Genomic DNA, 57671 nt, shown 5'->3' with positions numbered 1-57671 from the left:
GATCAGCAGGATTTGCGCGTCGGCGTCGCTGCGGATCCCGAGAATTCGCCGGCGCGTGGTCTGCGGACGCGGCGTCACGATGGCGACCTTGTGCCCCACCAGGCGATTCACCAGCGTCGATTTGCCGACGTTAGAGCGCCCCGCGACCGCGACGAAACCCGCGCGATGCTCACCCATCGCGCTCACCCCGCTCTTCTTCTATCCGATCGAGCGCCAGGCGCGCGGCGGCCTGCTCGCTCTGCTTCTTGCTGCCGCCTTCGGCCACGCCGAGTTCGCGCCCCGCGATTCGTATTCGAGTCGTGAAGCGTTTGGCGTGATCGGGTCCTTCCGCAGCGACCAGCTCGTACACCGGCTGCGTGCGAAAATGCCGATACGCGATTTCCTGCAATTCGGTCTTGTAGTCGCGCTCCGCGGACGGCCCGCCGATATCATTTTCAAACAGATGCTCGACCACCTGCTGTGCAGGCGCGAGACCGCCGTCGGTGTAGATCGCGCCGATCACCGCTTCGAACACGGCGGCCAGGATCGAGGTCTTCTCGCGTCCGCCGCTTTTTTCTTCGCCTTTGCCCAGCCGCATCATATCGTTCAGTTCAATCGCTTGTGCTTTCAGAGCCAACGTGCGCGCGTTTACGATCGACGCGCGCTGTTTGGACAGCGGGCCTTCCTTCGCCGTCGGAAACTTGCGCATCAACAGATCCGCGATCGCCAGATCGAGCACCGCGTCGCCAAGAAATTCCAGCCGCTCGTAATGGACGTCACTGCCGACCGCCGCGCTCGGATGCGTCAACGCGGTCTCCAGCAGTTCCTCGCGTTCGAACGTATAACCGAGTATCCGCTCGAGTTTGGTGCCGGAACTTTCAGGAGGTCCTGCCGCAGGCAGTTCCATCTGCCCGCGGCCGAACAATCTCCCCAACCAGTTGGATGCCTTCAACGGTTGACGCCTCCACCTCGACTTCGCGGTTTGTCAGTTCGTCGGGGCCCCGCGCCGATACCCGCACGTAGTTGCGGCTGTACCCACGCAGCTTGCCATCCGGTCCACGCTCTTCAAGTAATACCTTAAGTTTTGTTCCGACAAAGCGGCCGACGAATTCCACGCGCTTGCGATCGCCCAGTTCGCGCATCATCGCCGCGCGTCGCTTTATCTCCGGCGGCTTCACCCGCCCGGAAAACTTGGCCGCCGTGGTTCCCGCCCGCACCGAATATGGAAATACGTGAAAGTATGCAAGTGGCATCGATTCGACGAAGTTAAAGTACGACTCGAAGTGCGCTCCTGTCTCGCCCGGAAACCCAACGATCAGATCGGTGCCGATTGCGGCGTTGGGCCAGGCATGCAGAACACGCTCGACGCGGTCGCGAAAATAACCGCGCTCATAACGCCGTCGCATCCGCGATAAAGTTTCGTCGTCACCGGACTGCAATGGCAGATGCAGATGCGGGCAGAATTTTGCGCTGCCCGATATTATCTCGACGATCCGATCGCTCAACTCTTCGGGATCGAGCGAGCTTATCCGCACGCGCTCGATTGGGCATCGCTCGGCGATCATCTCGAGCAGGTCGGCCAGCTCGACGGGAGGATCGAGGTCCTTGCCGTAACCGCCAAGATGCACTCCGGTAAGGACGACTTCCTTGAAGCCACGTGCGTGAAGATCGTCGAGCGCCGCCATCACGCGACGCGGCTCGACGCTCCGCGAAGTGCCTCGCGAGAAAGGCACAATACAAAAACTGCAGAATTGATCGCAGCCCTCCTGCAACTTCAGGAACGCGCGCGTATGACCGTCGAGCGTGACTGCGGCCAGCTCGATCGGCGCCTTCTCCTTGCGCAGATTCGTTACCATCACACGCTCGCCGGCTCCTGAAGCGGCTGCGCGCTCGAGGTCGTCGAGCCTGCCAAGGCCGATCACGGCGTCGACCTCCGACGCTTTCGCCAGCACGTCGGGACTCGCCTGCGCGAGGCATCCGGTCATCACGATGCGCGCATTCGGATTCAGCCGGCGCGCTCGACGCGCGATCCGCAGGCTTTCGGAGTCGGCGCGATCGGTGATGGTGCAGGTGTTGACTATATAGACGTCGGCCTTTTCGGTGAATTCGGCGCGAACCATGCCTCGACCGCGCAAACGCGACTCGATAATCGCCGAATCGTATTGATTGACCTTGCATCCGAGCGTGGCGATTGCGAAACGAGTTGCCACCGTCAGCTTGCCGCCTTCTCGGTGACTGCCCGATCGATAAAACCGCCGCCGAGCACTTCATCGCCGCGGTAGAAAACGCACGCCTGTCCCGGCGTCACCGCAGGGCCACTTGACGCGAAGCGAATCTCCGCACGGCGGTTGGAATCAACGCGCATGATCGCGGGGATCGCGCGATGCCGATAGCGAATCTTTACCTCGACGCTCACTTCACCGCCGGACGCGATTGATTCGTCGACCAGACTGACTCGATTCGCGATGAGGCCCGACGAATCGAGTTCGTCGCGGCGCCCGGCCACTACCTCGCCCGACTCGGCGCGAATCTCGCGAACGTACAGCCGCTCGCTGCTGGCGATACCCAGACCACGGCGCTGTCCGACGGTGAATCGATGGACTCCGGCGTGATGCGAGAGATGCTTCCCGTCGGTATCAACAATTGAGCCCGGACGAAGTTGCGCGGGGGCGCTCAGGCGCTCGACGAAGCGGGCGTAGTCGCCGTCGGGAACGAAGCAGATTTCCTGGCTCTCGGGCTTGTCCGCGGTCGCGAGTCCCAAAGCGCGTGCGCGTGCGCGAACCTCGGTCTTGGTCATCGCACCGAGCGGGAAAATCGTACGCGACAGTTCGTCTTGCCCCAGCGTGAAAAGAAAGTACGACTGATCCTTGGTATCGTCGACGGCGCGCAGCAGGTGAAACTTGCTGTCCGCGCCTTGCTCGATTCGCGCGTAATGCCCGGTCGCCACATAGTCGGCATTCAGTGCGAGAGCGCGGCTCCACAGGCGATCGAACTTGATCTCGCGATTACACATGACGCACGGATTCGGTGTGCGCCCGCCGAGATATTCAGAGACGAAGTTGTCGACCACGCGTGCGGCAAAGTCGGCGCGCAAATCGATCACGTAGAACGGAAAATCCATCCGCTCTGCAACCCGGCGCGCATCTTCGAAGTCGTCATGCGAGCAGCAGGTGCCGCGCCGCTTCGCGATTGGCGCGGACGACTCCGGCGCAAGACGCATCGCGACGCCGACGACATCGTAATCCTGCTCACGCAGAAGCGCCGCCGCGACGGAGCTGTCCACACCGCCGGACATCGCAACCAGCACTCGCGGCTTCATCGCGCGCTCACCTCCGACAGAGGCTCAGCGGACGCGACGCGCCGCCAGACCGAGGGGATGATCTCCGCGACTGCGGCGATCTCCTCTGCGGTGTTGCTCCAGCCGAGGCTGATTCGGAGCGAGCTGCGCGCGTCTGCCACGCTGCGGCCCATCGCGCGCAGGACATGCGACGGCTCGACGGCGCCGGCCGCGCAGGCCGAGCCCATCGAAAGTTCAACTCCTTCGAGATCGAGCGCGATCAGCATGCTCTCGCCCAGCACGCCTGGAAACGTAAGGTTGATCGTATTTGGCAATCTGCCGACCAGCGGGCCGTTCAAGCGAAGGCCAGGAATCGCATCCCGCAGTCTTGCCAATAGCGACGCAGTGAGCGATGTGATTCGATCGGACTCCGTGCTCATCGCATTCATCGCAACTTCGGCCGCGGCGCCGAAGGCCACTGCGCCGAGCAGATTGGGCGTGCCAGCGCGCATGCCGTTCTCATGCGGCCCGCCAAACACGGTCGGAGCAAACTTCGCGTAGTCGCGAATGTAGAGCGCGCCGATGCCCGCAGGCGCGCCGAGCTTGTGGCCGCTAAGCGTCATCAGATTGCATCCGAGCGCGTTCACGTGGACCGCAATACGGCCAACTGCCTGTGCCGCATCGACATGAAGTAATGCGCCTATGTCTCTGCACGCAGATGCGAGCGACGCGAGATCCTGAATTGTTCCGACCTCGGAGTTCGCAAGTCCAAGCGTGACAAGCGCGGTCTCGGCGTCAAGCGCGGCTAGCACGCGCTCTCGATCGATTCGTCCATCAGAGTCGGAGGCGACTCGCACTACGTCAAAGCCGCGCCGCTCGAGTTCCGCCAGCGGAGCCAGGATCGACGAGTGTTCGATCTCGGAAGAAATAATTTTGCGCCTTCGCGACGCCGCAGCGATTGCACCGAAGACAGCAAGGTTGTTCGATTCGGTACCGCCGCTGGTGAAGACGAGCTGCCGCGGTTCCGCCCCGACTACCGCGGCGACTTGCGCGCGCGCAGCCTCCAGCGACCGGCGCGAGCGTTGCCCAGAACGATGGACCGACGATGGGTTCCCTCGCCCATCGGCCAGCAGGCGCGAAATCGCGGCGGCAGCTTCGGCGCGAAGGGGGGCGCCCGCGTTATGATCGAGATATATCGGCATAGAAGCTTTGTTCGCCAAGAGTGCGGCGAATAGCTTATCGTACACCGATCGACGGCAAAAGACGGGGCTTCGTCGCGTGGCGCAGTCGTCATCGAACGGAAACATAATCATAGTTGGCGCGGGCGTAGTGGGATGCTCGATCGCGTTCCATCTCGCGCGGGCAGGTGCGCGCGTCCGCGTGTTCGACAAGGGCGGGATTTGCGGCGGAATGTCGGCGCGGTCGGGTGCGCTGGTCAGGATGCATTACACGTTCGCGCCCGAAGCCGAGCTGGCGTGGAAGAGTCATCGCTACTTCCAGCACTGGCGCGAGATCGTCGGCGGGCGATGCGGATTCGTCGAGACTGGCTTTGCGGTCGTGGTCGATGAGCGCAACGCGCCGCGACTGCGTGCCAATGCCGCGATGCTCCAGCGCGTCGGCGTCGATACCGAAGTTGTGACCGCGGCTGAGTTAAAGAAACTCGAGCCTCACGCGTTCGTCGACGATGTCGCCCTCGCCGCATTCGAGCCACATAGCGGATACGCGGATCCCGTCGCGACTACAGAGTCGCTGGCTGCCGCGGCGAAGCGTCAGGGCGCGGAATTCTCGACGAACACAGCTATCGCGCGAATCATGCATCGAGGCGGTCGAGCGACGGGAGTCGTAGACGGCGCCGGGCACGTTCACGAGGCGGACGCGGTATGCGTCGTTGCGGGACCCTGGACCGACGCACTGCTCGCGCCGATGGGCGTGAAGATCGGCATCAAGAGCGAGCGCGCGCAGATCGCGTTCTTCAAACGAGCGCCTGAACTCAAGCATTGCATCTATATAGATACCATTGCGGGCAGCTACTTTCGGCCGCATGGCGGCGATCTGACGTTGGCCGGGCTGGGCGGATGGAAGGCCGAGGCGGAGGCGAATCCCGACGATTTTCGCGAGAGCAACGATGACGACTTCGTCGCGGCGGTGCGTGAGCGGCTCGCGAAGAGGATTCCCGCGATGGCCTATGCGCCCTACTCTCGCGGCCACGCCGGAATCTACGATGTCAGCCCGGACGCGCGCGCTGTGATGGGCGCGGTGCCGGGACTCGAGTGCTTGTTCGTCGCGGCCGGCTTCAGCGGAACAGGATTCAAGACCGCGCCGGTGGTGGGAGCGTCGATGGCGGAGCTGATTCTCACCGGCACCAGCGCGACGGTTGATCTGACGCCTTTTAGCTTCGAGCGAATCCTGAGCGGGCGGATGATCGAAAGCCCGAACGAATACGAGATGGGCGCGGGCTTCGGACACAAGCTCTGACGCGCAAAAGTGGCGACATAAAATTGCACCCTTGTTACTATTCTTCCAAACAAATTTCAGCTCTCGACCTGAGAAGGAGAGAAATCATGTCGAACCATTTTACCGGACTTAGTCTCGGCCCGCCGCTCGGAGATCAACGACTCGATTTGTGCGACCTCTATGCGTTTCAGTCGCCAAAGGATTCGTCGCGGACGGTGATCATTCTCAATGCGAATCCGAACGCCGACGCGCTGCATCCGGACGCCATCTACCGCCTCAACATCGACAGCGACGGTGATTTGCTGACGGACATCGCGATCAGCTACGTCTTTTCGAAACCGCAAAACGGCAAGCAGACCTTCAACGTGTTTTTAGCGAAAGGAGCAGATTCCCGCTCTGCCGAAGCTGTCGGCAAGAAGATTGTCAGCGACGCCGAGGTCTCCTTCGGGCCCAACCCCAACATCATCAAAGCGGGCGAGTACACATTCTTCGCTGGCAGCCGCAGCGACGCGTTCTTTTTCGACTTCGACGGAATCAAGGCGCTGTTTGACATCAGGGGCAAACGGAACTTCACCGAACCGCATCTCAGTCAGCTCGGCGGCAAATCGCCCTGGACGGGAGTGGATTCCAATACGCAAGCCAACGTGTTCTCGACGGCGGTCGAAGTCCCGACGAGCGAACTGGGGCCCAAGCCCGTCATACGCATCTGGGGGCGATGCAGCGTGCGGAAGGACGGCAAGCTCGAGCATGTCGATCGCGCGGGCCATCCGAGCGTCAGCAGCTTCTTCAATACCGACGACACGAAGGTCGAGTACAACGCCAGCGAGCCGGTGAACGATCGCAAGCGCTGGATCGATCAATTCGTGCATCTGATGGGCCACACGGGGAATTACACGCGCGAAGAAGCGATTGCGGCGATCGACAAGGAGGGCACACTGCCCGACGTGATGACTCTCGACCCGTCGAAGCCCGCGAAATATCCGAACGGCCGCGTTTTCACTGACGACGTGATCGATTACCGCCTCGCCTTTCTGACCAAGGGCGAATGTCCTCCCAGCGGCCTCAAACCGCATAGCGACACGCTCAAGGAGTTCCCGTATATCGGCACGCCGCATCTGAAGAAGAGCTAGTGGCGTGAAGGTTCTGCGCTGACAAGGGCTGGTCGTATCGCTAGCCCTTGTTGGCAATGCGATCGGGAGTCGGCGGATGATGCTCGCTGACTTTGTCCTCGAGGCAATCCTGGCGCTCCTCGATCTCTTCCATCCGAACGCCCATTCGGTTGAGCTTCTCGATCAGATTTCCCATCGCGCGCGCGACCGGGTCGGGCAGCTTGGCGTGATCGAGTTCCATCACGTCGTGGCGAGCGTTGTCGCCCTCGATCACCTTGCCGGGGATTCCCACGACTGTCGACCACGGCGGACAGGAGGAGACAATCACTGCTCCCGCGCCGATACGGCTGCCTTCGCCGATCCGCACCGGCCCGATCACCGACGCGCCAGCGCTGACCATCACGTGATCCTCGAGAGTCGGATGCCGCTTTTCTTTCTTGAGGCTGGTGCCGCCGAGCGTGACGCCCTGGTAGAGGAGAACGTCGTCGCCGATTTCCGTGGTCTCGCCCATCACGATGCCCATCCCGTGGTCGATGAACAGGCGACGGCCGATTTTAGCGCCGGGATGGATTTCGATTCCGGTAATGAACCGTGCAAACTCACTCACGAGGCGGCCGAGCAGCTTACAGTTGTGCTCCCAGAGCCAATGTGCGACGCGATAGGCCCAGATCGCGTGCAGACCGGGATAGAGGAGCACTACTTCAAGGCTGGTGCGCGCCGCAGGATCGCGGTCGAAGATCGACTGGATGTCTTCCCTCATTCGGCTCAGAACACCCATGGCACGTACCTCTTGTTGATGCGCCGCGCGTCAGGCTTTCGAGTGCGCGGCGTGACTATTCTCGGCAGTTTTGACTGACCGCGGACGCGATCCGTTCTGTTTTCCAGCGGACGCCTTCGCGCGCGGCTTCACATTATCCTTGTGCAGTTTGTATTCGACCGAGTCAACCAGCGCCTGCCAGCTCGCCTCGACGACGTTGCTCGACAGTCCGACGGTGCCCCATCGGCGCTTGCCGTCGGTAGATTCGATCAGGACGCGGACGCGCGCCTCGGTGCCGGCGCCGTTGTCGAGCACGCGAACTTTGTAATCGACCAGCTGCATCGTCTCCAGATTCGGATAGTACGGCACCAGCGCGGAACGCAGCGCTGAATCGAGCGCGTTGACGGGGCCGTTGCCAATCGCGGAGTTGCGGGTGCGCACGCCGTCAGGACCTTCGAGCACGACGACGGCTTCGCTGAACGGCGCGCGATCCTCATGCCACTTGTCGTCGAACACGCGGAAGCTGACGAAGTTGAAATGTTCCTTCGCGAGCCCGAGCGTGCGGAGCATCAGCAGCTCGAAAGAAGCGTCAGCACCGTCGAAGGTGTAACCCGCGCCTTCGAGTCGTTTGAGCTCGTCGAGCAGAACGCCGATCTTGTCGTCGCTGGCAGTACCGATATCGAGGCCGAATTCCTTGGCCTTGTAGACGATGTTTGCGCGGCCGGAGAGCTCTGAGAGCAGCACGCGGCGATCGTTGCCGAGCAGCGCAGGATCGATGTGCTCGTAGGTCGCGGTGTTGCGCTGGATTCCAGAGACGTGCAGGCCGCCCTTGTGCGCGAACGCGCTGCGGCCGACGTACGGCTGGCGCGCGAACGGCGTGATGTTGGCGAGCTCGTACACGAGCGTCGAGACCTCGCGCATGGTCTTGAGCTTCGCCGGCGGCACGCAATGGTATCCGAGCTTGAGCTGCAAATTGGCGACAATCGAAACCAGGTTCGCGTTGCCGCATCGCTCGCCGAAACCGTTGACGGTGCCCTGCACCTGCGTCGCGCCGGCATGCACGCCCGCGAGAGTGTTGGCGACCGCGACTTCAGAGTCGTTGTGGCAATGGATTCCGATTGGGCAATCGACCGCAGCGCGCGCCGCCGTGACGGCGGCTTCGATTTCATGCGGGAGCCGTCCGCCGTTGGTATCGCACAGAGCGATCAGGGTAACGCCCGCATCATCGACCGCCTTGAGGCAAGCGATTGCGTACTCGGGATTGTGAAAATAGCCGTCGAAGAAATGTTCGGCGTCGAAAATCGCCTCGTCGAAGTTCTTTTTCAGAAACGCGATCGTGTCGTTGAGAATTTCGAGATTCTCATTCAGGGGAATTCTGAGGGCCTCGCGCACGTGCATGTCCCAGGTCTTGCCGACAACAGTCGCGACTTGAGTGCCGGTGCGCAGCAGCAGTTGCAGATTGCGATCGGCCGACGCGCGGACACCAGAGCGGCGCGTCGATCCAAAGGCCGCGATCTTGGCGTGCCGAATCTTGATCTTCTTGATCTCTTTGAAGAACGCGGCGTCGCGATCGTTCGAGCCGGGCCATCCACCTTCGATGTAATCGAAACCGAGATCATCGAGCCGTTCGGCAATCGTGACCTTGTCCTCGACTGTCAGCGAAACGTCTTCGGACTGGCACCCGTCGCGCAACGTGGTGTCGTAAACCTGGATATGTTTTGCATCCGCCATCGGACTCAAACTGACTCCCGCGGCGAGCCATTCGGGCCGCTATCGCCGTTGATAAACGCGTCGTGCAGTGCACGCATCGCGAGCTCGCCGTATTTCGAATTGACCACGACCGACACTTTAATTTCCGAGGTCGAGATCATCTCGATATTAATTCGCTCCGCCGCCAGCACTTTGAACATCGTGGACGCGACGCCCGAATGCGTGCGCATGCCGACGCCGACCACCGAGACCTTGGCGACCTGATCGTTGTGCCGCACGCCCGCCGCGCCGATTTCGTTGGCCGTGCGCGTGACGATTTCGAGCGCGCGGTTGAGATCCTCGCGTCCAATCGTGAACGTCATGTCGGTGCGGCCGTCGGCGCTGGCATTCTGGATAATCATATCGACGATGATTCCAGCGTCCGCGATCGGGCTGAAAATCTTCGCCGCGAGGCCGGGGCGATCCTCGACGCCGGCGACTGTTATCTTGCTTTGATTCTGATCGAGCGTTACGCCCGAGACGAGCACGTCCTCCATCAATTGATCCTCTTGTCCGACCCACGTCCCCTCGGCTTCACCGAAGCTGGAGCGGACGACGAGCGGCACGTTGTAACGGCGGGCGAGTTCAACCGAACGGGTCTGCAGGACTTTGGCGCCAAGGCCAGCCATCTCGAGCATCTCGTCGTAGGAGATGCGCCCGAGTTTCCTGGCCTTCGGGCATACGTTGGGATCGGCGGTATAGACGCCGTCCACGTCGGTGTAGATTTCACACGCGTTGGCTTTGAGAGCCGCTGCGAGCGCGACCGCAGTCAGATCCGACGCGCCGCGGCCGAGCGTCGTGATATCGCCGTCGATATTGACGCCCTGGTATCCCGCAACGACGACAATCTTGCCGTCGTCGAGCGAGCGCATCACGCGATCGCATTGCACGGATTTGATTCGCGCGCGGCCGTGATTCGAATCGGTCGTGAGATTCATTTGAAACGCGAGAAAAGAAACCGTCGGATGCCCCATCGCGTGGAGCCGGATCGCGAGCAGCGCAGCCGAGACCTGCTCTCCCGTCGCGACCAGCACGTCAGTCTCGCGAGCGCTTGGCGCTTCGCTCAGTTCGGATGCGAGCTTGAACAGCCGGTTGGTTTCACCAGCCATCGCGGACACCACCACGACGATCCGATCGCCGGCCTCGCGCGCTCTGACCACGCGATCGGCGACGGCCTTGATACGCTCGATCGAACCGACCGACGTTCCACCGTATTTTTGAACGACTAATCCCACCGAAATGACCCTATAAGCTCTGAAAAAAGGGGTAATCGGGTATTATGATTGGAAAATCGACCGCAAACCAGACCCCTATCGCACCGTAACTTCAGCTTCGGCAAGCGGTTAATATGAGTATCGCACGCAACCGGGAGATAAGCAGATGCCATTCATCGACACCAATGAATTGACGACGATCGAACGGCTGCCCGGCTGGAAAGGAAAATATTTCGATTCGGAAAGCATGACGTTCGGGCACTACGTATTCGAGGCGGGGTCATCGATCCTCGAGCACTCGCATGCGAACGAGGAAGTGTGGAACGTGATTGAAGGGCAGCTCGAAGTGAGGATCGATGGCAAGACGCAAGTGGCCGGGCCGGGATGCGTCGCGATCGTGCCACCGGACACGCTCCATTTTGTGAGAGCGGTCACGGATGGGCGCGCGATTGTCGTGGATTATCCACTTCGCGAAATGAGTGGCAGCAAGCCCGTGGGATCAGCTTAGACTTTTGGATTCTCCTTTTCGGGGAAAAGCGATCTAACGATTCGACTCAACGACCAGAGCGCGATGGATCCAAAATAGGCGCCGTAAATCCAATAGAGCGCCCACCGATGCCCAGTTCGAATAGCGAAGTTCGCTGCGATCCACACTATCCATGAGCCAGCGATCAAGATCACCACAACCCACTTTGTAAAGACCAAGCGGTTGCTCAGTTCCATGGTGAATCCCTCCCCTTGAGGACTGCCAATAAATCCGGACGCGCGGCATCACTCAGTACACGCCCTCAGGCGAAGCTGCGTTTTAGCTTTGAGATGATTTGTGCGTGGCGCGAATCCAGCGCGCTGAATTCGATGCGGCGCAGGTTGGCGCCGGCGTAGCTTATCCGGACGGACAGGAATTCCATGTCGGCGCTGCCGCGCAGGCGCTCGAACCATTCGACGGCTGCGACGCCTTCGGAGAACAGATATTCGCGAAGGCCGAGGTCGTCGAGGGTCGCCTCTTCGAGGCGGTAGAGATCGATATGATAAAGCGGGAAGCGGCCGTGATGCTCCTGGATCATCGTGAAGGTCGGGCTCAGGATGTCCTCCTCGCGGAGACTCAGTCCGCTCGCGAGGCCCTTGATAAAGACGGTCTTGCCCGCGCCGAGATCGCCGATGAGGCCCAGCAGTTCACCGCCCTTCAGAAGCGACGCGAGCCGCCGTCCCCACAACTTGGTCTCGTGCGGCGAGCGGGTCTCGATAACCATCGTGACGACAGTCGCATCGGAATCTGCAGCAGCATTAGGCATCGCGATTACTCAGTTACTATAATAGCTCAACTACTTCGATAGTGCTTCCAGAGCGGCGGGCAGCTCGTCGATGAGGTCGCCGGCGATATAGCCGATGCGCCCGATGCGCTGCGCGACTCGATCCGCAGCGTAGCCGTGGAGGAAAACGCCGAGCGCGAGCGCGTCGAGCGGGCGCATGTGCTGTCCGAGCATCGCGCCGACAATTCCCGACAGCGCGTCACCCATCCCCGGCGTAGACATGCCGGGATTGCCGGTCGAGTTCACATAGACATCGCCGTCGGGAGACGCGATTACAGAGCGCGAGCCCTTTATCAGCACAGTCGATCCGGTTCGTTCCGCCAGATTGCGCGCGGCTGAGATGCGATCGTCGTTGATGGCCGTCGTCTTCACACCGAGCAGCCGCGACGCCTCTCCAGGATGAGGGGTTAGCACAACGGGACCGCGCGCACGCTTCAAAGCTTCGCAGCCGATGGCGGCGAGCGCGTTCAGCCCGTCGGCATCGATCAGCATCGCGCGGTCTCGCTCGGACGCGTCCGAAATCAGCCATTCGATGAGGCGCTTGGTATCATCGGTTAGGCCGATTCCCGGTCCCACGATCAACACGTTCTTGCCTTCGAGCAGCATCTTCAGAGCGTCGGGTGCGTGAGCGCCGTCAAAGTGGCCGTCGCGATCCGCGATCGGCTCGGTCATCAGCTCGGCCTGCCCGGCAGCGACGATCGGCTGGACCGATTCCGGCACTGCGGCCGTCACCAGGCCGGCGCCCGCCCTCAGTGCGGCGCGCGACGCGAGCAGCACGGCGCCGGACTTGCCGCGGCTGCCGGCTATAACGAGTGGATGTCCATACATTCCCTTGTGCGAATTCTCCGGCCGTGGATGAAGCAGATGCTGCAAGTCAGCGCGTTCGAGGAACCTTCCGCGCGGCGCTATCTCCTCGATTGCGCGCGGCGCAAATCCGATATCGACGATTCGCAGCTCGCCGGTTTGCCCCGCGCCCGGATAAGAAACGTGGCCGAACTTTGCGAACCCGAACGTCACCGTCAGCGAAGCTCGAATCGCGACGCCCATGATCGCGCCGGTATCGGAATTCACACCTGACGCGATGTCGACGGCGACGGTCGGCACTGCGAATGAATTGACGATCTCGATTGCGCGCCGCGGCCGGTCTTTAACCTCCGCGTTGAGTCCGGTGCCGAAGATCGCATCGATGACTGCGGTGGGACGTTTTACGAGCGCGGCTTCGAGGTTGGATTCTTCGGACGCCTCGATCACGTTGCCGCCGCTTGCGCGGAACTCCGCATGCGCCCGCGCTGCGTCGCCTTTCAGGTCGGTGGCGCGGCCGAGCAGGACAGCTCGCACCGCGAAGCCGTCCTGGATTAGCCGTCGTCCTGCGACGAATCCGTCGCCGCCGTTGTTTCCCTTGCCCACAACGACCAGCACGTCGGGGGTGGCGTCGGAAAATCGCTCGACGAGGGCGTCACCAACCGCCTCTCCCGCACGCGTCATCAGCGAGTACGACGGAATCTGGTACTTCTCCTGGCTGATGCGATCGAGTTCGCGACTTTCGGCGGCGTTGAGAAGAATCATGGTATAGCCCTCAAAAAATATTACCATGCGCAGTACCTGCGAGTGTCCAAGCGTTGCGAGAAGCAAAATCTTGAATCGCGCGCGAACCGATCGCGCGCTTAACAAGGTCCCTCACCTTGAATGCTCTCCCCGTGGGAGACGGGGAAGATGCCGCTGAATGCCAAGTTGCGGTCTGGTAACGTTGGGGCGGAATGGTTCGGCTCAGCGTTAACGTCAATAAAATTGCGACGCTCAGGAATGCGCGCGGGGGGAACATTCCCGACGTGGTCGAAGCGGTGCGCAAATGTATCGCGGCCGGATGTCATGGGATAACGGTGCATCCGCGGCCCGACGCGCGGCATATCACGTTTCAGGACGTGTTCGATCTCGCGGCGATGATTACGGTCGAGTTCAATATCGAAGGTTATCCCGGGGCGGAGTTTATCGATCTCGTCCTGCGCGTGCGGCCAACTCAGGTGACGCTGGTGCCCGATCCGCCGGGAGTGCTGACGTCGAATGCGGGATGGAACCTGACCAGCGGCGATGCCGATTGGCTCGGCGATCTGCTCGCGCGGTTCAAGCGGGGCGGCATCCGCACGAGTCTGTTTCTCAATGCTGATAACGAACAGATCGAGCGAGCGCGAAAACTCGGCGCCGATCGAATCGAGCTATACACCGGGCCGTATGCGCATGCGTTCGGCACTCCTGAGGGCGAGCAGATTCTCGAGGCGCATCGCGAGGCCGCGCGCCTCGCGCGGAAAATCGGGCTCGGCGTGAATGCCGGGCACGATCTCGATCTTAAAAATATTCCCGCATACGTGAAAGCGGTCAAAGGCTTGCAGGAAGTCTCAATCGGCCATGCGCTGATCTCGGACGCGCTCTATATGGGACTGACACGCACGGTGAAGGCATACCTTAAAGCGCTGGGATCGAAACCGCTGAACGTCAAGGGCGCGAAGCGAAAATGACGGTCACAGTGCGCCGGCGTACTTTTGGATAGCGGCGCCGATTTCCTGCGCCAGCGTTTTGATCTGGACGCCGTCCTCGCCTTCGACCATCACACGCGCGAGCATCTCGGTTCCGGAATATCGCACCAGCAGCCGGCCGGTGCCCGCGAGCCGCTTCTCGGCGTCGGCGATGATTCGCTGAACGTCGGGCATCTCGGCGAGCGGCATACGATTTCGCACGCGCACGTTTTCCAGCACCTGCGGCATACGACGCATTGCGCGAAGTTCGCTGAGCGTGCGGCCGCTCTCGGTCAACTGCGCGAGCACGAGCAGCGCGCTAATCAACCCGTCACCAGTGGTCGAATGATCCATGAAGATCACGTGGCCCGATTGCTCACCGCCGAGATTGTACGAGTTGAGGCGCATCTCGCGCGCAACCGCTGGGTCGCCGACCTCGGTGCGAATAAGACGTACGCCGGCGTCGCGCAGCGCCAGCTCGAGGCCTAAATTGCTCATCACGGTTCCCACGACAGCGTTGCCATGGAGCCGGCCCTCGGCAGCGAGCTTGCGGCCGAGCAGCGCCATGACGTCGTCGCCGTCGAACACTTCGCCGCGCTCGTCGATCAGCATCACGCGGTCGCCGTCACCGTCGAGCGCGATACCAACGTTACAGCGCTCGCGCAGAACGGTTTCGCGAATTGCGTCGAGATGCATCGCGCCGCAATCCAAATTGATGTTCTTGCCGTCGGGGTCAGCGCCGATCGCAATAACCTCGGCGCCCAGCTCGACCAGCGCCTCGGGACCGACCTTGTAGGCGGCGCCGTTGGCGCAATCGATAGCGACCTTGAGCCCGTCGAATGCGACCGAGCGCGGCAGGCACGATTTCAGAAATACCAGGTAACGGCCGAGCGCGTCGTCGATTCGCGTCGCCTTGCCGATATCGTCGGGACGCGCGCGATTCTTCCCGATCTCGGCTTCATCGAACACCAGCGCTTCGATTCGCCGTTCGGTTTCGTCGTCGAGCTTGAATCCCTCGCGCGAAAAAAATTTGATCCCGTTGTCCTGGAAGGGATTGTGCGAGGCCGAGATGACCACGCCGGCGTCGGCGCGCATACTACGCGTCAGGAACGCGATCGCCGGAGTCGGCAACGGTCCGACCAGCCACACGTCGACGCCCATCGAGCAGATTCCCGACTCGATCGCGGTCTCGAGCATGTAGCCCGACAGACGAGTGTCCTTGCCGATGAGAATCCTGCGATGACGTCCGGTGGTGTTGCGGAAGACGTGCGCGAGCGCGCGGCCGAGCTTCAGTGCGGTTTCTGACGTAATCGGCTCGACATTGGCGACGCCGCGAACGCCGTCGGTGCCGAACAGTTTACGAGGGGTGCTCATCGTCTGCAGTCGTCAGCCTCTCGTGATACATGCGGATTCTAACCTTGTCGGGTGACTGACGCATCAACTGCATGCCGTCGGGGACCGTCACCTGCAGTGGCACTTCGTGCGAGCCCGGCGCAAGGCCGTTGGCGTCCACGTAGGCGAGGCCCTTGGGCGCGAGGCCAGCCAGCTTTACCGCCGGCCCGCGAATCGTCAGGGTAGCCTGCTTCGGCTCGACGCGGTACTTGAAGTCGCTGTCCTTCACCTCGACATCGGAGCGAAGCTCGCGATCGGTAATCGCCTCCGTGACATTGACCCGCGCGTCGACGTGGCCGGTAGACAATCCAAGCGACGGATCGGGAGGCGTAATTTCTACCGAACGGCTGGTATTCGAGGTAAGTCCTTTCAGGTCGAACGGTTCGGTGTTGACCGACGTAAGCGGCGCCACATAGCGGCTGGGACCGACGACGGTGACATTGGGGGGCGTGATATCGACTGACGAAATCATGTAGCCGGGCGCCACCCGGTCCTCGACCGCCAGATGCACCGGCACGTCGCGGGTAACCAGGCTATCGATATCAAGCGTTAGAGAATCCGGCGAGATGCTGGTGACGGAAGTGTTTCGTCCGACGTTGAACATCGAGGGATATATTTTGAACTCGGATTGTCCGGCCGCAAGGCTGCGCATATCGATCTTGAGCGTGAGGCGTTCGGGATCCAGTAAAGAGAGCAGCGTGCGCGGGCCGGTGACCTCGATCTTCACCTGCGTCGGCGGACTATTCACGATCACCATCCCCTGCGGCAGCGACGCATAGCTGATAGGTACCGTCAGCGACTCGACCGAGCCACGCTCGCCTGCATTGACGAATATCCAGAGTCCGATCGCCAGCACCAAAGCGAGGACGCGCAGGCCGATATTGCTGCCGCGAAGCCTCCGCGAAAGGTTGGCCGCCGACAGATTTTTGAAATCGTTGAGCTTCATCGCGCAGTCCCGCCGCTCTTACTCGCGCAGCTAACCCGGCAGCTTCCTCAAGGTGGACAGAACCTCGGCCGGTTCCAGTCCGCGACTGAGAACCCCGCCGCGCGCAAGCGAGATTGTCCCGCTCTCCTCCGATACCACCAGCACTACAGCGTCGCTGTCCTCGCTGAGCCCGATAGCAGCGCGATGCCGCGTGCCCAGTGACAAACTCACGTTGGGATTTTGGGACAGCGGCAACAGGCACGCCGCCGCAAGTATTGTGTCGCCGTTTATAATTACCGCGCCATCATGCAGTGGCGAGCCGTTCATGAAAATCGTCTCGAGCAGTTCCGGCGAAACCTTGCCGTCAATGATTCTGCCACTCTCGACGAACTCGCCCAGCCCGTCGTCTTGCTCGATCACTATCAGCGCGCCGACTCGACGGGTCGAGCACCACGCCGCGGCAGTCGCGATTTCCTCCGCAGGCGTGGCAGTAGCCGCGTTGCGGCCCAGGAACGATTGCGCACCGACGCGAGTCAGCGCGCGCCGAATATCCGCCTGGAAGATTACCACCAGGATCACGAACAACGATCCAAGAAAATTGTTCAGGAGCCAGTTGAGCGTGAACAGTCCGAGCACCTGTGACGCCACGAACGCGCCACCCACGATCACCAGCCCCAGCACCATCTGCATCGTGCGCGTACCGCGAATCAGAATCGCGATCCGGTAGATCACGTACGCCACGATCAGGATGTCGAGGATGTCCTGCCATCGAGGCTGCGGTATCATGGGTATGTAGTTATGCATTGCGCCTGAACCGATGATCCCGTCCTGACATTGCGGCGGCCATTCGCACCGCGGCGACGGCCGCGCCCACATCATGCACGCGCACAATCGACGCGCCGGCCGCAATCGACAGCGCGTTGGCAGCCGCCGTCCCGAATTCCAGCGCGCGCTCACCCGCGCCGTTGGCGACTGCGCCGGCGATTCGCGCCACGAAGGTCTTGCGCGACGCTCCGACCAATACGGGATAGCCGAGAGCGCAGAGGTCGGGCAAGGCGGCCAGCAACTTCAGATTATGCTGCGCGGTCTTGGCGAAACCTAGCCCCGGATCGACGGTAATTCGCGAGCGCGCGACTCCAGCGTCGACGGCAAATCTCGCGCGCGCGTCGAGGTACTCGACGACCTCGCGCACCACGTCGCGATAGTGTGCGAACTTGATGTGATCGGCGGGACCGCCGCGCATATGCATCAGCACCACGGCGCATTTCGATCGCGCTGCCAGCGGCGCCATCTCGGGGTCGTGCGCGAGGCTCGTGATGTCGTTGATTATCGCCGCGCCCGATTCGAGCGCGACCCGGGCAACCTCGGCGCGCCGGGTATCGATCGAGATTGGCACTCGGAGGAGCTTACCCAACCGCGCGAGCACGGGAGTCACGCGCGCGAGCTCGACTTCGACTGGTATCTCAACTGCGCCGATTGGACGCGTCGACTCTCCGCCGACGTCGATCACGTCAGCGCCGGCCGCTTCCATCGCGAGCGCATGCTCGACGGCGCGGTCCGCGTCGAGATATTTCCCGCCGTCGGAGAAAGAGTCGGGCGTCACGTTGAGCACGCCCATCACCGCTGGAAACTTGATTATGCGGCCGTCGGCCAGCTTGAGATTTGCAAACGACGATCGCGGCGTCTGTTTTGATCCGCCGCGACCATTAGAAGAGGTTTTCGATTGAATCGGCGAACGTCGCATCGCACCGGCCCCCACTTCCCCCTCGCTCCCACCAGCGCGGTAAACGCGGATCGAATCGGCCGCGGCGAAGCGCTTACGCGCGCGAGACGATTAGACGAGAACCGGCTTGGGCGGCAATCCTGGCACCGGGCTTTCGTCTTCGACGCGCTTTTCCTTGCCGGTATCCGGACCGGGACGCGGCGGAAAATCGTTGCGCACTGCGGCCGGCGACGGCGGCAGCGGACGCCCTTCGCGGAACGCCGTCACCATAGCCTCGACTTCGCTGCCGTCGAGCACTTCCTTCTCGAGCAGCCGCGCCGCGATCGCATGGAGCAGCACCAGATGGTCCGACAGAAGCTGGCGCGCCTTCTGATAGGAGTCGTCGATTATCTTGCGCACCTCGCGATCTATCTCGAGGGCAGTCTGCTCCGAGTAATCTTTGTGATGAGCGATGTCGCGGCCCAGGAAGATCTGCTCCTCGCGGCGCCCGAACGTCATCGGGCCGAGCTCCTTGCTCATGCCCCATTCGCAGACCATCTTGCGCGCAAGCTCGGTCGCCTTCTCGATATCGTTGCCCGCGCCGGTCGTCATCTGGCCGAAGACCAGCTCTTCCGCCGTGCGTCCACCAAACATCACAGCGAGTCGCGTCACCAGGTAGTCGCGCGGATAGGTGTAGCGATCGTCGAGCGGCAATTGCTGCGTGACGCCGAGCGCCATGCCGCGCGGAATAATCGTAACTTTGTGGACAGGGTCCGCGCCGGGCTGCAGCATCGCGACCAGCGCATGACCGCCTTCGTGATACGCGATAATTTTGCGCTCCGAGCCCGACATCACCATCGAGCGCCGTTCCGCGCCCATCATGACTTTGTCCTTGGCCAGCTCGAAGTCTGACATCTCGACCTTGTCCTTATTGCGACGCGCCGCGAGCAATGCAGCCTCATTGACAAGGTTCTCGAGGTCGGCGCCCGCAAAACCTGGCGTCGAGCGCGCGAGCTTGCTGCCGTCGACGTCGTCAGACAGCGGCACTTTACGCGTATGAACTTTCAGAATACCCTCGCGGCCCTTCACGTCGGGGAGAGGCACTACTACGCGTCGGTCGAATCGGCCCGGCCGCAACAGCGCGGGATCGAGCACGTCGGGACGGTTCGTGGCGGCGACGAGGATTACCCCCTCGTTAGCTTCGAACCCGTCCATCTCGACCAGCAACTGGTTGAGGGTCTGTTCGCGCTCATCATGACCGCCGCCGAGACCCGCGCCTCGATGGCGTCCGACGGCGTCGATCTCGTCTATAAAGATGATGCAGGGCGCATGCTTCTTGCCCTGCACGAACAAATCGCGCACGCGCGACGCGCCCACGCCAACGAACATCTCGACAAAGTCGGAACCGGAAATCGAAAAGAACGGCACGCCCGCTTCGCCCGCGATCGCGCGCGCGAGGAGAGTCTTGCCGGTTCCCGGCGGCCCGACCAGCAGGACGCCCTTGGGGATTCGTCCGCCGAGGCGCGTGAAGCGTTTCGGGTCGCGCAAAAATTGAATTATTTCTTCGAGCTCGTCCTTGGCCTCGTCGATTCCGGCCACGTCGGCGAAGGTGACTTTGTGCGTGTTCTCCGTCAGCAATTTCGCGCGGCTCTTGCCGAACGACATCGCCTTGCCGCCGCCGATCTGCATCTGGCGCATGAAGAAAATCCACAACGCCGCGAGCACGATCACCGGGAACCACTGGACTAGCGCGACCATCCACCAAGGATCGCCCTCGGCCGGCTTGGCAGCGATTTTGACGCCCTTCTCGCGCAGCGTCTTGACCAGGTCGGGATAGGCGGGCGCGTTGACCTTAAAATGGTCCCCGCTCACCGTTTCGCCCTTGATCACATCGCCCTGGATCGTCGCCTCCTGAACCTGGCCTTTTTCAACCTGGTTGAGGAAATCCGAAAAGATTATTTCTGGTTCTTTGGGCTGCTGCCTGCTGAAGATATTGAACAGCAGCAGGAACATAAGTCCCAGCACTAGCCACAGCGCAATACTGCGTGAAAACTGGTTCATGCTGTTAAAAAAGTATCACGCACGTTGCGGGCCACGCAACGTGGTATCGACTAACCTGCGATTTCAGACGCCTTCACGCGCAGTGCGGTTTCGGTAGCTTTGCTGACCAGCGCGCAGTCGCCGCGCGCGAGCCCTGGGAGCCACGCGATCGCGTCGCCGACCATGATGACCGGGAAGCGGTCGCGCGAGACCTTGGGCAGCTTGCGATCCACGAACACGTCGTGGACCTTGCGCGTCCCCCGCATCCCGATCGGATGAATCCGGTCGCCCCGCATGAAATTGCGCGCGACTAGTCCGGCGTCGGCGATTTTCGCAGCGTCGAACATCGCGACGGACAGACTATCCGGCATCGGCGCATCCGCCGCGGCGATTGTCGAAGCCTCGAACTTGAAACCGGCAGCCTCGACGATTGTGATACCGTCCGCCACAATCGCCACCGAAAACGCGGCGTTCTCGGCCTTGTGCTCACGCACATTCACCATTCGAAGAAAATTGTACTCGCGCTCGGCGCGCCAACTGCCTGGGAGATCGATCGAGTCGCTCGGGCCTCCTTCGAAGATAAGCGCGCGAATCGCCTCGACATGCGCACGCGAAATTCTGCGCAACGACCCGATCTGCTCGGAAAGAAAGAGCCGAATCGCAACCGCCTGGACCGCCCGATTCAGCGCGCCGAAGCCCGACAGGTCGAGCGCGCCGGCGCGGACGCGCATCGCGTCCAGTTCACGCGCGGCAATCGCGGTGACGAGATCGTCGAGCGAGCGCATCTCGTCCGCGACTTCTACCAGCCGACGGCCAAGCCCAGGCGCATAGGCGCGCTCGAGCATCGGGAGCAACTCGGCCCGAATCCGGTTGCGCAAAATGTCGCGCGACGAATTCGACGAATCCTCGACGAACGGAATCGCGCGCGCATCGAGAAATTCACGAATCTCGGCGCGCGATAGCGACAACATCGGACGAATTATTTTAGCGGGCCCGCGCTCGGCCATCGCCGCCATCCCGGCCGCGCCGGCGCCGCGCATCAACCGCATCAGCACGGTCTCAGCCTGGTCATCGCGATGGTGCCCGAGCGCCACAAAATCAGCTTGAACGCGGTCGGCGATCCGCAATAGAAACTCGCGCCGAGCGTCGCGGGCCCGCTCCTCGAGGTTCGCCGCAGAACCAAGCCCGTCGGCGCGCTCGACGATCAACTCGATCGCGAGCCGCGCGCACATCGAGCGCACGAACTCTTCGTCGCGATCGGACTCATCACCGCGAATCCGATGGTTGAGATGCGCTGCGACGACGCGGAAGCTCAGGCGCTCGCGAAGGTCGAGCAGCGCGCAGGTAAGCGCGACGGAATCCGCACCGCCGGAAAGCCCGACGAGAATCGACGAGCCTCGACGCAGCCCCGCTCGCGAGAGCGCCGCCTCGATCGTGCCTACCACTTTCTTTTCAGCGTCGCGAACCATCGATGTGAGATTACTCTTACACCTCTCCCCTCGGGAGAGGTCGCGCTTCAGGCGCGGGTGAGGGCGTTCGTATCCAGCTCGATCCTGCACCCTCACCTGCCCAAGGATCTGAATATCGTCCGGCGACCGGTGAACCTTCGGTCAAATTCACTCGCCCCTCACCTCACCGATGGCCGCCAGTATCTCTGCCACCACAAATTCGGAACCACTCAAGACCTGCTCATTCCAGAACCGCAAAACCCGAAACCCCTTCTGGCTCAGGAACCGGCTCCTCGACGCATCCGCAGCTTCTTGCTCAGCATGCTGTCCGCCGTCCAACTCAACAATCAGCCGACGATCGAGGCAGCAGAAGTCCGCGATATAATTTCCTATCGGCACTTGTCGCCTGAACTTCATGCCGACCAAGGCTCGATTTCGGAGAATACTCCAGAGCTTGCGCTCAGGATCAGTCATTTCTCGCCGCATCCGGCGCGCACGATCGAGAATTATCGGATCAGTCGGCGGTTTCGTCCGCATAGGTCCAATATACCTCTACCATCGGAGAGGTCGCGCCTCAGGCACGGCTGAGGGCGCCCGCATTACCCTCGATGCCAGCGCCCTCACCCGCCCGACGATATGAATATCGTCGGGCGGCCTCTCCCAGTTTGCGGATGGCGACAAAGTCGCCATCCGCGGGAGAGGTAATTCGCGGCCTTGTTCATTTAAGTGTTGAGTCGCAGAATTTCCATCAGCTTTGATCGCTTGATCTTGGGATCCGCCGCAATCGCGGCGGATTTGGGAGTGCGCCGGCAGCGGCGCGTGTCGCTATCTCGATAAATTGGCGGAGCTCGATGCGCAGTTCGCCTACTGCCAGGCCCATGTGCTCGTGAGGAACTCGATCGAGCTTGGCTGAGGCTTTGTCGTATAGAGATCGCGCGCCTTCGAGGTTTCCGCGCTGGGCGTGCAGGATCGCGACCGCGGCCTGGATCAGTCCCTGGTAGAAGAGCTTCACGTCGCCGTCGGAACGCTTCCAGATTTCCTCCCACGCTTCGTGGCATTCGAAGAAGCGGCCCTCATTGAAGAGGTCGATCCCTTGCTCGTAGAAATCTGGGCGCGGATGCGTCACACGATTTGGTGTTCGGACGCGATTATGAATGGGAACGGCAGCGCGAGGAATTTCGGCTCGTCGAGGCGCACTGCGCGGTACTCTTCAGTGGTGCCGGAGTCCCGGACCGCGTCGAAATTGTCGAACCACAGTTCTGCTACGCCGTCGTAGCGTGGCGATGCGCCGGCGGCGTATCCCGACGGCCGCACGTGGCATTGAATGTAGCGCCGCGCTTGCGGGATCTTCGCGGCGAGCGGTCCGTGATGCGTTCGCCAGTATGCCTGGAACGCGGCGACGTCGGTGCCGGCCTTGCGCATCAGCATCGAGAACATTTTCACTGCGCCGTCGCTTGGCGTTCCATCTTTCTGGACTATCTCATCGACGATGATCGATCCCGCCTTCGACATATCGACGAACTTCGCGTCGTCGGTGTGTGCCGCTTGTCGCGGTGCTGAATCCGCGTGGGCGCGAATCACGGCTTCGTCGTCGAACCATGCTTCCGAAATACCGTCGTACAAAGGTTCGCGATTGCGGTACGCAGACGGCAGCGTGATCGACGCGACGTACTTCCGCAGTTCGGGGATGGCGCGAATTATCGCGGCGTGCTCATTCAGCCAGTAGTTGCGGAAGTCGTCGACGCTGAGTCCGGGCTTGCGCTTGAAGAAGTTGAGAGCCTTGACCATGTCGCGCCGCTATTGCTTGGTCGTGCCCGGCTCCAGCTCGACGCCGACGGGGACCAGCACGCGGACGACCATATTGTAGAAGGCGACGTTCTGCACCAGTTCCATTATCCGGCGCGTGTCGAGGAATGTCTTCAGCGCGTTCCAGGTGGCGTCGGTCACGCGGACGTTGTTGGTCGCCTCGACCGTGTAGCGAATCACGGCGCGCTCATTGTCGTTGAAGGTCGGGGATTTCTCCCAGTCTGCCAGCGCTTCGAGCTGCGCGCGTGAGACGCCGACGCGCCGCGCGAGATTCCAATGATGCACGAATTCGTACTGCGCATCGGTCAGGCGGCCGACCGTGCAGATTGCGAGCTCGCGGAGTTTTGGATCCAGCTCGGTTTTGTTGCGAAGCTCGCTGCCCATCTGGCAGAAGCGGCGCAGCAGGTTTGGAGTATGTCCGAGCGCCTTGAAAATGTTGCCGACGGTGCCGCCGCGTTCGGCGGCGAGGTTGTCGTAGATGACGCGGTCGGCTTCAGGGAGATCTTCGCGATTGAGGTAAGGTACGCGGGCCGCCATGGTGTGAACCTCCTACAGAGCAGAGCGGAATCTTGAATCGCGCGCGCGAACGCGCGCTGTATAAGGACCCTCACCTTCGATCCTCTCCCTTTCAGGGAGAGGGGAAGAAAAGGTCAGGCGAACAGCATTTCGGACATTGCGCCGCCGGGCGGAATCATCGGCATCACGGCTTCTTCCTTCGGGATCACGACGTCGATTAACACCGGGCCGGGCGTTGCGAATGCTTCTTTCATCGTCGCGACCAGGTCCTTCGCTTTTTCAATTCTGAAACCCTTCATGCCGTATGCGTCGGCCAGCTTGACAAAGTTCGGCACCGACATTGCCGAGTACGAATACCGCTCGGCGTAAAACTTCTCCTGCCACTGACGGACCATCCCGAGGAAATAGTTATTCAGAATGATCACTTTGATATCGACATTGTATTGGACCGCGGTGCCCAGCTCCTGGATGTTCATCTGGATCGAGCCGTCGCCGGACACCACCACTACTTTCTTGTCGGGCGCGGCGAAGGTCGCTCCGATGCCGGCCGGCAATCCGTAGCCCATCGTGCCCAGTCCTCCCGAGGTCAGCCACGACCGCGGATTCTCGAACGGGAACATCTGCGCCACCCACATCTGATGCTGGCCGACGTCGGTCGCGATGATGCAGTCGCCCTTCGTGAGGTTGTGCATCTCGGCGATAACGTCGAGTGGAGACACGCTCTCGCCGCGATGATTATTCTCGTAGAGCGGCTTCTCCTTCTGCCACTGGAGGATCTGCTGATGCCATTTGGTCCATTCGGCGCGGCGCTGGCCGATGCTCTCACGGCCTTTGATCTGGGTCAGCATGTCGGTGAGCACCGACTTGATATCGCCGACGATCGGAATATCGACCTTGACGTTCTTCGAAATCGACGACGGGTCGATATCGATATGGATAATCGTTTCGGCCTTCGGCGCGAATTGGGAAATCTTGCCGGTGACGCGATCGTCGAAGCGCGCGCCGACGGCGATCAGGCAATCGGTGTTGCAGACCGCGGTGTTGGTACCGTACGAACCGTGCATCCCGAGCATCCCGAGCCGAAGTGAGTCGGAGGCCGGGAACGATCCCATTCCCATCAGCGTTTCGGTGATTGGTATACCGAGTCCCCTGACCAGTTCGCGCAGCTCGGACGCGGCGCCGGACCATTGCACGCCGCCGCCGACGTAGAACAATGGCGTCGAACTTTTTTCGATCGCTTCGATCGCGCGCTCGATTTGCCGCGGATTGCCGCGAATCGTCGGCTTGTAACCGCGCAGTTCAATCTTTTCAGACGGGTGAAAAGTATGCTCGGCCTGCTGCACGTCCTTGGGCAAATCGACGACGACTGGACCGGGACGTCCGCTGCCGGCGATGTAGAAAGCTTCCTTGATGATCCGCGAGATGTCCTTGACGTTCTTGACCAGGAAATTGTGCTTGGTACAGGGACGCGTGATGCCGACGAAGTCCGCTTCCTGGAAAGCGTCGTTGCCGATCATGGTGGTGGGGACCTGACCCGACAGCACCACCATCGGGGTGGAATCCATGTAGGCGTCGGCGATTCCGGTGACGGTGTTGGTCGCGCCCGGACCAGAGGTGACGAGCACGACGCCGGGGCGTCCACTGACGCGGGCATAGCCTTCGGCCATGTGCGTCGCGCCCTGTTCGTGGCGGACGAGAACGTGCTTGATTTTTGAGTCGAGTAGCGCGTCGTAGGTCGGCAGGATGGCGCCGCCGGGATAGCCGAAGATTACGTCGACGCCTTCGGCGATCAGGCTCTCGATAACGATTTGTGCTCCTGTGAGTTTTTTCATTTCCCCGATATTTCGCTGGTTTTCCCGTGATTTGAGCCTACAAAGGTACACCACGCGCGGATAGCGGCACAACTTGCCCTTGTTGCGAGAGGGCCGGTGCTCCACCGTCGCGATTCCGGTACGCTCGCTAACGTGAAAGTCAGAACACTCGAACGCACCCAGATTGTGCGGCGGCCAGTGACCGAGACCTTCAAATTTTTCTGCGAGCCGCGAAATCTTCAGCGGCTGACGCCGGCGTTTCTGAATTTTAGATTTCTCGAGCCGCCGCCGGAAGTCATGCATCCGGGAACCGCGATCCACTACCAGATTCGACTCTACGGCGTGCCGGTGCATTGGCGGACGCGGATTGAAATCGTGGAGCCGCCAAACAAATTCGTCGATGTGCAGGAGAAAGGGCCGTATGCGCTATGGCGTCATAGCCACATCTTCAAGGATATCGGCGGCGGTGCGACGGAGATGAAAGATCGGGTCGAGTACGCGCTGCCGCTGGGGCCGTTGGGCGAGGTTGCGTATTACCTGTTCGTCGCGCGCAGCCTCGCGCAGATATTTGAGTTCCGCGAGCGCAAGCTCGAGGAGATTCTGGGGACTTAGTTGGCGGAGAATTGTGAGTGAGCCAGATAACCTAACCCCTAACCCCTTCCCGAGCGGGAAGGGGAACCGGATTTGTGGGGATGCTCCCGGCGCGTGGAGCGGGACCAGTTTTGTGGATGCGCCCGGAACCCTCACCTACTGGCCGCGATGCGGCCGGCCTCCTCTCCCGCAAAGTAGCGGGCGAGGTAATTCTCCCCGCCCCCCAAAAACCTGAGAGCGAAAGGTCGTCCTCGACATTTCGCGATTATTACTAAGGTGCAGGGGTTACCCATGCCCAAGGAAGTGTGAAACCCACGGCGGGTTTCGCATTCGATTAAGTTCTTTCGGCCGCGCCCTCTAATAATGCTGGGCGGGAGCGAAGGTGCCGCCGCCGGGCTCGGTGCCCATCACTTCGTAGGTTTGATTGTTGGGCGAGTACATCCCGCGCACCGTCAACGTCTCGCCCGGCTGCATTTTTGCGAAGGTGTCTTCGCCGAGGCCGGTGACATTGAAGTTGGGCCTATACTGGCGGACCTGCTCCCAGATGTCCGGCCAATGGATTATGCCGCGCGGGTCGTCGACGTACGCGTCGTTGAGCACGAACTTGTAGGTTTTCGGCCCGACGCCCATCGTGACCACCTGCTTGTTGCCGAAGATCTCGCCGGGTGCGGGCTTGGTGATGACCAGCGTGGTTGTCAGCGGAATCATCATCGGGTGCATCTGGGCGTCGGCACGGGTTGTAATACATACGATCGCCGAAAGTGCGATCGCGAACATGCTGATCGTGAAGATAGTTGGTTTCATGAGCGTGATCCTGGCTGCTCCTGGCTAAATCATAAAGAGCGCGCCGACGAGCGATCAAGCAGGAGCTTTTCGACACCAGCCTAACTAATGTAAGATTGCGACCGCCGCGCCGGAATCGGCGCCGCCGTGTCAGGGGAGGACTATGAGACTGTCATCGCTTCCGATTGTGGCTGGAACAGTGTTGGCGATTCTGTGCGCGTTGGCTCCTGCACAAGCCGCGGTCAAACCCGGCGACGTGATCACCAAGGACAACGCCGACAAGGTCGTCGAGCTGCTGAGCCCGGGCAATTACATATTGGTGCAGGAGGGCATGCAGCTCAGGATCGTGCCGACCGACAAGCTCGAATGGCCGCCGCCGTTCAAGACCGCGACCGAGAAATACTCGCCTCAAGTCCAGCTCAACCCCGACGGCACGTTGAAGGGTTACGTCGCCGGGCAGCCGTTTCCGCTGCTCGATCCGAACGATCCGCAGATGGCGACCAAGGTGATGTGGAATTTCAGCTTCCGGCCGCTCTACAGCGACGACATCGATATGCGCTTTCCCGAGGTTGCCAGCTTCGACAAGCACAGCACCGGCACCCCGCTGAGCTACTACACGGTCGGGCACTTTGCGTTCTACAACAATATCGGCCGGATCGAAGTGCCTCCGATACCGACCGATTCCAACGGCGCAGCCAGCGGCATTCGTTATCGCTTCGGCTTCTATCCGTTCCTGGAGCCGTCGGCATTACGCGGCTATGGGATGGTGCGGCAGCGGCATATCGATCCCAACATCGAAGACAACGTCTGGGTGTACAATCCGGAGACGCGCAAGCTGCGCCGCGAATCGGCTGACGTGCTCTCGGACAGCATTGGGGCGCTGCCGGGATTTGGCGGAGGTGGCGGCGGCGGGTATGGCGGCGGCATGGGCGGAAGCTCAGGCGGCACTGCTTACGCGAACACGCTCGACCCGGATTCGTATTTCGGGTTCTCGGCCAAGATCGAAGATTTCAACTACCGCTTCCTCGGCGAAAAGGAGATGCTCGCGTCGGTGCATGCCGAGCATTCGCCGGAGGTGCAATGCCCTTACGACGGCGGCAAGACAATTTGCCCGGAAGACTGGGAGATGCGCCATCTGTATGTGATCGAAGCGGTCTCGAAGCCGGGGCGCGATCTGACGATACCCAAGCGTATCTTCTATATCGATTCGGAAGGATGGTTCATCACGGCGTCGGATCAGTACGATCGCCAGGGCAAGCTGTGGAAGACGCTGGCGACCTTCAACACTTATCGCGACCGCCCGGTACCCGACGCCAGAGTCGCGATCTATCCGTACAAGCGGATCTTCCAGTTGGGGCTGGTGGACGACGATCTCCAGACCGGCGTGAGCTCGGTGGTTTATATGCCCGGGCCGACCGCGCCGGATCGCGAATGCTGGTATATCGACATGGGAACGGTGGACAACTCCTTCTTCGCGCCGCAAGCGCTGGAGCGAGAGGGGCACTGATCGGGTATCGACCTGGTTTGAGTCAGTGGCCCTTGTAGTGGGGCGGGCCGCCGTGCCCGCCCTCTCTTCTCCCTTCCTGGCCAGCGGCACGCCGACTACAAATGGATCCCTGAATTGTCGGTAAGCGCGAGCGCGGACGCCCGCGCGTCTACGGCGGGCACAGCGGCCCGCCCCACAGTTCCTGCCAGAAAATCCTCGGTTTACAGCTGCAGGACGAAACGGATGTCGCCCAGGCGGAGCTGGCTGCCTGAGCTCAGGAAGGTGGAGCCGCGGATTTGGCGGTCGTCGACGTAGCTGCCGTTAGTCGAGTTCAGATCCATCAGCTCGAAGCCGCCGTCGCGACGCATCAGGCGCGCGTGCTGTCGCGAGACGCTCGCATGCGGAATGACGACGTCGTTATCCTCGCCACGTCCGATCGAGATCTCGTCTTTCATCAATGAGTACTCGGCCGGGACCGAATCGATGCGATCGACGGCCACCAGCCGCGCGCCTTGCGTAATGCCAGCGCCACGCGGCGAAGTAATCGGTGACTGCGACGGCGTTGGCCGCGCGGGTGGACGCTGTGCCGTCCGCGCAGCCGGGGGTGGCGCCGCCGACGGCATCCGAAGCGAGGGCGCGCCCTGCGCCTCGACGATAGCCTTCAGTTCGTCAGCCGGCATCCCGAATCGCATTCGCGAGAGTCCGAACAAGCCGAGTATCGCGATCAGCGGCACGGCGCCATTCCACCAATTGAATGAGAGTTGCTTCAGCCCGGTGCCGGTCTCGTTTCCGCCGGTCGTGCCTTCATCTGCGGGGACGTTAATCGCAGCGCCGCCGAGCCCGCGCACCTGGTACGCAGTGTCGGCTTCGCCGTCGTTGCCGTTGTAGTCGATCTTCAGTTGGACGCTGCGATTGGTGCCGTCTTCGATTGGCCGCGGCGTTCGATAGGTCAGCGAATACTCAGTCGCAATCGAATGTCCAATCTCGCGCACCAGCGATGCGAACCGCCCTTCCTCGGTGATGATGTTGTAAGAGCGGCCGTGGGTCGCGTCGACGATTTCCTGGTACTCGGGCGCGATGAACGGGGGCGGGACCACGCCATACAGAGTGAGTCCATTTTTCTTGAGCAGGTCGGCGACCTTGGTCCCTGTCAGATCCGTCACCTGCACGCCGCGAGTGTGATGATCCCAGAACGCCTGATCGTGCGCCGTGTCGGCCGAGCCGTCGCCATCATGGTGGGGCGGCGCGTCGGTGACGATAATGATGATGCCTTCAGCCTCGGGACGGAACGGAAACTTCGCGGCGTAGGCTAGAGCGTCGAGCTGATCCTCGGGGATGTCGCCACCGCCGCCGGCATGCAGGGTGCCGACCCAGTCACTGAACTGCTTGACGTCCGAGGTGAACGAATTGCGATAGGCGCAATTGCAGTCGGGGTACGCCGAGACCACGTAGTCCTCGAAGGTTACCAGTCCGAGGCGGTAGTCGCGGCTGTTGGATTGCAGGTCCTGCGCAAAGGAGATCACGTTCTGCTTGACGGCGTCGATATAGGGCTGCATCGACTCCGTGACATCGAGCACGAAGACGATATCAACCGGACGGCCCTGGCCGACGCCGCGGAAATCAAGGATCTTGGCTTCCTTACCATCCTCGAAGACTTTCACGTTGTCGGGACGGAGGTTGCCGACTGGATTGCCGTTCTGATCGGTCAGACCGAAGTCGAGCTGAACACCGCCGTCGGCGTCGAAATGCTCGAGGCCCGGATTACCGGTGGTGATTTTCAGGCTCGCGTCAGCCGTCGGCACTCGAAAAGCGAAACCTGACAGGAGAAAGAGCGTAAACAGAAGGCGGCTGGCGTTTCGATTCGACGATTTCATCGATGGCAGTAGTAATTCTCCGGATCGGAAAGGCGATCAGTCAAGACTCCGTGATCTATTTGACGCACGCGCGAGGGAATGTATTCTTGCCTTCGCTCACTGGTTAGGTTATCCCAAACGCTGACCAAATTCTTCTGTGATGGATTCTGAGTGAAAGATTTTTTTGTGTATCGGACTGCCCTCCGCCCGACCCTGCCCTCAATTATCACGGTTTGCCTGCTGCTGGCTTTAGCCGTGCCGGCCCGGGCCGCCAAGAATGCAAGGGTCCAAATAGGGTTTGTCGGCACCCAGCCCGTGAACGGAAGTACCGGGACGCCGCTGTCGTTTCAGAACATCCTGCTCAACATTGTCGCGATCCGCATCAATTCGCATGTGGGCGCAGGGCCGAACTCGGCCGGCTGGCAGAAAATTCCAGCGCCTCCGGGGGTTGGCGGCAGTAGCTCGAACGCGGAATTGCAAATCGATCTCCTTTCTTCGCAGAACATTCCGCAGCTCTTCAACACAGCGGGCGTGCGAGTGGATAACTACAAAGTCGTCCAGCTCCAGCTCGATCAAAGCAACCCGGGCAGCTTGATTCCCACCTGCCCGGCTTCACCGCCGGCCGACGGATGTATCGTTTATCCGCTCCAGTTGAATAACCCCAACGGCATTGAGTACTCGAATCCCGGCAACACCGTGGTGCTCTCCACGAAAACGAACACGCTCGTATCGTTTGTCATGCAAGTGTCGGTAATGATCAATAAGATACCGACCGGGCCCGGCGGCGCATACACGGCAACCCTTTCGATAGCGCCCGTAACAAATCCTTCGACAGGTACTATCACCGGACAAGTGAATGTGGCGATGGGCACGGGCACAGGCACTTCGACGACGGGAAAGCTCCGCAAATTGTCGGTTACTGCCGAACCGATCGGAACCAACATTGCTACCGCAACTGCGCCGATCAACAACGGTGGCAGTAACTGTCCACCCTCCCCGGGAGGATGCTTCACCCTGACACTTCCGGCGGCCGGCCCTCCTCCGCCCTCATCAATGCCGTTTGGAACGTTATACGACCTGGCGGTCTCCGGCGGAGCGGTGACTTATGCCGCAGCGCGGCTGCCGCCGCTGGACCCGGGCGCATCTATTTCCGTGCCCACTTTCAAGGTCACTGGAAACCAGACGCTGGGGAATATCACCGGCACCGTCAGTGACGGTTGCGCCGCGGGCAAAACAATTGCCGGGGCCACGCTGGATTTGTTGATGCCGCCGAACGGCAGCACCGACACCAGCTTGTGCATGAGTCCAGCGACTGTAGATCAATGCGTTACTGTCGCCAGCGCAAATACCGACAACGCGGGCAACTTCCCGCTGCCGGGCACGGTCTCGACCCCGGCGGCGTTCGCGAACGTTCCTACCCTGGCAAAAAAGACCGACAGTTATGCGATGGAGGTAACCGCGCCGGGCTACGACCCCTTATTCGTCCAGGCGATTCCGGGATCGGGCAGCAACAAGAAGGGCGGCGGCACCTGCAGCGTCAACGGCGGCGTGTTCGGGACCTGCAACCTCTTGATGCAGACCGGATACATCACGGGATCGATTCCGATAATACCGCCGAATCCCGGGCAAACCACATTGGTCCAGGTGTTCGCCGAGGATCACAACACCAACAATATCGAAAGCGCGCTGCCGATGCCGAAGATGATTGGCAGCAACCCGAACAACACCGACGTGACATTTACCTTGAACGTTCCGCCCTCGATTCCGGTTGGCTTCTTCGATTTGTTCGCATCGACGATCGATTTTTATCAAGGCGTCGTCGATCCCTATCAGGGGCATAGTATTGTAGCGATAAGCCACGTCCCGGCTCCCGCGGCGTGCGCTACAGTGACGGCGCCCACGCCCACTGACCCGACCCAGGTGATCACATGCGTAGGTCACGGCAGTATTACCGGGACCGTCTCGAACCCTAATCTCGGTTCGTCTGTGGTCCTGGAAAAAATCGATCCGGATCCGCCGCCAATGGACGATACCGACGAAGTACAGATAACGAATTCCCTCGTCCAGAATCAGCCGCCGAATCCAAATGCCAGCAGTAACTATGGGTTCTGCGCCCCTGCGGACACTTACCAGGTCCAGGAGTTTCAACTCCCATCACCCACGCAGAGCGAGACGCCGATTGCGGCGGCTTCACCCAGCCCGGTTCCGGACAGCTTCGCAACTGTCGTCATTCCGCCGCCGCCGACCGCAGGCGGACCCAGCCCGACTCCGACGCCGGCGATCAAATGCCCGACCAACTGCTCGTACCCTGGTGGCGGATGCCCCGGCATCTGTAACAACGTAGTCCAGGGGCTGCCGCCAAGTCCGACGATAATAATGGAGACGCCGGCGGCGAGGCCGACACTATGAAAAAGAGGGCAAAGCTGGCGATGCGGAACTTCGCGCGAATGTTAGGGACGGGCGCGCTCGGTGCGATACTCGCCGTTTCGATCGCTGCGTGCAACAACCAAACCGGATTTTCCGGCAGCGTCGGCAGTACTCCCAACGGTCCGAAGCTGCCTTCGTATCAAATCCTTGGCACAGTCGGGACGCCGTTTACCGCGACCATATCGGATGACCGCTCGTTCTGGACCCTGCAGGGAAACGTCCCGCTCAGCATCGCGATCTGCAACCCGCCTACGGCGGCGGCGCAACTGGTCGTTACCAAGACCAGTTCCGACGACAGCCTGTTGAGCGCCGAGATAATAACCGCAAATCACGTCAAGGATCTTCAATCGACGACGGCGCCTTTCGGAACCGTACAAGTGCAGATCGGTACGCTGACCTCGGCTCCGTCGGCTGCGGATCCTGATCTCCGAATATTCCTCAGCGGTCCGTTGAGCCTGAAATACCAGGCGCTGGTCGAGGACATCGACACCGGATTCATCGTCCAGGCGCGCGCGCCGACGCTGATAGTCTTCGATACGCCCAACGGCAAGGTGGACGCCACGTTCTTCGGACCCAACAATCACACCACTTTCACCGCTAACATGACGCTCAACGGAGAGGTGGTAGTACCGACCACGAGCGGCGGTCCCAACCTGACGATTCGCCAGCCATGACCGGCGCGCTGTGTTGAGTCAGCTATGCGATTCGCGCCGCTGAGCTCTTTGAGCCCGATATGTTTGACAGCCTCCCGCATTCGTCATACTTAGCCTCTGTAGCAGTGAGCTATTCGATAAACGCATCTGAGTCTCCCCGCCTCTGAAATCATTCTATGAACTCGCAGCTCGTGCGCCGGGTAGTTTTAGTTGTCGTGCTGATTGCAATCGCCGTCGCGGCGATTCCCGCTTATCGCTACTACCGCGTGCTTGAAAGTCACGTGAGCACGGACGACGCCTACGTTGATGGCACCGTGGCGCTGGTGTCGTCGCGCGTGGCAGGAACCGTCACCAACGTTTACGTCGAGGACAACTGGACGGTTAAGGAAGGGCAGTTGCTGTTGACGCTCGATCCGCGCGACCTGGAGGTCAAGGTCGAGCAGGCCGAGGCTCAGCTCGAGCGCGCAAAGCAATCGGTCGACGAGATGTACGCAGGAGTGCAGGCGGCCAGGTCCGGTGTGTCATTGGTACAGTCGCAGCTCAAGCAGGCGAAGATCGATTTCGATCGCGCCAAATCGTTGAAGGAACAAGGCGTCGTCTCGACCGAACAATACGATCAGGCCGACACCGGATTGCGCATCGCGCAGGCCGACGAAGCGCTGGCGGAGCATCAGCTGACCCAGGCCCAGGCGGCGCTCGGAACTCAAACCGACGACCAGTCGCGCTACGAGCGTCCGGTCGTCAAGCAGGCCGAGGCTGCTCTCGAAGCCGCCAAGCTCGATCTCAGCTATACCAAGATCACCGCGCCGTTCACCGGCGTCATCACTCACAAAACCGCCCACGTCGGCAATCGCGTGCAGGTCGGAGAGCCTCTGCTGGCGGTCGTGCCACTCGGCAAGCTGTACGTCACGGCGAATTTCAAGGAGACCCAGCTAACCGACGTGCGGGTCGGGCAGAAGGCCGAAATCGTCGCCGACATCTATCCCAGCTTTACCTATCAGGGACACGTCGATTCGATCAGCATGGGCACCGGCGCGGCCTTTTCGCTACTGCCGCCTGAAAACGCCACCGGCAACTGGGTCAAAGTCGTGCAGCGCGTGCCGGTCAAGATTGTAATCGACGGACCACGTCCCGAGGACAAGCCCCTGCGACTGGGACTGTCGGTTGAAGTGTCAATCGACCTGAGCGATCGCAGCGGACCGTTGCTGTCCTCGATGGTGCAGCAGCACTACCAGAAAGACGGCCAGACGCTGCCCAACGAGTCCCTCGAGATGGCGCCGGAGTCTCAGCCGTCCTCAGAGCCTCCGCCCAACACCGGAACGCAGCAACATTTCATGAACCCCCTGCACTAGCCGCGCGCCGCTGCGCACCTGACACGCGTGTCAGGTCAATTGCGCCCGATTTCCGCGTGTACTACTCTGCGGTTCGCGTGGAATCTCCGCCCGCGTTTGTCCAGATGCTCGACCCTCGCGACATTGCACAGCGTCTATCCAGCTACCTCGGCGCGCCGGTTGCGCGCCTGAGCGTGCTTGCCAGCGGATGGGAAACCACGGTCTTCGAATTCACGCTGGAAGCCGCGTCGCAACGGTTCGTGGCAATCCCGGTCGGCGTACCGATGGTTTTGCGCTTCTATCAAGGCTCAGCCGCCGATGCCAAAGGTAATCGCGAACACACCACCATCGATCGCCTGTTCGGAGCGGGCTACCCAGTGCCGCGTCCGTACGCATTCGAGGCCGACCATGGCGCGCTCGGCGCACCGTTCCTCATTATGCAGAAGCTTGCGGGCGGCCAGCTGTTCGCGGTGCGCAGCTTTCCGAATGCCTTCAAGACGTTCTCGATGGCATTTTTTTCGTTCGTCCGCACACAATCGAAACTCCACAAACTTGATCCAGCCAACCCAGGCCTGCGTGAGATTCCGCACGCGTATGCGCCCGTCGGCAACGCGACTGCTGACTCGCCGCTGCTCGATCGAGTGCTCGCGATCATCGCCAATCGGGTCGAAAACGGCCCGCTGCCTGGCCTCCGCGAGGCCCTCAATCTCGTCACGGAGCGCGCACCCAAATTCCGCCGCAGCCCGGATTCTTTTGTGCATATGGACTACCACCCGCTCAACGTGATGGTACAAGGCGTGCGCGTGACCGGCGTGATCGACTGGGTGAATACAGACGTCGGCGATCGCCATCTCGACGCTGCGATGACGGCGGTGATTCTGTCGTCGTCGGCGCTCGAGAACCCGCGATGGATGCGCGACAACCTTGTCGGCAACGGGCTTCGCGCGAGCTTCGCGGCGCTCTACATGCCGCTCTACCATGCGATCGCGCCGATGGACTTCGAGCGCTTCCGCTACTGCCAGGCGGTCGCGGCGCTGCTGCGGCTCTCGATGATGGGGATGATGCGCGCGCGCGGTCCCGAAGTGGTGGGCTTCCGCCGCGAGGCGATCGACGAAGTCACGCCCGCGGTCGTGCGCCTGCTGAGCCGCTACGCAACCCGCAAGAGCGGCGCGTCGGTCCGCCTCGATGCCCCCGCGCCGCAACCGGCGTGAATCGCGCTCGCGCAGCTATCGCATCCGGGCAAAAAAATCTGTAACTCAATGGGCATGCGAAAGTGCTATGCGACCTCGTTGGTGTTGATCTCCTGGTTCCTGTTGATGCCGCCGCCGGTTTTTCCGCCGGTGAAGAGCGCGTCGGGCGATTACAAGATGAATACCACGGCGCCGATTTCCCAATGGCTTAAATTCAAAACGCTCAAGTCCGAGCAGGCCTGCAAGGCGCAATTAAAAAAGGTGCAGCCCTACTTCAAATGCGTCGCGAGCGACAACCCCGCGCTCGTGCAGCACGCCCCAGCCCCGGCCAGCGCCCCGAGCATCTCGACAATCTCCGGCGCCGCCGGCGCTCACATGCAATAAGCGCGTTTTCTGTTCTTCCCCTCTCCCGCGGGGAGAGGATTTAAGGTGAGGGACCTTATTCAGCGCGCATTTTTCGCGCGCAATTCACAATTCTGCTTTTGCTCCGAAAGCATGTGGACCTGACGCCAAATTGGTCCTGGCAAGGAGTCTTTGCATAACAAGGCCCGAGCCAGAATCTTGAATCGCAACCGAAAAAAATCGGTCGCTGAGTAATGTCCCTCACCTTGAATCCTCTCCCGTCGGGAGAGGGGAAGAGGTCTCGTCAGATCGCTTTGCGAAGGGCGGCGCGCGCGAGAATTCTCGTCGAGTCGAGAACAGGCAACGGAGAATCGGCGGGGCTGATCAGTAACGGAATCTCGGTGCAGGACAACGCGACCGCGTCGCAGCCGCCGACGGCGAGATCGCGGATTACATTCTGAAAGTATGCGCGAGACTCCGGCAGGATGCGCGCATTCACCAGCTCGTCGTAAATGATCTGATTGATACGCTCGCGCTGTTCGAGGTTCGGAACGCGGCGCTCGATCCCTGCCGACGTCAGCTTGGACGGATACACCGGACCCTCCATCAGGTAGCGCGTTCCGAGAATACCGAGCCGCTTGAAGCCGCGCCGCCGAGCCTCGCCGGCCACTTCTTCGGCGATGTGTATCCACTGCGCTGGTGAACGCTCGCGGACCAGATCGAGCCCCTGGTGAACCGTGTTGTCGGGGCATATCAGCAGTTGCGCTCCGGACTGGACCAGCTTCGCCGCCGACTCGAGCATCATCTCACCGACGGCGTCCCAACGGTCTTCGTCGATGAGGCGCTGATAGCTGCCCAGCGAAAAACCGTGCAACGTGATCTCCGGATGCTCATGCGGCCCGAGGAATTCCGAGCCTTCGAGGCAGATCGTGCGGTAGCAAAGCGCGGCCCCTTCTGAGCTGACTGCGACGATGCCGATGTGCTTCGTCACGCGATCAGTTCGCGCAGCACGAATGGCAGGATTCCGCCATGCCGGACGTACTCGACTTCCTCCGGCGTGTCCGCGCGCATCGTCACTTCGAACTCGGTCGTCTTGCCACCGAGTTCCGCGCGCACCTTCAACGTCTGCCGCGGCTTGATGCCCGCTTTCAGTCCGGTGATCGAAAACAATTCCTTGCCGGTGAGCCCGAGTGTCTGCCGATTCTCGCCGGGCTTGAACTCGAGCGCGAGCACGCCCATCCCAATCAGGTTGCTGCGATGGATTCGCTCGAAGTTCTCCGCGATCACCGCGCGCACGCCGAGCAGCTGCACACCCTTGGCGGCCCAATCGCGCGACGAGCCAGTGCCGTATTCCTTGCCCGCGATCACGATCAGTGGAACGCCTTCTTTGCGGTAGCGCTCCGACGCGTCGAAAATCGTCATCTTCTCGCCGTCCGGCTGATGCGCGGTGAAGCCGCCCTCGACCCCGGGCACCATCAGGTTCTTGAGCCGGATATTCGCGAACGTCCCGCGCATCATCACTTCATGATTCCCGCGCCGCGCGCCGTAAGAGTTGAAATCCTTGGGCTGCACGCCGTGCTCGATCAGGTACTTGCCCGCAGGACTGTCCGGCGCGATCGAGCCCGCCGGCGAAATATGATCGGTCGTCACGCTATCGCCGAGAACCGCCAGCGCACGGGCTCCGTGGATGTCCGCGAACTCTCCAACCTTCGCGGTCACGCCTTCGAAAAACGGCGGCGCCTTCACGTACAGCGAATCCTCTGCCCAGCGGAACAGGTTGCCCTCGGGGACCTTCAGGCTCTTCCATCGTTCGTCGCCTTCGAACACCTGTCCGTACTCACTTTTGAACATCGCGGCGTGAACCGAGCCGGTCACTGCCGCTGCGACTTCATCCTGCGACGGCCAGATGTCGCGCAGAAACACCGGACGGCCGTCGGAGCCGGTGCCGAGCGGCTGATGCTCGACGTCGATGTCCATCGTGCCTGCAATCGCGTATGCGACCACCAGCGGCGGCGACGCGAGGTAGTTGAATCGCACCACGGGATTGATGCGTCCCTCGAAATTGCGATTGCCGCTCAGGATCGCGCACGCCACCAGGTTGCCATTCTTGATTGCGCCGGCGATCGCCTCGTCAACCGGCCCGCTGTTGCCGATACAGGTCGTGCATCCGTAACCGACCAGGTTGAAGCGCAGTTTCTCGAGCGACTCGATAAGGCCGGCGCGCTTGAGGTATTGCGTGACGACCTTCGAGCCGGGAGCCAGGCTGGTCTTTACAAACGGCTTGACCGTGAGTCCACGCGCGACCGCCTTCTTCGCAAGAATCCCGGCCGCGAGCATCACCGACGGATTCGAGGTGTTGGTGCAGCTCGTAATAGCGGCGATCACGATCGAGCCGTGCGTCAGCGGAAACTTTCCCTCCTCGGAATGGACCTCGACCTTATGCGCGATATGTCCCAGCTTCGAATCGAGGATTGTTTCGTCGCTGCCGGCTGCGCCGTTGCCGCCCTCTGCGACCCACTTCGCCAGCTCGTCGCGATCGACGCTCGGATGCTCCTCGAACTCCTTGCCGAGCTCGCGACGAAAATCGCTTTTCGCTTGGGTCAGGGCGACTCGATCCTGCGGACGTCGCGGTCCCGCCATACTCGGCACCACGCTGCCGAGATCGAGTTCGAGGGTGTCGGAAAATTTCGGCTCGGGCGCGTCAGGCGAATTGAAAAGTCCCTGCGCCTTGCAGTACGCCTCGATCAATTTGATCTGGCCGTCGCTGCGTCCGGTCAGCCGAAGATAAGTGAGGGTCTGTTCGTCGACCGGAAAATAGCCCATCGTCGCGCCGTACTCGGGCGACATGTTGCCGAGCGTCGCGCGATCCGCGACCGGCAGCGACGCCAGCCCCGGCCCGAAGTACTCGACGAACTTGCCGACGACGCCTTTCTTGCGCAGCATCTGCGTCACAGTCAGCACCAGGTCGGTCGCGGTCGCACCGGGACGTAGGCTGCCCGCGAGACGAAAGCCGATCACTTCGGGAATCAGCATCGGCATCGAGCGCCCGAGCATCGCGGCTTCGGCCTCGATTCCGCCGACGCCCCATCCCACGACACCGAGCCCGTTTATCATCGTGGTGTGCGAATCGGTGCCGATGACAGTGTCGGGATACGCCTCGCCCTTCTCCGACACGAAAACCACCGGCGCAAGATATTCGAGATTCACCTGGTGCACGATTCCGGTGTCAGGCGGCACGACGCGGAAGTTGTCGAACGCGCCCTGGCCCCATCGCAGGAAAAGATAACGCTCCTGGTTGCGCTCGAACTCCAGTTGCGCGTTGGTCGCGAACGCGTTGGCGTTGCCGAACGAATCGACCTGCACTGAATGATCGATCACCAAATCGACCGGCTGTAGCGGACTGATCTTGTCGGGATTGCCGCCGAGCTTTTTGATCGCGTCGCGCATCACCGCGAGGTCCGCGACCACCGGCACTCCGGTGAAATCCTGCAAGAGCACGCGCGCCGGCATGAACGAGACTTCGCGCTCACCGCCCTTGCCGTTCCATCGGGCCAGCGCTTCTATCTGGCCCTTCGTCACGATCACGCCGTCCTCGCGGCGCAGCACATTCTCGATCATCACCTTGATCGAATACGGCATCCGCGCGAGCGAGAACCCGTGCTTCTCGAGCGCATCGAGCTTGTAAATCGTGTAGCTCTTGCCATCAACCGTGAGCGTCGAACGAGCACCGAAACTGTTTGTCGTCATGCGTTCAGAATAGCGCGCGAGCGCGGCCAATCAACCAGTGAAAAAGTGAAAAGTGAAAACGAAAAAACTAATTTGAAGATCTACGGCGCGTGGCACGTGCGGGCGCCGGGCCATGCAAGCCGTCGAAGACCAGCGAGCGGCCGTCGGAATGGAACCGCATCGCGGCGAGGATTCCGACTCGCGGCGATTCAAGCGCCGGCACGCCATCGATTGAATCAATCGTGATGCGCGGCTTCAACGTCATAAGAGCCGCGACCGCAGCGCCGAAACTCTCGTCTTCAACTTCGCTTTCGTTGTCGCCACCGGTGATCATCGCGCGTCCCTGCAATCCGGCAATTACGCGGCCGGCGCGAACAACGATCACGTTGCCAGCCTCTCGCGCGATACCGCACCCGGGAATCACGGCGCCGTATGGATTGGCGGGGTCGATAGCGCTGAGTGCGACCGGCTTCTCTCGCGCTGGGATCAAGTTGCGTGCGGCGTGCAGCATCTCGACCGCTTCCGGGAGCGCGTACTGCTCGCCGGAGAGCGAGCGCACGAACCATCCGCGTCGAATCGCGCCGCCGTACTCGAGCCGGCGCAGCGCGAATGAGATCTCGTTCCACGAGAGATGCGTCGATTCGATACCAAGCATCTCGCGCGAGAGAATTCCGTGACGCTCGAGCAACTTGAGCGCGAGGTCGCGCGTCTCGTCGGCACCAACCGCGGGAGTTTCGGCCGCGCGGATCAGCGACCATCGTCCTGCCAGGCTGGACTTCAGGCGCGCGCGAACTGCGGCGTCTTGGCGAGTCGTCGGGCGGCGCGCGACTGATCCGAGCGCGCGCTCGGCGGAGCGATCGTCGGAGAACATCCGCAGGGGAGCGAAGTTGTCGTTGCTGACGCGTCCTGCCGCCGCCATCCGCCACAGAGCAGACAACGCGTCGCGCTCGGAGATGTTCGCACGCTCCGCGACCTCGTCGAGATATTGAGCGCCGGCGGCTCCCAGAGCCTCCAACACCGCCTTTTCTTTCCCATCTTCGGCTGGCGACTCCTCGCCGCCCACGAACAGACTCGCCTTGCGCGCGACGAACGTGATCCGCGACGGCGTGTTCGCAGGACGCGAGCTATCGACACCCTCCCCTGAAACAGCGAGCCACTTCATCTGGCCGCTCATGCAGACCAGGTCGAGCATCTCGGGGCGATAGCCCTCGATGCGCGCCGGGAGGATTGCATGCTCCCAGATTTCGGGGGTCGCGGCGATTCCGGAGAGCTGATCGAGCACCGCCGCGACGCCAGTTTGATCGGCGGGCAGATCGGCGGCGCCGACGTGCATCCATCGCAGGCGGAATGCTGCGTACTCATGATCGGCGCACGGCTCGATTTCAGCGCGCACGCGCGCCAGGGTCATCCGATGGATTCGTTCGAGGTTGTAGCGATCGGACCATTGAATGGTGTCGGAGCGGGTGAAGTGACCGCGGAAAATCGCGCCCTGCCCTTCCAGCGCGGCGAGATTCTGATCGATGTCCGATTGTTTGAGATGCAATCGCGCGGCGACTTCGGCGGCTGTCGTTGGGCCGCAGGTTTTCAGTGCACGGCGGACGAGTTCGATGCGCGCGGCGTCGCCATCTGATGAAGAGCCAGTGTATGCGGCATCGAAGAGCGGCTTGTCTTCGCTGGCGATGATTCTTTCCGGTGATTCTCCGTTCAGGCTGGCGCGTGCGATTCGGCCTTCCGCGTCCAACTCCGTGATCATTGCATGGGCGGCCTCGCCTAGTCGCTCTTCGACATCGGGCAGAGTCAGGGAGCCGTGCGCGCGGATGAGTTCGAACAGCTCGTCGCGCGAGCGCGGCTTGCGCCCTGCGGCGCGGCCGGTCACCTCGGCCACGACGCTTTCGACCGCATCGGCTGAGAGCAGATCCGACAGGTCCTCTTTGCGGAACACGTCCTCGGCCATCCCGCGGTTCATCGTGACGGTCCGCGAACGGCGATTGGCGCGCTCGCCGTCGTCGAGGAACGAGTAGTCCCATGCGAGCAACAGGCGATGGGCAAACACAGATGGTGCGATCGCATCGACGGTGACGGTGCGAATCGCGCCGCTCTCGATTCCTTCGAGCAGTTTTATGGTGCGCGGCAGGTCGGTGGATTCCTCGAGACATTCGCGAATCGTCTCGTCGATCACGAAATGGTCCGGCAGTTCGATCGCGCCCGGGCGGTTCTCGAAGCATGCTTGCTGGCCCGGAAAAATCGACGACAGCAGTTCCTGCGAGCGCAGGCGCTGAATCCAGGCGGGAACTTTCTTGCCGCGCGACGATCGCATGACTGCGAGCGCGCGGGTCGCGACATGGCGGAAGCGCACTTCGAACATCGGCGCGGCGAGCAGTGCCTGCACCAGCACCTCGCGGGCGTTGCGCGCCTTCAAAATGCTGAAGAGAGTGTCGAGCGGGAAGCTGTGACGCGAATTGAGCGCGAGCAGCACGCCGTCGTCGATGGCAGACGCCTGAATTTCGAAATCGAACGACTGGCACAGGCGCTTGCGAATCGCGAGGCCGAGTCCGCGATTGAGGCGGATACCGAATGGGGTGTGGATGACGAGTTGGGTGCCACCGAGGCCGTCGAAGAAGCGCTCGATGACGACGGTCTTCTCGTCGGGAATCGCGCCGAGCGCCTCGACACCGCGACGGACGTAGTCGGCGGCTTGAGTCGCCGCGCGTTCCGACATCGCGCATTCAGTCATCAGCCAGTCTTCGGCCGATTGGTTGCGTTCGATGCGATCCCAAATTTCGTGACGGAGGTCGCTTATCTCTGCCGACATCGCAGGCGAACGGCCGCCCGCCTCGGTCAGCCAGAACGGGAGCGTCGGCGCCATCCCGGGCGCGGCCTCGACCATCAGTCGCCCGCGCGAGCTGCGCTGAATCTGCCAGGGCATCGAGCCCAGTGAAAAAACGTCGCCGCGCGATGACTCCTGCGCGAAGTCTTCTTCGACATCGCCGATTTTGCGGCCCTCGGATTCGATCACGACGTCGTAGTTGCCGGCCTCGGGAATCGTTCCGCCCGAGGTGATCACCGACAGGCGCGCAGAACGGCGCGGGCGGACACGGGCGTTGACGCGATCGAAGAAAATTTTCGGCGCCGCGCCCATTATTTTGTCAGGTAAATCAGTGGCCAACTGCTCGAGGAGATGCCGAAGTTTGGTGGCGTCGAGATCGCTGAAGTTGTACGCGCTGCGGATGACGCTCAGCAGATCAGCCTCGGAGATTTCCTCTTCCTCGGCGGCGATTGCGACGATTTGTTGCGCCACGATATCGACGCATCCCATCGGAATTTCCACTTCGTCGAGATGACCGTGACGGATCGCGCGCACCGCGGCGCCGCATTCAAGCAGATCGTCGGTGGTGAGCGCGAAGAAGCGGCCCTTGGGAGTGGCGCCGAGGCTGTGTCCCGAGCGGCCGATGCGCTGAATCGCGGCCGAAATGGATTTGGGCGTATCGAGCTGGCACACGAGGTCGACTGCGCCGACGTCGATGCCGAGTTCGAGCGACGCGGTGGCGACGATCGCTTTGAGCTCTCCCCGCTTGAGGCGTTGCTCCGCGAGCAGACGCTCGGCGCGCGCGAGGCTGCCATGATGCGCCATCACGGCGTCGGTGCCGAGCCGCTTCTGCAGGTTAATAGCGACGCGCTCGGCGTGGCGGCGGCTGAGGGTGAAGACGAGAGTCGTGCGATGCTCGCTGATGAGGCGCGCGACCTCGTCGTACATCGCCTCCCAATGCGGATGGGTCGCGAGCGGTCCAAGCTCAGGGCCCGGCGCGATGACCTGGAGATCCATCGTCCGGACGCGATCGTCGGCGCGAACTATTTTTATTGGACGCGGCGTGCGGACGCCGTCGCGAGTGACATCGTAGCCCGCGAGGAATCCGGCGAGCTTTTCGATCGGATTCAGGGTCGCCGACAAGCCAATTCGATTCGGGCGCGCGTTGCCGCGACTCGTCACGAAGCGTTCGAGGCGCTCGAGCGTGAGCGCGAGATGCGCGCCGCGCTTATTGCCGGCGAGTGCGTGGAGTTCATCGACGATCACGTGGCGAACGGCGGCGAGCTTCTCGCGGAACTTCGGCGAGGTCAGCAGGATGAACAGCGACTCGGGAGTGGTGACAAGAATGTGCGGCGGATGCCGGAGCATCGCAGTGCGCTCGCTCGCAGACGTGTCTCCGGTGCGAAGGCCGGCGCGGATGCGTGAAAGGTCGAGGCCCGATTCGGCGCCGACATCGCGCACGCCGTGGAGCGGTTCTTCGAGATTCAGGCGGATGTCGTTGGCGAGCGCCTTGAGCGGAGAAACGTAGAGGACGGAGACTTCGTCGCGGAGAAGATCGTGCGCCGCGTCGAGGACGAGGCCGTTGATCGCCCACATGAAGGCGGCCAGCGTCTTGCCGCTGCCGGTCGGCGCGCAAAGGAGGACGTCGAAGCCGGGGGTTTCGTTGTCTCTGGCGGCGCCGATGATGGGCCATCCGAGTTCCTGCGCGCGCGAGGGGACATCGAAGCGCCGCTCGAACCATGCGCGAACACTAGGATGGAAGTCTTCAAGAGCTGTTGGCATCAACCAAATATAGTCACTTCGCCGCGACCTTTCAAAAAAAGATACTGACAACGGGATGGCAAGAGACCGCACCTCTAACTGTTCTTCTCTTTGGCCTGTTGGCTCAAATTATCCGCTTGCGTTCATTATTTCGATAATACTAGAATTATCGTAGTGAGGAATTACGTCGAACAGTTCAGCGCGCTCGGCCAGAAGGATCGGCTGGAGATTTTTCGGCTGCTGGTGCGGGCGGGGCCGCAGGGAAAATGCGTCGATGACATCAAGCGGCGGTTCAGGATGCCCGGTTCGACGCTGTCTCATCATTTGGACGCCCTGACGCGATGCGGGCTTCTGACAGCGCGCCGCACGGGACGGTTCATCTACTACGCAATCGACTGGGCGAAGACGGCGAAGCTGATTCGCTTCATGACCGAGGACTGCTGCGCTGACCTGCACACCTCATTGGGCAATTCATTGTCCGCCGATCGCATGAAGTGAGATGTTTCAGACGCTGAGCAAGACTTTCGGGTTCGAGATGCCGTCGGGGTCTCCATTCTTCCTTGACCTGCTGGTCATTCACATTCTGCTGGGACTGGCATGCGTGGTCCTGGGCCTCGCGGCGATGCTGGCCACGAAACGCCCGAGGGCGCATCCGAGAGCCGGGACTCTGTATTACATTTGTCTCATGCTGTTGTTCGCGACCGCCTCGATACTGGCTGCGATGCGATGGACCGAGGACTATCACCTGTTCATTCTCGGCGCGCTTTCGTTTGCGGCGGCGTCGGTCGGACCTATGGCGCGGCGGCAGTTGTGGCCGCGATGGATCGATTTTCATGTGAGCGGGATGGGTGTGTCGTACATCCTGATGCTCACCGCGTTTTACGTCGATAACGGCAGGAACCTGCCGCTGTGGAGAGACCTACCGTACATCGCGTACTGGATCGTGCCCGGCGCGATAGGAATCCCATTGATCGTTAGTGCGCTCGCCCGGTGGCATCGACGATTGGGCGTAGGTCCGTTTCCGGTGGAAGTCAGGCAGAACGCAACATCATAAAAGGATGTCTTTCAGGAGGTCGCGATGAGTGGTGAATCGATAAAGGAAACTGTGCGGGAGGAGTACGCGAAAGCAGCGCGGCGAGTTACCGAGCAACAAGGTGGCTCGTGCTGCGCGCAGGTGGCGCCCGCAGGCAATCCGATCACTTCCAATCTGTATGGAGACCGTGAGAAGGCCTCGCTTCCGGCGGAAGCGATTGCGGCATCGCTCGGATGCGGCAATCCGACCGCGCTCGCCGAACTGAAACCTGGCGAAACGGTGCTCGACCTCGGATCGGGCGGCGGGATCGACGTGATCCTGTCTGCGCGCAGAGTGGGCCCGTCGGGCAAGGCGTACGGGCTCGACATGACCGACGAGATGCTCGCACTCGCGCGCGAGAACCAGCGCAAAGCCGGCGCGCAGAATGTCGAATTCCTCAAGGGCGAGATCGAGCATATTCCGCTGCCGGACAATTCCGTCGACGTGATCATCTCGAACTGCGTGATCAATCTGTCGAGCGACAAGGACCGCGTATTGCGCGAGGCGTTCCGCGTACTGAAGCGAGGCGGGCGCTTCGCCGTCTCGGACATCGTGGTGCGCGGTGCGATGCCGGCCGAGGTTAAACGCATGGTCGAGTTGTGGGCCGGATGTATCGCGGGCGCGCTCGAGGAATCGGAGTACCGATCGAAGCTGGCAGCGGCAGGCTTCGATCAGATCGAGGTGGAGCCGACGCGAATCTACACGGCAGCCGACGCCAAGGGCCTGTTCGGCGATAACAAGAGTATCGAAGCCATCGTGCAGAAGGCGGATGGCAAGTTCATGAGCGCGTTCGTGCGGGCGCGCAAGCCGTGAAATCGATCAGCGGCGTCGGGTTGGCGGAAGTCGTCTCGGTCTACAGCGGTACGCAAGGCGATTTCATGCAGCTCGTATTTGGACAGCAGCTTCATATCGGTGGCATGAAGGCCTCGATCGACCTTGCGGATAGAGCGCGAATTGCGGCGGATTCGAGCGGCGTCGATCTCTGCTGCTGCAACGGCGCGGGAATGCGCTTCCTGGTGCGGTCGCGGAACGTCGCGTCGATGACCGGGGTCGACGTGACCGAAGCCGTGATCGAGCGCGGGCGTCGCTTCACGCAGGAGGAAGGCCTCGAGGACCGCGTACGATTCGTACACGCCGACGCGTGCGACAGCGCCCTACCCTCGGCCAGCGCGGATTTCGTTTGGAGCGAGGACGCGTGGTGCTACGTCCCGGACAAGCCGAAGCTGATTGCAGAAGCTGCGCGCATCGTTCGTCGTGGAGGCGTGATCGCGTTCACCGACTGGGTTGAGGGGCCAGCAGGACTGAGCGGCGCCGAGGCGCAGCGCCTCCTCGCAATGATGACGTTCGCCAACATTGAGGATGTTGGCGGCTACGTGGGTCTGCTGTCGGCAAGCGGCTGCGATGTGCGGATCGCCGAGGACACCGGGCGGTTCGCTTCGCATTTCGAGTTGTATCTCAAGATGATCGAGATGCAGCTTACGTATGATGTGTTGCGGACCCTCGCGTTTCGTGACGAGCTGCTGGCGACGCTGGTCGAAGGATTTCGCTTTCTCGGCGAGATGGCGCGCGCCGGCAAGGTCGCGCAGGCACGATTTGTCGCGCGGCGAGTGTAGGTAGAGAGTTCAGGGTTGCAGAAGCTCTGATAGACGGGCAGTGAATTCGCTGCGCGACAACGTGAGGTCGTAGCCGGCGTCGCGCGATACAAAATTCAAGAATCGACCTGCCCAATCCATCTTGCGGGCGTAATTTGAGTCTGATAGTTACTGCGCGGGGAGGACTCTCGAAATGTTTACTGATACCCGAATCAGCAGGCGGGGGCTGCTACGGTTGGGATCGCTCACCGCGGTTGTGGCCGCATTGATCCCGACAATCGGCGTCGACAAAGCACGCGCACAGAATGTCATTTGCAATCCCGATCGGCCCACGACTCCGGCCGGGGCGCTCGCCGCGCTGGTAGATGGAAACGACCGGTGGGTGACGCAGACTCAGGAGCATCCGGGCGAAGACGCAACCCGGCGCGTTTGCGTGGCGAACAATACGCAGACGCCATTCGCCGCGATTATTTCGTGTTCGGACTCGCGAGTACCGCCGGAACTGATATTTGACCAGGGTCTGGGCGATCTGTTCGTTGCGCGTGTGGCAGGGAACACCGCCACCGGCAAACTGGTCGAGAGTTTACTGTACGGCACCGACGCGCTTGGCGCGCTGGCTCTGCTCGTGCTCGGTCATTCGAGTTGCGGCGCGGTCGCGGCGGCTGTCCAGGCTTTTCCGGGCCATCACGATCTGGAATTCGTAAGACTGATCGCTCCGGCGGTTAGGAAAGCTCGGGAGATCGTCAAGAAAAATGGCGGCGATCCAAATGACCCGCTCCAGGTCATCCCGGTAACTACTGACCAAAACGTGATCATGGTTACCCAGGACTTACAGAAGAAGTTCAAGCAACAAATCAACCAGGGCAATCTGCTGGTCGCCGGAGGGCGCTACGACCTGAACACGCAAGTTGTCACGTTGCTGATTCAGTAGGTCGTGTGGGTGTCGGGAGTTGCACGCCACCCGGCGCGCTCCTTTTTTCACTGGCGCGCGCGACCTCTCCTCGGACAAGGCGAGGTTATTCGAGCGGCGGCAGAATTGTGAGGCGCGCGAGGGTGGGTGTGCCCTCGCGCGCTTTTGAGGTTAGAGGGTATTGAGGAAATTCAGGACGTCCTGCTGCTGCGAGGTTGATAGGGCCTGGAAGGCTTGCGAGGCGGGTTTGCCCTGGCCGTCGTGCAGGGAGATTGCGGTCGGCAAATCGAGCGCGCGGCCGTCGTGCAGGAAAATAGTTTTTGCGCGCAATCCCCACAGTGGCGCCGTCCGCATCATCGTCGGTCCCGCGGCGCCTGACGTGATTCCGTCGCCGAGTGCGCCCATGTCATGCAGCAGGAAATCGCCGTACGGATGGAAGGTCTGCTGCGCCAGCGCGTGGTTGACGGTCGCGCTCATCGGGGTGCCTCCGGTGGAAGCCGGAATGAATGATGCGGGATTCGAGGCAGTAGTGAGCGAAGGCGCGTGGCATCCGGCGCATCCCAACTGCGAGAACATAAACTTGCCCCGCAATGCAGACGAGTTTTGCGGAATCGTGGGCGGTGGTGCGAGTGCGCGCATGAAATCGGAGAAGCGGTCGATGTCAGCGCGGCCGTCGGGATCTATCGTATCTTCGATGCCGGTGTCTTCGAGCGCGATCCCGTACTGAGTCACGCCAAGCGCGCAACTGCTGGTGTCAGTCGGGTTGTCGGGATTCGTGATTCCCATTTCGTTGAGATAGGCGTCGCCGGCGAACCCGCGCAACAACGCATGATCGTTTTTCCATCCGAAACGTCCGACGTGCGCGGTATGCAGAAAATTCTCGGTGACCATCTTGACGGTGCCGCGGATTGACTGAGGTTCATTCTGCGCCAACTGGATCAACGTTTGATCAGATACGGCCTCGACCAGTCCATCGCCGAACAGGGCAAGCGCGGCGCGTCCCGCAACGCAATCACCACCGCTCGCGAAGTTTGCGCTGGTCGGATCGCAAGTGGGCAGCTCGGTGCTGAACGTGGTCTTCATCGCCTCCTCCTGCTGGCATGCGGAGAGTTGGCATCCCGGGACGGTGATTTGGCATCCGAGCGGCTCGGCCGTCACACCACCGGCGAAAATTGGCGTGGCGCCCTGCGACTGCGGGCCGTTGCGGAGCATGTTATCCACCGCGAAGATGTGGACCGGGCCCGGGTCGGTGTTGTTGCGGACGCGAATCTCGTTGATGAAGAGACCGCCGCCGCCGGTCGCGGGCTGCGAATGGCATCCGGTGCACGTGGTGCCATTGAAGAGCGGTCCCAGCTGCGGCATCTCCTCGATTTCCTTGAAGTTGATCTGGCCGGTGGCGAAGGTCGAGAGGTCGGCGAGGCTATTTGCGACCGCGGGCAGCGGCGCGCCGAAACCGTCGAGGTTGATGGGATAGCTCGGTTGCGACTGGGTAAAGGCGCGGCGATTGGCCGGGCCGGCGTATGCGTTGTGCGGCGTCGCGAGGGCGAGCGCGCAGAGAATTAGTCCTACAGATCCGAGTGCGGTCTGAGTCTTCACAATCCTGACTCCTTTGCCTGGGGCGCGCGATTTTCGAAATCGCGAGCGAGGCTGTTCCGCGGCGTCCGCGCAAGTGGCATCGCGCGGGCACACATTCACACCTAACTGTCGGTCGCGCTTTCAGGATTTTCCGGGCGTCGCGAGCTCCCCCGAGCAGTCACTTCATCGAGAACGGGTATGTCGTTGGCTCATTGGAGGTCGTTGCGACCTCGGAGAGATACAGATGTGGATGAACCGAGAGAGTACTTAGCAATGGCGCTATATTATTACAAGACTATCAGAGACAACTTTTTTCTCTCTTTTAATATCATCTATATGCTGAAAAATGCGCTGATAGACTCTAGATGCTAATTTATGCGCGCTGGAACTCTCGCGGCGACGACAGGAAGTCATCGCGGCCATGCCATCAGCAAGACCGGGAGCTGAGGGCTTGGCGTCACCACTCCTCGCCGAGGGCCAGCAGTGGGCGGAAGGCTCCGTAGAGGGCTATTGCGGTGAGGACGCTGAAGGGCGCCAGCATCCCCAGCAGGGCCCATCGCTGCATCGCGACTCCCCCGCATACCGCCCCGACCAGGTACACCAGCCAGAGGCCGAGAGTCAGGGCGGCGCGTTGCAGGGGCACGGTCCGGGGCGAGACCCTTATCACTTTTGCCAGGCGGGAGCGGAGGCGGCCGCGAGTTCTATCGTGGAACCAGAACAGGTACACCGACAGATTCTCGGCGAACTTGACCAGCGAGCCGGTTACGAAAGTCGTATACAAGTTGAGGCCGCCGACCTTGCGGAGGACGACGTTCTGCAGGCCCATCGCGACGGCGAGCAACGCGACCATTGCGAAGAACTTGAGGGCCGGTTGCGGCGGAATGTCGGCCTTAAACCCAGTGCCGATTGCCGCGGCGATGAAGATTGCGATCAACAGCGCCTCGAGACCGATAGTCGGGGGAAATGGAACCTTGATTCGACGGCGATCCTCAGCTTCGTAGATGAAAGCTCCGAGGATCAAACCGAAAACAAATGTGAAAATTGGCCATCCACGACGTACGACGCCGGTCCATTGCATGAGCGACAGATGACGCGCCATCGCGACCGTGTTCCCGGTCATGTTCGCGGTGTATATGCCGTAGAGCGAGAAAAATCCGACGAGATCGACGAAGCCGGCCGCCCAGGTCATCGCAAACGCGAGATTAACTTTCTCCGCAGTAGTGAGGGGGCCTGGCTGGATGCGCAATTTGGATACCGCGAAAAAACAGTGACGGATAATTAGCGCGACGATGCCTTCAGCAGTACCGGGAGTTGGGCGGTGAACTCGCTGCGCGAGAGGGTCATCGAGTAGCCGGCTTCGCGGGCGGCCTTGAGGGATTTCAGATCGACGTGCGAGGCAAATCCGATCACGCGAGCATCCGGGACGACGGCGCGGATTTTCGTCAGAGTCTCGAGGGCGGGGAAGGCGGCGTCGGAGAGATCGGTGAAGATGATCGAGGGATGGGTCGCGGCGTATCGGGGAGCGATGGCGTCGAGCGACGACGCGTACTCGACTTCGGCATCGACGGCGGCTGCTACTGCGTCGATCTTCGCGCGGAAGAACAGGTCGCGAATCAGTCCGAGTGCGATGATGCGGCTCATATCATGTCGGCGAGTTTTACCGGCCGCGCGGTGCCGTTGCGGAAGCGGGCGGGTGAGAACGGCGTGAGATCGATCGACGGCGTGCGCTGCTTGACCAGATCGGCGATCACTTCGCCGGTCAACGCGGAGAGCAGGATGCCGCTGCGGAAGTGGCCGGCGGCGTAGAGGACGTTGGCGACGGTCGGCGATGGGCCGAGCACCGGGAGCAGGTCGTCGCTGGCGGGGCGCAGTCCCGCCCATGCCTCGCGAAAAGGAATCGAGGCGATAGAAGGGACCATCGCGCGCACCGCGCGGAGGATTCGTTCCATTCCGTCGAGGGTGACGGATTTGTTGAAGCCGGCCTCCTCGAAAATCGAGCCGGCGAGGATGCGTCCGTCGCGGCGCGGGACTACGATTCCGTTGGTCGAGAAGATCGACGGGCCGACCAGTCCGGGGCGCGCGTCGAAGCATAGGATTTGCCCGCGCACCGGGTAGAAGTGAAGGCGATCGTCTTCGAGGCCGCGGATGTCGCCGGCCCATGCGCCAGCGGCGTTGATGATCACGTCGCCGCTCTCGAGCGATCCGTCGGCGAGGCGCAGACCGGTCGCGCGGCCGCCGTCGATCGCGATCGAGTTGACGCGCGCGCCTTCGCGGAACTCGGCGCCGGCGTTGGTGGCGGCGTTGATATAGGCGAGTGTGAGTTTGCGATTCTCGACGCGCCGATTGGTGGGCATGTGCAGCGCGAAGATTATTTTTTCGGAGAGCACGGGGGCGAGTTTGAAGGCCTCGCGCGGCGACAACTCCTCGACCTCGCCGCCTGCCGCGCGCTGCCATCGCGCGCGCGACTGCAACTCGGCCCGGGCAGCGTCGTCGAAAGCGACGTAGAGCACGCCATCTTGATCGTACTCGGGATCGACGCCGCTCTCGGCGGTGAGGCGATCCACAATCGCATCGAAAGAGCGCTTGCCGGCAAGTGCGAGATCGAAGAATGCGCCGGGTTCGTGCGCCTCGGCCTGCGGGCCGATTAGTCCAGCCGCGGCCCATGAGGCTTCGAGGCCGAGACGGCCACGCTCGAAGACGCTGACCTGGACGCCGTCGGACGCGAGCCGCCACGCGACCGAGCTGCCTATGATGCCGCCGCCAATTACGAGAGCTTTCACGCGATTAGATTACCGGCGCGATACAGCAGGCGAAAGCGGCGGGCTATTGCGGAGGCCTGCTGTCGATGATTCACTCGCACGTCGTTGAAGGCTCAGCGCTACTCGCTACTCTCCGCGTCACCATGGACCGTAATCCTGTCGATCGCACTCGCGACAGCTGACAACTTCGCCGAGCCGGACCTGTGGATTCACATGCTGACGGGGCAGACGACGCTGCGCACCGGGCATATCCCGCGCTTCGACACCTATTCGTACAGCGCAGTCGGGGCGCCGTGGCACAATCACGAATGGCTCTCGCAGGTGGCGCTGGCGTTCTTCTATGCGCACCTGGGGGTCTTCGGCCTCAAACTGCTGAAGCTTATCTGCTCGAGCATTCTGATTGTCGCGCTGGCGATCGGGATTTCCGCCACCGGCGCGGCCGCAAGAGTGCAGCGGCTCACGCTGATTCTGAGTGCCGTCGCGATTTCCACCCAAATGCAATTTCGGCCGCAGCTGTTCACCTTCATGATGATCGCGGTCGTGATGATGGCGCTCGCGATTGAAGTCTATCGCGGACGCGCAGTGCTATGGCCGTTAATTCCGATGTTCACGTTGTGGGCCAATTTTCACGGCGGTTACATCGTTGGACTCGGCGCGATGGGTATCGCGGCGGCGGTCATGTTCGTGCAGGGCTGGTTTGGCGACGCGGACCGCATGAGGTCGGCGTGGCGGCTCGGATTGATCACAGTCGGATGCGCGGCGGCCACGGTTATCAATCCGTTCGGAGTGGGCTTGTGGTTCGGAGTGGCGCATTCGGTCGGCGACCCGCTGATCCGGCAGGTAATTGCGGACTGGGTGCCGCTGCCGAAGATGATACTGACTCTGTGGCGAAGTTCCCCAATCGAATTGCTCCAATACGCGACGCCGATTCTGCTGTTCGCCGGTTTCGCCGGGGCGGTTGCCTTAGCTCCCGACCTGGGCGACGCGGCGATGCTCGCAGTCGCTACGATTTTCATCGGCGCCGCATTCTATGCCACGCGCAACGTCGCGATTGGGGTGATCGCAGTCGCGATTCCGCTGGCGCGTCATGCCGGTCTGGCGCTCGAAGGTGGTGGCGCGCAGCAGGCAGACGATGGCGACCTTCCCGCTGCGCTGCTGGCGATTTGCGCGATTGCGGTGGCTCTCGTTGGTGGAACGCTCTCGAATCGGCTCAAGACCTGGAAGCCGATGCCGACCGGCGCGCTCGCGTTCATGCAGCAGCACAAACTTCACGGCAATCTGCTCCCGCAGTTCGAATGGGGATCGTACGTGCTGTGGCACATGGGCGACGAGTTCAAGGTCTATATCGACCCGCGCGGCGAGCTGGTCTTCACCGACAAGCAGGAAGGCGACTACGCGAGGTTTTTCTATGGGATGCCGGGTTCGGAGCAATTGCTCGAGGCCTATCCACACGACTACGTGCTAATGGGCGTGAACACCAAGGGCGCGGACCTCGTCAAAAAGGATCCGCACTGGCATCTACTATATAGCGATCAGACCGCGGCGCTTTTCGGGCGCGCCGAGATTCCCGGCGTGGGACCCGTCGTCGGCAACGTCGGGGGACCCGACGGTAAAGCGGCAGCCACCTATTTTCCCTGATCTGCCCGAATGTCGGCGGCGAGCACGGCGGCCCGCCCCACCAGGTCATCAGAAATGCGATGGCGGTAGAGAGTGGCTAGCGGCTTCGTCATCAGATCACGTTCGCAGATACCGGACCACCAGGCGCGTTACGTCGTCCACAAACTGTCGTGCTTTGTCGTCGGCGAGGATGTCCGGGCGACGCAGGACGGCAGCATGTGTCAGCGCTTCCACCACTGTCACGACGACGAAGGCGGCGAGATCGAGGTCGGCGACGTCGAGCTCGTCTCGATGCGCCTCGAGGTAGCCCCGGACCAGCGCGTAACCCTCTCGGACATTAGCCTCGATATTTTCGAGCCGCCCGACCCGTGGGATCTGTTCGGCAAGGACGCCATGAAGTTTGGGATTGACGCGGTGAGCGTCGATTGCAATCGAAACAAATTCGCGCGCCGCGACTTCGATTGGACGCGCTGCCACCTTGACCAGGGCGTTGCGAGTCACCTGCGAAACTTCTTGTGCGTGGCGGTCAGCGACCGCCGCGACCAGCGCCTCCTTGCTCGGGAAGTACTGGTACAACGAACCGATACTGACGCCGGCCACTTCGGCGATCCGGTTGGTGCTCGCTCGGTCATAGCCTTCCTTTATTAAAACGCGAGCAGTCGCTTCCAAAAGCGCATCGACGGTTGAACGCGATCGCTCCTGAGAGGCTGATTTTCTGGGGTTTGTTTGAAGCTTCCGCGCCATATGCACCCGTCCAAAATGCGAGTTTACAATATGAGCTATCACTTATATTTTGTCTATAGCGAAAACGCCAAGGACAATAGGCATGAGCAGACAAACGCCGGATTATGGTCTCGATGGTGGCAGAGCAGTTCGCGCGATGTTCGTCGTTGGGCTTGCGGCGGCAATCGGCGGTTTCCCTATCATGCGATGGACTTCGAGCCGGCACCTCGGCCTCGCTTATACGCTTCAAATTTTTGGCTTTAGCTGTCTGATCGCCTCCTCGCTCGCGTTCGCCAGCAGTCGCTTCGGCAAACTCCACGCACGCGACCGCATTATCGCGCGCTTGAAGCTGCGCGGAGACGAATCCGTGCTCGATGTCGGTTGTGGCCACGGCCTCCTGCTCATTGGCGCCGCGAAGCTGGTGCCGCGAGGTCACGCAGTAGGCATCGATCTGTGGTCGAATTGGCAGCAGGCTGACAATTCGCGTGAAGCCACGCTAAGAAATGCTGCGCTGGAGGGAGTCGCCGATCGAGTGAGCGTTCATGACGGAGACATGCGCAAACTGCCGTTTGCCGACCGCAGTTTCGACGCCGCGGTCGCCCACTTCGCCATCCACAACATTACCGGCGGCGAAGGACGCCGCGAAGCCATCCGCGAAATCGTGCGCACCCTCAAGCAAGGCGGCCAGGTGGCGATTTCCGACCTAATGGCAGTCGACCTCTACGCCGACGAGTTGCGCAAGTCGGCCATGACTGATGTGGAAATTTCCGGCCTCAGTTTCTGGACCTTCCCGACCGCGCGCACCGTGACCGCAAGGAAGCCGGCGCAGCCACTCTGATGGAATCACCTGGAGCACAACTTGGCGAATCGCTCTTCCCCTCTCCCGAAGGGAGAGGATTTAAGGTGAGGGACCAAGTTCAGCGCGCGTTCTTTTCGCGCGCGATTCAAAGATTCTGCTCTTCTTCCAGCGCACCGCAGCAGGTTATGCAAAGGTTTCATCGATAAGGATAAAGAACATGGATCAAATCACCACGCTAGACCGAATCTTCAGCTACAAGGCAAAGGCCAACGAAGAGATTCTCGCGGCAATGCGACAATTTGACGATGCCTCTCCTGCCAAGGAGATCGCCCTCAGAGTCCTCAACCACACTTATGCTGTCGACCGCATCTTCGCTGCGAACTTGCGCCGAGCGGAGCACGGATACACCTCGCCCAACCCGGGGCAGGCGCCATCGCTGGAAGAACTATCCGCGGCGATCAAGACCAGCGATCAGTGGTACCTCGACTATCTTTCACGTCTGGATGGAACACAGTTGGCCGAGCGCATCGACTTTACATTTACCGATGGCTTGCCGGGCCGTATGTCACGCGAAGAGATGCTGATGCACGTGACAGTTCACGGTGAATACCATCGGGGACAAATCAGTTTGATCATGATGCAAAACTCGATCGCGCCACCGGCCGATGGGTTCACGACCTATCTGCATAAGGCAGAAGCCTCAACACGCCGCCGCCTTTCTCGTTAGGCTCAGCTTACTAGCGAAATTAGTTCGGACACTCGTCGGATGGCATCGCCGGCAGCCGCGCTTGTCCGAAGTCTGCACAACGCGGGTATTAGTGCTTCCTTCTCCTCAATGTGTCTCGGTTCTAGTGGCTGAAGACGGAATCGGTCGAAAGTCTTCAAGTCCAGAGTATCGAGGGTCCTCAAGTCGGTATCGCAAATTGTTAGATACTCTAGTCTCCAAGAACCAATCAGGTCGCGGAAACCATCACGCATTTGGGCCGTCAAGGATTGCGGCAGATCCGGATCATCAAGCATCCGAACGGCAGGTTGAAGGAGTTGTGCGTACTTCGTGATGGTGAACCGTAAGCTAGCATAACCACCTTCCTCAAGAGCGCGATATTGAAGCTCTTCATTGGCAAGGTGCAGCTGTAATTCTTTGAGCAGCCTTCGTAGCTCGCGAGTTAGATTGAGCCTTTGACGAGCCTTCTCTTCTCTAATTCTCTGTTGCGGTCCTAGGTACCAATTTGTAACCGTCGAAAGGACTATCGAAATCACGACACCTACCGATGAAATAAGTATAGGCGACACTAAGTTTTTCATCGCGCCTTTTGTGCTAAAGAGTCAAGTTCGCGTTCGTACTGATCGAGGACTTCAGTCTCGACCTTGAAATACAGATTGACGATCAGTTTAGCCAGTCTACGGGCAGCTCGATAATCGAGCGTTTGTTTTGCAATCTGAATGGGTGTCTGTATCTTGTTTCGAAGAAGCGACTCATAAGCGCCCGGTTTCCGATCGATCCTATCCTCTATTGATTTGATCTGGGCTTCGATTTCCTCAAACATTTTCCGAGTTTCTTGGTCAGGGAACTCCTTAGCTATCAGCACCGAAAGGTACTCTTCGTAAGCGTCCAGCACACGCTCCCTGAGTTTGTGATCGGAGGTCGCAAGATGTTCGAGCGCACTATTCAGGCG

51 protein-coding genes (1 of these 51 running past the window's edge) are annotated in these 57671 nt (G+C 61.2%); 19 read left to right on the top strand and 32 right to left on the bottom strand.

The window, feature by feature from the left end; genetic code table 11:
• The 5 genes in view from era to WB650_RS17605 are tightly spaced (at most 2 nt apart) and all read right to left on the bottom strand, a layout consistent with a single transcriptional unit that may run on beyond the window.
• A protein-coding gene (gene era / locus WB650_RS17625) for a GTPase Era (protein ID WP_422304181.1) crosses the window boundary here: on the bottom strand, nt 1-177 show its 5' end (the start). The gene continues 711 nt to the left of window position 1, outside the view; only the first 177 of its 888 coding nucleotides appear in the window; its start codon is at nt 175-177; its stop codon lies beyond the left edge, outside the window.
• Nucleotides 170-886: a ribonuclease III gene (gene rnc / locus WB650_RS17620; RefSeq protein ID WP_423961393.1), complete on the bottom strand. Its 717-nt coding sequence runs from the start codon at nt 884-886 to the stop codon at nt 170-172. Before rnc ends, era begins: the two co-directional genes overlap by 8 nt.
• Nucleotides 858-2189: a tRNA (N(6)-L-threonylcarbamoyladenosine(37)-C(2))-methylthiotransferase MtaB gene (gene mtaB / locus WB650_RS17615; protein WP_423961392.1), complete on the bottom strand. Its 1332-nt coding sequence runs from the start codon at nt 2187-2189 to the stop codon at nt 858-860. Before mtaB ends, rnc begins: the two co-directional genes overlap by 29 nt.
• Before the next feature lie 2 nt (nt 2190-2191).
• Nucleotides 2192-3298 (bottom strand): tRNA 2-thiouridine(34) synthase MnmA, encoded by a 1107-nt coding sequence (gene mnmA, locus WB650_RS17610; RefSeq protein WP_422300862.1) that lies wholly within the window; start codon nt 3296-3298, stop codon nt 2192-2194.
• Nucleotides 3295-4458 (bottom strand): cysteine desulfurase family protein, encoded by a 1164-nt coding sequence (locus WB650_RS17605; RefSeq protein WP_422300863.1) that lies wholly within the window; start codon nt 4456-4458, stop codon nt 3295-3297. Before WB650_RS17605 ends, mnmA begins: the two co-directional genes overlap by 4 nt.
• 76 nt (nt 4459-4534) lie before the next feature.
• Here WB650_RS17605 and WB650_RS17600 point away from each other — a divergent pair, with 76 nt between their 5' ends.
• Entirely contained in the window at nt 4535-5731 is a 1197-nt protein-coding gene (locus WB650_RS17600; protein WP_422300864.1) for an NAD(P)/FAD-dependent oxidoreductase, read from the top strand.
• 86 nt (nt 5732-5817) lie between these two features.
• Nucleotides 5818-6840 carry a DUF4331 family protein gene (locus tag WB650_RS17595; protein WP_423961391.1) on the top strand — a complete coding sequence of 341 codons (1023 nt, stop codon included), beginning with the start codon at nt 5818-5820 and terminating at the stop codon, nt 6838-6840.
• A gap of 40 nt (nt 6841-6880) precedes the next feature.
• Here WB650_RS17595 and cysE read toward each other — a convergent pair whose 3' ends face one another.
• From cysE to WB650_RS17580, 3 genes are read right to left on the bottom strand one after another with little or no spacing between them, the layout of a single operon-like run.
• On the bottom strand, nt 6881-7597 hold the full coding sequence (gene cysE, locus WB650_RS17590; RefSeq protein WP_422300866.1) for a serine O-acetyltransferase: 717 nt from the start codon (nt 7595-7597) through the stop codon (nt 6881-6883).
• A 30-nt stretch (nt 7598-7627) separates the two neighbouring features.
• Nucleotides 7628-9307, bottom strand: a complete 1680-nt coding sequence (gene cimA / locus WB650_RS17585) for a citramalate synthase (protein ID WP_423961390.1) — start codon at nt 9305-9307, stop codon at nt 7628-7630.
• Nucleotides 9308-9312: 5 nt separating this feature from the next.
• Nucleotides 9313-10560, bottom strand: coding sequence for an aspartate kinase (locus WB650_RS17580; RefSeq protein ID WP_423961389.1), 1248 nt, complete (start codon nt 10558-10560; stop codon nt 9313-9315).
• 145 nt (nt 10561-10705) lie between these two features.
• Between WB650_RS17580 and WB650_RS17575 the strand changes: the two genes are divergently transcribed.
• Nucleotides 10706-11047, top strand: a complete 342-nt coding sequence (locus tag WB650_RS17575; protein WP_423961388.1) for a cupin domain-containing protein — start codon at nt 10706-10708, stop codon at nt 11045-11047.
• Nucleotides 11048-11327: 280 nt separating this feature from the next.
• Here WB650_RS17575 and tsaE read toward each other — a convergent pair whose 3' ends face one another.
• Nucleotides 11328-11831 (bottom strand): tRNA (adenosine(37)-N6)-threonylcarbamoyltransferase complex ATPase subunit type 1 TsaE, encoded by a 504-nt coding sequence (gene tsaE / locus WB650_RS17570; RefSeq protein WP_423961387.1) that lies wholly within the window; start codon nt 11829-11831, stop codon nt 11328-11330.
• A 30-nt stretch (nt 11832-11861) separates the two neighbouring features.
• Complete coding sequence (locus WB650_RS17565) at nt 11862-13442, bottom strand: NAD(P)H-hydrate dehydratase (protein ID WP_422301835.1); 1581 nt, start codon at nt 13440-13442, stop codon at nt 11862-11864.
• Between the two features lie 164 nt (nt 13443-13606).
• On the opposite strand from WB650_RS17565, the gene WB650_RS17560 reads away from it, so the two are divergent.
• On the top strand, nt 13607-14362 hold the full coding sequence (locus WB650_RS17560; RefSeq protein WP_422301837.1) for a pyridoxine 5'-phosphate synthase: 756 nt from the start codon (nt 13607-13609) through the stop codon (nt 14360-14362).
• Between the two features lie 3 nt (nt 14363-14365).
• Here the strand turns inward: WB650_RS17560 and glmM are convergent, their stop codons facing one another.
• The 11 genes from glmM to ilvB form a co-directional block, all read right to left on the bottom strand.
• A complete protein-coding gene (gene glmM, locus WB650_RS17555; protein ID WP_422301839.1) occupies nt 14366-15733 on the bottom strand; it encodes a phosphoglucosamine mutase in 1368 nt (455 codons plus the stop codon).
• Nucleotides 15717-16697 (bottom strand): YbbR-like domain-containing protein, encoded by a 981-nt coding sequence (locus WB650_RS17550; protein ID WP_422301840.1) that lies wholly within the window; start codon nt 16695-16697, stop codon nt 15717-15719. Before WB650_RS17550 ends, glmM begins: the two co-directional genes overlap by 17 nt.
• A 30-nt stretch (nt 16698-16727) precedes the next feature.
• A complete protein-coding gene (cdaA, locus tag WB650_RS17545) occupies nt 16728-17462 on the bottom strand; it encodes a diadenylate cyclase CdaA (protein ID WP_423961385.1) in 735 nt (244 codons plus the stop codon).
• Nucleotides 17463-17472: 10 nt separating this feature from the next.
• Complete coding sequence (gene folP / locus WB650_RS17540) at nt 17473-18420, bottom strand: dihydropteroate synthase (protein WP_422301844.1); 948 nt, start codon at nt 18418-18420, stop codon at nt 17473-17475.
• 90 nt (nt 18421-18510) lie between these two features.
• Nucleotides 18511-20439, bottom strand: coding sequence for an ATP-dependent zinc metalloprotease FtsH (ftsH, locus tag WB650_RS17535; protein WP_423961383.1), 1929 nt, complete (start codon nt 20437-20439; stop codon nt 18511-18513).
• 50 nt (nt 20440-20489) lie between these two features.
• Nucleotides 20490-21887: a tRNA lysidine(34) synthetase TilS gene (tilS, locus tag WB650_RS17530; protein ID WP_422301848.1), complete on the bottom strand. Its 1398-nt coding sequence runs from the start codon at nt 21885-21887 to the stop codon at nt 20490-20492.
• A 147-nt stretch (nt 21888-22034) separates the two neighbouring features.
• On the bottom strand, nt 22035-22403 hold the full coding sequence (locus WB650_RS17525; protein WP_422301850.1) for an endonuclease domain-containing protein: 369 nt from the start codon (nt 22401-22403) through the stop codon (nt 22035-22037).
• A gap of 211 nt (nt 22404-22614) precedes the next feature.
• Nucleotides 22615-22992: a DUF309 domain-containing protein gene (locus tag WB650_RS17520; protein WP_422305618.1), complete on the bottom strand. Its 378-nt coding sequence runs from the start codon at nt 22990-22992 to the stop codon at nt 22615-22617.
• Nucleotides 22989-23654, bottom strand: coding sequence for an EthD domain-containing protein (locus tag WB650_RS17515; RefSeq protein ID WP_422305616.1), 666 nt, complete (start codon nt 23652-23654; stop codon nt 22989-22991). The genes WB650_RS17520 and WB650_RS17515 overlap by 4 nt, the downstream gene beginning before the upstream one ends.
• A gap of 9 nt (nt 23655-23663) precedes the next feature.
• A complete protein-coding gene (locus WB650_RS17510) occupies nt 23664-24209 on the bottom strand; it encodes a carboxymuconolactone decarboxylase family protein (RefSeq protein ID WP_422305614.1) in 546 nt (181 codons plus the stop codon).
• Nucleotides 24210-24322: 113 nt separating this feature from the next.
• On the bottom strand, nt 24323-26020 hold the full coding sequence (gene ilvB, locus WB650_RS17505) for a biosynthetic-type acetolactate synthase large subunit (protein ID WP_423961379.1): 1698 nt from the start codon (nt 26018-26020) through the stop codon (nt 24323-24325).
• A gap of 132 nt (nt 26021-26152) precedes the next feature.
• On the opposite strand from ilvB, the gene WB650_RS17500 reads away from it, so the two are divergent.
• Nucleotides 26153-26611 (top strand): SRPBCC family protein, encoded by a 459-nt coding sequence (locus WB650_RS17500; protein WP_422305611.1) that lies wholly within the window; start codon nt 26153-26155, stop codon nt 26609-26611.
• Nucleotides 26612-26947: 336 nt separating this feature from the next.
• On the opposite strand, the gene WB650_RS17495 is transcribed toward WB650_RS17500, so the two are convergent.
• Nucleotides 26948-27394 (bottom strand): hypothetical protein, encoded by a 447-nt coding sequence (locus WB650_RS17495; protein WP_422305609.1) that lies wholly within the window; start codon nt 27392-27394, stop codon nt 26948-26950.
• A gap of 142 nt (nt 27395-27536) precedes the next feature.
• Between WB650_RS17495 and WB650_RS17490 the strand changes: the two genes are divergently transcribed.
• On the top strand, nt 27537-28880 hold the full coding sequence (locus WB650_RS17490) for a DUF1329 domain-containing protein (protein ID WP_422305607.1): 1344 nt from the start codon (nt 27537-27539) through the stop codon (nt 28878-28880).
• Between the two features lie 200 nt (nt 28881-29080).
• On the opposite strand, the gene WB650_RS17485 is transcribed toward WB650_RS17490, so the two are convergent.
• Nucleotides 29081-30733: an FHA domain-containing protein gene (locus tag WB650_RS17485; protein WP_422305605.1), complete on the bottom strand. Its 1653-nt coding sequence runs from the start codon at nt 30731-30733 to the stop codon at nt 29081-29083.
• A gap of 150 nt (nt 30734-30883) precedes the next feature.
• On the opposite strand from WB650_RS17485, the gene WB650_RS17480 reads away from it, so the two are divergent.
• The 5 genes from WB650_RS17480 to WB650_RS17460 all read left to right on the top strand — a co-directional run bounded on the left by WB650_RS17480 (nt 30884) and on the right by WB650_RS17460 (nt 36697).
• Nucleotides 30884-33121 carry a hypothetical protein gene (locus WB650_RS17480; RefSeq protein WP_423961377.1) on the top strand — a complete coding sequence of 746 codons (2238 nt, stop codon included), beginning with the start codon at nt 30884-30886 and terminating at the stop codon, nt 33119-33121.
• Nucleotides 33118-33813 carry a hypothetical protein gene (locus tag WB650_RS17475; protein WP_422305601.1) on the top strand — a complete coding sequence of 232 codons (696 nt, stop codon included), beginning with the start codon at nt 33118-33120 and terminating at the stop codon, nt 33811-33813. The genes WB650_RS17480 and WB650_RS17475 overlap by 4 nt, the downstream gene beginning before the upstream one ends.
• A gap of 155 nt (nt 33814-33968) precedes the next feature.
• Complete coding sequence (locus WB650_RS17470) at nt 33969-35144, top strand: efflux RND transporter periplasmic adaptor subunit (RefSeq protein ID WP_422305599.1); 1176 nt, start codon at nt 33969-33971, stop codon at nt 35142-35144.
• Nucleotides 35145-35221: 77 nt separating this feature from the next.
• Complete coding sequence (locus WB650_RS17465; RefSeq protein WP_422305597.1) at nt 35222-36334, top strand: phosphotransferase family protein; 1113 nt, start codon at nt 35222-35224, stop codon at nt 36332-36334.
• 54 nt (nt 36335-36388) lie between these two features.
• The gene (locus WB650_RS17460; protein ID WP_423961374.1) at nt 36389-36697 is read left to right on the top strand and encodes a hypothetical protein; all 309 of its coding nucleotides are present in this window, start codon (nt 36389-36391) and stop codon (nt 36695-36697) included.
• Nucleotides 36698-36959: 262 nt separating this feature from the next.
• On the opposite strand, the gene WB650_RS17455 is transcribed toward WB650_RS17460, so the two are convergent.
• From WB650_RS17455 to WB650_RS17445, 3 genes are all read right to left on the bottom strand, one after another.
• Nucleotides 36960-37646, bottom strand: a complete 687-nt coding sequence (locus tag WB650_RS17455; RefSeq protein ID WP_422305593.1) for an aspartate/glutamate racemase family protein — start codon at nt 37644-37646, stop codon at nt 36960-36962.
• Nucleotides 37643-40402, bottom strand: coding sequence for an aconitate hydratase AcnA (gene acnA, locus WB650_RS17450; RefSeq protein ID WP_422305591.1), 2760 nt, complete (start codon nt 40400-40402; stop codon nt 37643-37645). Before acnA ends, WB650_RS17455 begins: the two co-directional genes overlap by 4 nt.
• A 67-nt stretch (nt 40403-40469) precedes the next feature.
• On the bottom strand, nt 40470-44969 hold the full coding sequence (locus WB650_RS17445) for a DNA glycosylase AlkZ-like family protein (RefSeq protein WP_423961371.1): 4500 nt from the start codon (nt 44967-44969) through the stop codon (nt 40470-40472).
• A 153-nt stretch (nt 44970-45122) separates the two neighbouring features.
• Between WB650_RS17445 and WB650_RS17440 the strand changes: the two genes are divergently transcribed.
• The 5 genes from WB650_RS17440 (at nt 45123) to WB650_RS17420 (ending at nt 48543) form a co-directional block, all read left to right on the top strand.
• On the top strand, nt 45123-45446 hold the full coding sequence (locus WB650_RS17440) for an ArsR/SmtB family transcription factor (protein WP_422305587.1): 324 nt from the start codon (nt 45123-45125) through the stop codon (nt 45444-45446).
• A gap of 1 nt (nt 45447) precedes the next feature.
• Nucleotides 45448-46002 (top strand): DUF2306 domain-containing protein, encoded by a 555-nt coding sequence (locus tag WB650_RS17435; RefSeq protein ID WP_422305585.1) that lies wholly within the window; start codon nt 45448-45450, stop codon nt 46000-46002.
• A 24-nt stretch (nt 46003-46026) separates the two neighbouring features.
• A complete protein-coding gene (locus tag WB650_RS17430) occupies nt 46027-46833 on the top strand; it encodes an arsenite methyltransferase (protein ID WP_422305583.1) in 807 nt (268 codons plus the stop codon).
• On the top strand, nt 46830-47633 hold the full coding sequence (locus WB650_RS17425; protein ID WP_422305581.1) for a class I SAM-dependent methyltransferase: 804 nt from the start codon (nt 46830-46832) through the stop codon (nt 47631-47633). The genes WB650_RS17430 and WB650_RS17425 overlap by 4 nt, the downstream gene beginning before the upstream one ends.
• A gap of 172 nt (nt 47634-47805) precedes the next feature.
• Complete coding sequence (locus WB650_RS17420; RefSeq protein ID WP_422305579.1) at nt 47806-48543, top strand: carbonic anhydrase; 738 nt, start codon at nt 47806-47808, stop codon at nt 48541-48543.
• Between the two features lie 150 nt (nt 48544-48693).
• On the opposite strand, the gene WB650_RS17415 is transcribed toward WB650_RS17420, so the two are convergent.
• The 4 genes from WB650_RS17415 to thiO form a co-directional block, all read right to left on the bottom strand.
• Nucleotides 48694-50118: a di-heme oxidoredictase family protein gene (locus WB650_RS17415; RefSeq protein WP_422305577.1), complete on the bottom strand. Its 1425-nt coding sequence runs from the start codon at nt 50116-50118 to the stop codon at nt 48694-48696.
• A 436-nt stretch (nt 50119-50554) separates the two neighbouring features.
• The gene (locus tag WB650_RS17410; protein ID WP_422305334.1) at nt 50555-51343 is read right to left on the bottom strand and encodes a YoaK family protein; all 789 of its coding nucleotides are present in this window, start codon (nt 51341-51343) and stop codon (nt 50555-50557) included.
• A gap of 32 nt (nt 51344-51375) precedes the next feature.
• On the bottom strand, nt 51376-51738 hold the full coding sequence (locus WB650_RS17405) for a hypothetical protein (protein ID WP_422305332.1): 363 nt from the start codon (nt 51736-51738) through the stop codon (nt 51376-51378).
• Nucleotides 51735-52877 (bottom strand): glycine oxidase ThiO, encoded by a 1143-nt coding sequence (gene thiO / locus WB650_RS17400; RefSeq protein ID WP_422305330.1) that lies wholly within the window; start codon nt 52875-52877, stop codon nt 51735-51737. The genes WB650_RS17405 and thiO overlap by 4 nt, the downstream gene beginning before the upstream one ends.
• Nucleotides 52878-52961: 84 nt before the next feature.
• On the opposite strand from thiO, the gene WB650_RS17395 reads away from it, so the two are divergent.
• On the top strand, nt 52962-54494 hold the full coding sequence (locus WB650_RS17395; RefSeq protein WP_423961369.1) for a hypothetical protein: 1533 nt from the start codon (nt 52962-52964) through the stop codon (nt 54492-54494).
• Nucleotides 54495-54590: 96 nt separating this feature from the next.
• Here WB650_RS17395 and WB650_RS17390 read toward each other — a convergent pair whose 3' ends face one another.
• Complete coding sequence (locus tag WB650_RS17390) at nt 54591-55217, bottom strand: TetR/AcrR family transcriptional regulator (protein WP_422304206.1); 627 nt, start codon at nt 55215-55217, stop codon at nt 54591-54593.
• An 82-nt stretch (nt 55218-55299) separates the two neighbouring features.
• Here WB650_RS17390 and WB650_RS17385 point away from each other — a divergent pair, with 82 nt between their 5' ends.
• Together WB650_RS17385 and WB650_RS17380 are read left to right on the top strand one after the other, a co-directional pair.
• Nucleotides 55300-56034 (top strand): class I SAM-dependent methyltransferase, encoded by a 735-nt coding sequence (locus tag WB650_RS17385; RefSeq protein ID WP_422304207.1) that lies wholly within the window; start codon nt 55300-55302, stop codon nt 56032-56034.
• 178 nt (nt 56035-56212) lie between these two features.
• Nucleotides 56213-56722, top strand: coding sequence for a DinB family protein (locus tag WB650_RS17380; RefSeq protein WP_422304208.1), 510 nt, complete (start codon nt 56213-56215; stop codon nt 56720-56722).
• Between the two features lie 574 nt (nt 56723-57296).
• On the opposite strand, the gene WB650_RS17375 is transcribed toward WB650_RS17380, so the two are convergent.
• The coding region (locus WB650_RS17375) for a hypothetical protein (protein ID WP_423961366.1) at nt 57297-57671 on the bottom strand (375 nt) is incomplete at its 5' end.

This window comes from Binatus sp. (SeqCode) (genome assembly GCF_049584895.1).
GTDB lineage: Bacteria > Desulfobacterota > Binatia > Binatales > Binataceae > Binatus.
The sequence above is the reverse complement of the archived record's forward strand: the minus strand, read 5'-3'. Positions and strand labels throughout refer to the sequence as shown.

What these genes read in the sequence shown, in the direction of transcription:
- rnc (WP_423961393.1), bottom strand. Translation starts at nt 886, where the DNA reads ATGGAACTGCCTGCGGCAGGACCTCCTGAAAGTTCCGGCACCAAACTC.
- mnmA (WP_422300862.1), bottom strand. Translation starts at nt 3,298, where the DNA reads ATGAAGCCGCGAGTGCTGGTTGCGATGTCCGGCGGTGTGGACAGCTCC.
- WB650_RS17605 (WP_422300863.1), bottom strand. Translation starts at nt 4,458, where the DNA reads ATGCCGATATATCTCGATCATAACGCGGGCGCCCCCCTTCGCGCCGAA.
- WB650_RS17595 (WP_423961391.1), top strand. Translation starts at nt 5,818, where the DNA reads ATGTCGAACCATTTTACCGGACTTAGTCTCGGCCCGCCGCTCGGAGAT.
- cysE (WP_422300866.1), bottom strand. Translation starts at nt 7,597, where the DNA reads ATGGGTGTTCTGAGCCGAATGAGGGAAGACATCCAGTCGATCTTCGAC.
- cimA (WP_423961390.1), bottom strand. Translation starts at nt 9,307, where the DNA reads ATGGCGGATGCAAAACATATCCAGGTTTACGACACCACGTTGCGCGAC.
- WB650_RS17575 (WP_423961388.1), top strand. Translation starts at nt 10,706, where the DNA reads ATGCCATTCATCGACACCAATGAATTGACGACGATCGAACGGCTGCCC.
- tsaE (WP_423961387.1), bottom strand. Translation starts at nt 11,831, where the DNA reads ATGCCTAATGCTGCTGCAGATTCCGATGCGACTGTCGTCACGATGGTT.
- WB650_RS17565 (WP_422301835.1), bottom strand. Translation starts at nt 13,442, where the DNA reads ATGGTAATATTTTTTGAGGGCTATACCATGATTCTTCTCAACGCCGCC.
- WB650_RS17560 (WP_422301837.1), top strand. Translation starts at nt 13,607, where the DNA reads ATGGTTCGGCTCAGCGTTAACGTCAATAAAATTGCGACGCTCAGGAAT.
- glmM (WP_422301839.1), bottom strand. Translation starts at nt 15,733, where the DNA reads ATGAGCACCCCTCGTAAACTGTTCGGCACCGACGGCGTTCGCGGCGTC.
- WB650_RS17550 (WP_422301840.1), bottom strand. Translation starts at nt 16,697, where the DNA reads ATGAAGCTCAACGATTTCAAAAATCTGTCGGCGGCCAACCTTTCGCGG.
- cdaA (WP_423961385.1), bottom strand. Translation starts at nt 17,462, where the DNA reads ATGATACCGCAGCCTCGATGGCAGGACATCCTCGACATCCTGATCGTG.
- folP (WP_422301844.1), bottom strand. Translation starts at nt 18,420, where the DNA reads ATGCGACGTTCGCCGATTCAATCGAAAACCTCTTCTAATGGTCGCGGC.
- ftsH (WP_423961383.1), bottom strand. Translation starts at nt 20,439, where the DNA reads ATGAACCAGTTTTCACGCAGTATTGCGCTGTGGCTAGTGCTGGGACTT.
- tilS (WP_422301848.1), bottom strand. Translation starts at nt 21,887, where the DNA reads ATGGTTCGCGACGCTGAAAAGAAAGTGGTAGGCACGATCGAGGCGGCG.
- WB650_RS17525 (WP_422301850.1), bottom strand. Translation starts at nt 22,403, where the DNA reads ATGCGGACGAAACCGCCGACTGATCCGATAATTCTCGATCGTGCGCGC.
- WB650_RS17515 (WP_422305616.1), bottom strand. Translation starts at nt 23,654, where the DNA reads ATGGTCAAGGCTCTCAACTTCTTCAAGCGCAAGCCCGGACTCAGCGTC.
- WB650_RS17510 (WP_422305614.1), bottom strand. Translation starts at nt 24,209, where the DNA reads ATGGCGGCCCGCGTACCTTACCTCAATCGCGAAGATCTCCCTGAAGCC.
- ilvB (WP_423961379.1), bottom strand. Translation starts at nt 26,020, where the DNA reads ATGAAAAAACTCACAGGAGCACAAATCGTTATCGAGAGCCTGATCGCC.
- WB650_RS17495 (WP_422305609.1), bottom strand. Translation starts at nt 27,394, where the DNA reads ATGAAACCAACTATCTTCACGATCAGCATGTTCGCGATCGCACTTTCG.
- WB650_RS17490 (WP_422305607.1), top strand. Translation starts at nt 27,537, where the DNA reads ATGAGACTGTCATCGCTTCCGATTGTGGCTGGAACAGTGTTGGCGATT.
- WB650_RS17485 (WP_422305605.1), bottom strand. Translation starts at nt 30,733, where the DNA reads ATGAAATCGTCGAATCGAAACGCCAGCCGCCTTCTGTTTACGCTCTTT.
- WB650_RS17475 (WP_422305601.1), top strand. Translation starts at nt 33,118, where the DNA reads ATGAAAAAGAGGGCAAAGCTGGCGATGCGGAACTTCGCGCGAATGTTA.
- WB650_RS17470 (WP_422305599.1), top strand. Translation starts at nt 33,969, where the DNA reads ATGAACTCGCAGCTCGTGCGCCGGGTAGTTTTAGTTGTCGTGCTGATT.
- WB650_RS17460 (WP_423961374.1), top strand. Translation starts at nt 36,389, where the DNA reads ATGCGAAAGTGCTATGCGACCTCGTTGGTGTTGATCTCCTGGTTCCTG.
- acnA (WP_422305591.1), bottom strand. Translation starts at nt 40,402, where the DNA reads ATGACGACAAACAGTTTCGGTGCTCGTTCGACGCTCACGGTTGATGGC.
- WB650_RS17445 (WP_423961371.1), bottom strand. Translation starts at nt 44,969, where the DNA reads ATGCCAACAGCTCTTGAAGACTTCCATCCTAGTGTTCGCGCATGGTTC.
- WB650_RS17435 (WP_422305585.1), top strand. Translation starts at nt 45,448, where the DNA reads ATGTTTCAGACGCTGAGCAAGACTTTCGGGTTCGAGATGCCGTCGGGG.
- WB650_RS17430 (WP_422305583.1), top strand. Translation starts at nt 46,027, where the DNA reads ATGAGTGGTGAATCGATAAAGGAAACTGTGCGGGAGGAGTACGCGAAA.
- WB650_RS17420 (WP_422305579.1), top strand. Translation starts at nt 47,806, where the DNA reads ATGTTTACTGATACCCGAATCAGCAGGCGGGGGCTGCTACGGTTGGGA.
- WB650_RS17405 (WP_422305332.1), bottom strand. Translation starts at nt 51,738, where the DNA reads ATGAGCCGCATCATCGCACTCGGACTGATTCGCGACCTGTTCTTCCGC.
- WB650_RS17390 (WP_422304206.1), bottom strand. Translation starts at nt 55,217, where the DNA reads ATGGCGCGGAAGCTTCAAACAAACCCCAGAAAATCAGCCTCTCAGGAG.
- WB650_RS17385 (WP_422304207.1), top strand. Translation starts at nt 55,300, where the DNA reads ATGAGCAGACAAACGCCGGATTATGGTCTCGATGGTGGCAGAGCAGTT.
- WB650_RS17380 (WP_422304208.1), top strand. Translation starts at nt 56,213, where the DNA reads ATGGATCAAATCACCACGCTAGACCGAATCTTCAGCTACAAGGCAAAG.